Origin of the sequence: Paenibacillus jilunlii (assembly GCF_900102965.1) — a bacterium.
Lineage (GTDB): Bacteria > Bacillota > Bacilli > Paenibacillales > Paenibacillaceae > Paenibacillus_AQ > Paenibacillus_AQ jilunlii.
The window spans coordinates 57,672-115,342 of the sequence record NZ_FNGM01000019.1; the positions used below are offsets into that span (position 1 = coordinate 57,672).

General features: G+C 44.3%; 48 protein-coding genes and 1 pseudogene (2 of these 49 cut by a window edge). 33 read left to right on the top strand and 16 right to left on the bottom strand.

All coding sequences use genetic code 11. The features are described from left to right. Positions 1-1,586, bottom strand: partial view of an HSP90 family protein gene (locus BLQ82_RS25225; RefSeq protein WP_062524197.1) — the 5' portion only. It extends 253 nt beyond the left edge of the window; only the first 1,586 of its 1,839 coding nucleotides appear in the window; its start codon is at positions 1,584-1,586; the stop codon falls past the left edge of the window. Between the two features lie 413 nt (positions 1,587-1,999). Between BLQ82_RS25225 and BLQ82_RS25230 the strand changes: the two genes are divergently transcribed. Next, positions 2,000-4,240, top strand: coding sequence for a carbohydrate binding domain-containing protein (locus tag BLQ82_RS25230; protein WP_062524198.1), 2,241 nt, complete (start codon positions 2,000-2,002; stop codon positions 4,238-4,240). A 475-nt stretch (positions 4,241-4,715) separates the two neighbouring features. Here the strand turns inward: BLQ82_RS25230 and BLQ82_RS25235 are convergent, their stop codons facing one another. Continuing rightward, on the bottom strand, positions 4,716-5,333 hold the full coding sequence (locus tag BLQ82_RS25235) for a TetR/AcrR family transcriptional regulator (RefSeq protein ID WP_062524199.1): 618 nt from the start codon (positions 5,331-5,333) through the stop codon (positions 4,716-4,718). A 322-nt stretch (positions 5,334-5,655) separates the two neighbouring features. Between BLQ82_RS25235 and BLQ82_RS25240 the strand changes: the two genes are divergently transcribed. Then, positions 5,656-6,537: an ABC transporter ATP-binding protein gene (locus tag BLQ82_RS25240; RefSeq protein WP_062524200.1), complete on the top strand. Its 882-nt coding sequence runs from the start codon at positions 5,656-5,658 to the stop codon at positions 6,535-6,537. Positions 6,538-6,560: 23 nt separating this feature from the next. Beyond that, a complete protein-coding gene (locus BLQ82_RS25245) occupies positions 6,561-8,174 on the top strand; it encodes an ABC transporter permease (protein WP_062524201.1) in 1,614 nt (537 codons plus the stop codon). Between the two features lie 114 nt (positions 8,175-8,288). On the opposite strand, the gene BLQ82_RS25250 is transcribed toward BLQ82_RS25245, so the two are convergent. The 4 genes from BLQ82_RS25250 to BLQ82_RS25265 form a co-directional block, all read right to left on the bottom strand. Beyond that, positions 8,289-10,877, bottom strand: coding sequence for an ABC transporter permease (locus BLQ82_RS25250; RefSeq protein ID WP_062524202.1), 2,589 nt, complete (start codon positions 10,875-10,877; stop codon positions 8,289-8,291). After that, positions 10,874-11,557 carry an ABC transporter ATP-binding protein gene (locus tag BLQ82_RS25255; protein WP_062524203.1) on the bottom strand — a complete coding sequence of 228 codons (684 nt, stop codon included), beginning with the start codon at positions 11,555-11,557 and terminating at the stop codon, positions 10,874-10,876. Before BLQ82_RS25255 ends, BLQ82_RS25250 begins: the two co-directional genes overlap by 4 nt. Before the next feature lie 82 nt (positions 11,558-11,639). Beyond that, a complete protein-coding gene (locus tag BLQ82_RS25260; RefSeq protein WP_244280994.1) occupies positions 11,640-12,593 on the bottom strand; it encodes a sensor histidine kinase in 954 nt (317 codons plus the stop codon). Between the two features lie 22 nt (positions 12,594-12,615). Then, on the bottom strand, positions 12,616-13,302 hold the full coding sequence (locus BLQ82_RS25265; protein ID WP_062524205.1) for a response regulator transcription factor: 687 nt from the start codon (positions 13,300-13,302) through the stop codon (positions 12,616-12,618). 339 nt (positions 13,303-13,641) lie between these two features. Between BLQ82_RS25265 and BLQ82_RS25270 the strand changes: the two genes are divergently transcribed. From BLQ82_RS25270 to BLQ82_RS25285, 5 genes are all read left to right on the top strand, one after another. After that, positions 13,642-14,415: a hypothetical protein gene (locus BLQ82_RS25270; protein WP_143013546.1), complete on the top strand. Its 774-nt coding sequence runs from the start codon at positions 13,642-13,644 to the stop codon at positions 14,413-14,415. A gap of 132 nt (positions 14,416-14,547) precedes the next feature. Continuing rightward, on the top strand, positions 14,548-15,078 hold the full coding sequence (locus BLQ82_RS25275; protein WP_062524207.1) for a DUF3841 domain-containing protein: 531 nt from the start codon (positions 14,548-14,550) through the stop codon (positions 15,076-15,078). A 329-nt stretch (positions 15,079-15,407) separates the two neighbouring features. Continuing rightward, the gene (locus tag BLQ82_RS25280) at positions 15,408-16,787 is read left to right on the top strand and encodes a limonene hydroxylase (RefSeq protein WP_244280996.1); all 1,380 of its coding nucleotides are present in this window, start codon (positions 15,408-15,410) and stop codon (positions 16,785-16,787) included. Continuing rightward, entirely contained in the window at positions 16,778-16,972 is a 195-nt protein-coding gene (locus BLQ82_RS32845; protein ID WP_244280998.1) for a hypothetical protein, read from the top strand. The genes BLQ82_RS25280 and BLQ82_RS32845 overlap by 10 nt, the downstream gene beginning before the upstream one ends. Positions 16,973-17,013: 41 nt before the next feature. Next, a complete protein-coding gene (locus BLQ82_RS25285; RefSeq protein ID WP_062524208.1) occupies positions 17,014-18,240 on the top strand; it encodes an RtcB family protein in 1,227 nt (408 codons plus the stop codon). 87 nt (positions 18,241-18,327) lie between these two features. On the opposite strand, the gene BLQ82_RS25290 is transcribed toward BLQ82_RS25285, so the two are convergent. The 5 genes from BLQ82_RS25290 to BLQ82_RS25310 are packed head-to-tail and all read right to left on the bottom strand — an operon-like array spanning position 18,328 to position 22,532. Next, positions 18,328-19,677 (bottom strand): sensor histidine kinase, encoded by a 1,350-nt coding sequence (locus BLQ82_RS25290; protein WP_062524209.1) that lies wholly within the window; start codon positions 19,675-19,677, stop codon positions 18,328-18,330. After that, positions 19,653-20,324 carry a response regulator transcription factor gene (locus BLQ82_RS25295; RefSeq protein WP_062524210.1) on the bottom strand — a complete coding sequence of 224 codons (672 nt, stop codon included), beginning with the start codon at positions 20,322-20,324 and terminating at the stop codon, positions 19,653-19,655. Before BLQ82_RS25295 ends, BLQ82_RS25290 begins: the two co-directional genes overlap by 25 nt. Positions 20,325-20,341: 17 nt before the next feature. Next, a complete protein-coding gene (locus tag BLQ82_RS25300) occupies positions 20,342-21,073 on the bottom strand; it encodes a lantibiotic immunity ABC transporter MutG family permease subunit (protein WP_062524211.1) in 732 nt (243 codons plus the stop codon). Continuing rightward, positions 21,070-21,831: a lantibiotic immunity ABC transporter MutE/EpiE family permease subunit gene (locus BLQ82_RS25305; protein WP_062524212.1), complete on the bottom strand. Its 762-nt coding sequence runs from the start codon at positions 21,829-21,831 to the stop codon at positions 21,070-21,072. Before BLQ82_RS25305 ends, BLQ82_RS25300 begins: the two co-directional genes overlap by 4 nt. After that, a complete protein-coding gene (locus BLQ82_RS25310; protein ID WP_062524459.1) occupies positions 21,831-22,532 on the bottom strand; it encodes a lantibiotic protection ABC transporter ATP-binding protein in 702 nt (233 codons plus the stop codon). Before BLQ82_RS25310 ends, BLQ82_RS25305 begins: the two co-directional genes overlap by 1 nt. Positions 22,533-23,368: 836 nt before the next feature. Here BLQ82_RS25310 and BLQ82_RS25315 point away from each other — a divergent pair. The 20 genes and pseudogenes from BLQ82_RS25315 to BLQ82_RS25410 all read left to right on the top strand — a co-directional run bounded on the left by BLQ82_RS25315 (position 23,369) and on the right by BLQ82_RS25410 (position 48,323). Next, on the top strand, positions 23,369-27,391 hold the full coding sequence (locus BLQ82_RS25315) for an S-layer homology domain-containing protein (protein WP_062524213.1): 4,023 nt from the start codon (positions 23,369-23,371) through the stop codon (positions 27,389-27,391). Positions 27,392-27,759: 368 nt separating this feature from the next. Further along, positions 27,760-28,749 (top strand): tRNA dihydrouridine synthase, encoded by a 990-nt coding sequence (locus tag BLQ82_RS25320; RefSeq protein WP_062524214.1) that lies wholly within the window; start codon positions 27,760-27,762, stop codon positions 28,747-28,749. 133 nt (positions 28,750-28,882) lie between these two features. After that, complete coding sequence (locus BLQ82_RS25325) at positions 28,883-29,449, top strand: SF0329 family protein (RefSeq protein ID WP_062524461.1); 567 nt, start codon at positions 28,883-28,885, stop codon at positions 29,447-29,449. 137 nt (positions 29,450-29,586) lie between these two features. Next, positions 29,587-30,597 carry a carbohydrate-binding protein gene (locus BLQ82_RS25330; RefSeq protein ID WP_244280999.1) on the top strand — a complete coding sequence of 337 codons (1,011 nt, stop codon included), beginning with the start codon at positions 29,587-29,589 and terminating at the stop codon, positions 30,595-30,597. Between the two features lie 180 nt (positions 30,598-30,777). Then, positions 30,778-32,625 (top strand): cache domain-containing sensor histidine kinase, encoded by a 1,848-nt coding sequence (locus BLQ82_RS25335; protein WP_062524217.1) that lies wholly within the window; start codon positions 30,778-30,780, stop codon positions 32,623-32,625. Beyond that, positions 32,622-33,479, top strand: a complete 858-nt coding sequence (locus BLQ82_RS25340) for a response regulator transcription factor (RefSeq protein WP_062524219.1) — start codon at positions 32,622-32,624, stop codon at positions 33,477-33,479. Before BLQ82_RS25335 ends, BLQ82_RS25340 begins: the two co-directional genes overlap by 4 nt. A 236-nt stretch (positions 33,480-33,715) precedes the next feature. Further along, the gene (locus tag BLQ82_RS25345) at positions 33,716-35,011 is read left to right on the top strand and encodes an ABC transporter substrate-binding protein (RefSeq protein WP_062524221.1); all 1,296 of its coding nucleotides are present in this window, start codon (positions 33,716-33,718) and stop codon (positions 35,009-35,011) included. Between the two features lie 117 nt (positions 35,012-35,128). After that, positions 35,129-36,013, top strand: a complete 885-nt coding sequence (locus BLQ82_RS25350) for a carbohydrate ABC transporter permease (RefSeq protein WP_062524223.1) — start codon at positions 35,129-35,131, stop codon at positions 36,011-36,013. A 12-nt stretch (positions 36,014-36,025) separates the two neighbouring features. Beyond that, entirely contained in the window at positions 36,026-36,853 is an 828-nt protein-coding gene (locus tag BLQ82_RS25355; protein ID WP_062524225.1) for a carbohydrate ABC transporter permease, read from the top strand. Between the two features lie 31 nt (positions 36,854-36,884). Next, complete coding sequence (locus BLQ82_RS25360; RefSeq protein WP_062524228.1) at positions 36,885-38,495, top strand: bifunctional metallophosphatase/5'-nucleotidase; 1,611 nt, start codon at positions 36,885-36,887, stop codon at positions 38,493-38,495. A gap of 189 nt (positions 38,496-38,684) precedes the next feature. Then, positions 38,685-39,302 carry a type 1 glutamine amidotransferase family protein gene (locus BLQ82_RS25365; RefSeq protein WP_062524230.1) on the top strand — a complete coding sequence of 206 codons (618 nt, stop codon included), beginning with the start codon at positions 38,685-38,687 and terminating at the stop codon, positions 39,300-39,302. Between the two features lie 182 nt (positions 39,303-39,484). After that, positions 39,485-39,793, top strand: a complete 309-nt coding sequence (locus BLQ82_RS25370) for a hypothetical protein (RefSeq protein WP_062524232.1) — start codon at positions 39,485-39,487, stop codon at positions 39,791-39,793. A 22-nt stretch (positions 39,794-39,815) separates the two neighbouring features. After that, on the top strand, positions 39,816-40,157 hold the full coding sequence (locus BLQ82_RS25375) for a hypothetical protein (protein WP_143013547.1): 342 nt from the start codon (positions 39,816-39,818) through the stop codon (positions 40,155-40,157). Positions 40,158-40,361: 204 nt separating this feature from the next. Continuing rightward, positions 40,362-40,934, top strand: coding sequence for a DinB family protein (locus tag BLQ82_RS25380; protein ID WP_062524236.1), 573 nt, complete (start codon positions 40,362-40,364; stop codon positions 40,932-40,934). Positions 40,935-41,150: 216 nt separating this feature from the next. Further along, positions 41,151-41,480 carry a MazG-like family protein gene (locus BLQ82_RS25385; protein ID WP_060862720.1) on the top strand — a complete coding sequence of 110 codons (330 nt, stop codon included), beginning with the start codon at positions 41,151-41,153 and terminating at the stop codon, positions 41,478-41,480. A gap of 19 nt (positions 41,481-41,499) precedes the next feature. Next, a complete protein-coding gene (locus BLQ82_RS25390) occupies positions 41,500-43,392 on the top strand; it encodes a DUF2075 domain-containing protein (RefSeq protein WP_062524238.1) in 1,893 nt (630 codons plus the stop codon). Positions 43,393-43,583: 191 nt separating this feature from the next. Continuing rightward, positions 43,584-43,942: pseudogene (locus tag BLQ82_RS25395) on the top strand (SF0329 family protein); the annotation flags it as partial. A gap of 432 nt (positions 43,943-44,374) precedes the next feature. Next, positions 44,375-46,093 carry an ATP-dependent nuclease gene (locus BLQ82_RS25400; RefSeq protein ID WP_062524241.1) on the top strand — a complete coding sequence of 573 codons (1,719 nt, stop codon included), beginning with the start codon at positions 44,375-44,377 and terminating at the stop codon, positions 46,091-46,093. Positions 46,094-46,224: 131 nt separating this feature from the next. After that, the gene (locus BLQ82_RS33260; RefSeq protein WP_425281128.1) at positions 46,225-46,440 is read left to right on the top strand and encodes an HNH endonuclease; all 216 of its coding nucleotides are present in this window, start codon (positions 46,225-46,227) and stop codon (positions 46,438-46,440) included. Positions 46,441-46,601: 161 nt separating this feature from the next. Continuing rightward, positions 46,602-48,323 (top strand): hypothetical protein, encoded by a 1,722-nt coding sequence (locus BLQ82_RS25410; protein ID WP_062524243.1) that lies wholly within the window; start codon positions 46,602-46,604, stop codon positions 48,321-48,323. A 52-nt stretch (positions 48,324-48,375) separates the two neighbouring features. Here BLQ82_RS25410 and BLQ82_RS33005 read toward each other — a convergent pair whose 3' ends face one another. Continuing rightward, positions 48,376-48,771 carry a tyrosine-type recombinase/integrase gene (locus BLQ82_RS33005; protein ID WP_062524245.1) on the bottom strand — a complete coding sequence of 132 codons (396 nt, stop codon included), beginning with the start codon at positions 48,769-48,771 and terminating at the stop codon, positions 48,376-48,378. Between the two features lie 959 nt (positions 48,772-49,730). Here BLQ82_RS33005 and BLQ82_RS25425 point away from each other — a divergent pair. Continuing rightward, on the top strand, positions 49,731-50,618 hold the full coding sequence (locus BLQ82_RS25425) for a DNA cytosine methyltransferase (protein WP_074648631.1): 888 nt from the start codon (positions 49,731-49,733) through the stop codon (positions 50,616-50,618). A 39-nt stretch (positions 50,619-50,657) separates the two neighbouring features. Here BLQ82_RS25425 and BLQ82_RS25430 read toward each other — a convergent pair whose 3' ends face one another. After that, entirely contained in the window at positions 50,658-51,614 is a 957-nt protein-coding gene (locus BLQ82_RS25430) for a hypothetical protein (protein WP_062524249.1), read from the bottom strand. A gap of 109 nt (positions 51,615-51,723) precedes the next feature. On the opposite strand from BLQ82_RS25430, the gene BLQ82_RS25435 reads away from it, so the two are divergent. Then, complete coding sequence (locus BLQ82_RS25435) at positions 51,724-52,155, top strand: very short patch repair endonuclease (RefSeq protein WP_062524251.1); 432 nt, start codon at positions 51,724-51,726, stop codon at positions 52,153-52,155. A 505-nt stretch (positions 52,156-52,660) separates the two neighbouring features. On the opposite strand, the gene BLQ82_RS25440 is transcribed toward BLQ82_RS25435, so the two are convergent. Next, positions 52,661-52,909: a helix-turn-helix domain-containing protein gene (locus tag BLQ82_RS25440; RefSeq protein ID WP_062524254.1), complete on the bottom strand. Its 249-nt coding sequence runs from the start codon at positions 52,907-52,909 to the stop codon at positions 52,661-52,663. Positions 52,910-53,061: 152 nt separating this feature from the next. Here BLQ82_RS25440 and BLQ82_RS25445 point away from each other — a divergent pair, with 152 nt between their 5' ends. From BLQ82_RS25445 to BLQ82_RS25455, 3 genes are all read left to right on the top strand, one after another. After that, the gene (locus BLQ82_RS25445) at positions 53,062-53,559 is read left to right on the top strand and encodes a hypothetical protein (protein ID WP_062524256.1); all 498 of its coding nucleotides are present in this window, start codon (positions 53,062-53,064) and stop codon (positions 53,557-53,559) included. A gap of 627 nt (positions 53,560-54,186) precedes the next feature. Beyond that, positions 54,187-55,347, top strand: a complete 1,161-nt coding sequence (locus BLQ82_RS25450; RefSeq protein WP_062524258.1) for a cobalamin-independent methionine synthase II family protein — start codon at positions 54,187-54,189, stop codon at positions 55,345-55,347. 324 nt (positions 55,348-55,671) lie between these two features. Then, positions 55,672-56,388 carry an HNH endonuclease gene (locus BLQ82_RS25455; RefSeq protein WP_062524260.1) on the top strand — a complete coding sequence of 239 codons (717 nt, stop codon included), beginning with the start codon at positions 55,672-55,674 and terminating at the stop codon, positions 56,386-56,388. A gap of 303 nt (positions 56,389-56,691) precedes the next feature. Here BLQ82_RS25455 and BLQ82_RS25460 read toward each other — a convergent pair whose 3' ends face one another. Both BLQ82_RS25460 and BLQ82_RS25465 read right to left on the bottom strand, forming a co-directional pair. Further along, positions 56,692-57,099, bottom strand: coding sequence for a hypothetical protein (locus tag BLQ82_RS25460; RefSeq protein ID WP_157243822.1), 408 nt, complete (start codon positions 57,097-57,099; stop codon positions 56,692-56,694). A gap of 444 nt (positions 57,100-57,543) precedes the next feature. Then, positions 57,544-57,671, bottom strand: partial view of a hypothetical protein gene (locus BLQ82_RS25465; RefSeq protein ID WP_062524266.1) — the 3' portion only. It continues 97 nt past the right edge of the window; 128 of the gene's 225 nt are visible here — the last part of the coding sequence; its start codon lies off the right edge, out of view; it ends in the stop codon at positions 57,544-57,546.

A 57,671-nucleotide genomic window follows, 5' to 3' on the forward strand; every position in this document is an offset into this window, starting at 1 on the left:
CTGCCCAGCACGGAGGACAGGGCGTCCGTGCTCACTTCCTTCGTTGCCTCAAGTATGCGCCACTGGGCGGACTCCTCGGACAGCGTGTAGAGTACAGGAATCTCCTCCGGCTTGAAGCGGCGCAGCTGCACCTGGCAGCGGAATTTCTGCAGGACACTGTCTGCGAGTCTTACGGATTCATAGTAGTCCAACCGCTCTTGAGGTGTAATATCGGTAAAGGATAGCGATACCTCCTCCGGCAGCAGCCGTTCAGTCTCCACGTCCGGGTCAACGAGCGGCAGCTGGGACAGCAGCTCGGCATCGTAAATAAATCCGCCATTCACCACCAGCATGGATTGGGCCGAAGCCACATGGGTAATCTGGCGGTATTCGTCCAGCGTCGCAGTGAAGTAAAGGGGAGGGTGCTGCTTCAGTTCGCCAAGCGGCTTCCTGCCAAATGTGCTCTCAAACGGCAGCCACTCATGAATAATCGAATAGAATGACAAATCTTCCACCGCGAGGGCCTTCATGGATAAGGCGTGCAGCGAAATGACAGATTGCAGGCGATCCGGGTCGTACTCCGCCATCCGCATCAGTTCCTGACGGATGGAGTTCCCCAGCTCTTCCCGCACCTGCTCCAGCTGGGCATTCTCATAGAAATGCTCCCGGGAAGCGGTCGGTTGCAGCTCATCGGTCCAGATCAGGCATTTCACGAAGAACGCCCAGTCCGGCAGGATATTGCTGGCAGCTTCAGAGACCAGCATGTGCTTCAAGTACACCCGGTGATTGCGTTTGGCGTTGAGGTTCACCGCCTGCGGCAGAATGAAGGCGATGCCTCCCGTCCGGCCCGAGGTGGTGTGCAGGGGAATGAAATCGCGGAACGTCTCTCCAAGCACCTGCTTGCCAAAGGCCAGCACCTCGCCTTGATGCTTCCGGGCCAGCTGCGGGTCTTTGACCCACGGCGGGGACTGCGAATTAATCAGGCGGGTGGTATGGTCTGACACCAGCTGGATAGGATAAGGCAGCAGAGCGCCGTAATGGAACAGCCATTCTTGCAGATTGCCTTCCTCGAAGTAAGCTTCGGAGCCTTCTTTGCAACGCAAAAAAACCTTGGTGCCCGGAGCATATTGCCCTTCGAGCTTGCGGATCGTATAGGTGCCGTCCGGCTTCCCGCGCCATTCCAGTGCAGGTCCGCCCTTGGCGGATTGGGTGACCATGACGATATCATCACTCACCATGAAGCAGGACAAGAGCCCGATGCCAAACCGCCCGATAAAAGAGGTGTTGGTGGAGAGAAAGTCTTCACCCCGCTTGGAGGATTGTCCGATCATCGCCAGGAACTCATGAATCTCTGCTTCGTTTAACCCGATTCCGTTATCTTCTACCAATAAGGTCGCTCCGGTTGAGGTTCCGCTTACCTCGATATGAATCTTGCCTTCGTATCCGTCAGGGGAATAAGCCTGCCGTGCAGTAATCGCGTCTATGCCATTCTGCAGCAGCTCCCTTAAGAATACCTTCGGGCTGCTATACAAATGGTTAGACAAAATGTTGATCATACCGCTTAAGTTGACTTGGAAGCGGTAGGTATCCCGGTTCTGGTTCTCCATTCTGGTTCTCCTGTTCTGTAATCATTTGATATGTAGACGGACGCAACTCTATGTATTACCCAAAAGCCGCATTATAAGAAACAGATATTGCCAATCCGTTCGTGATCCCGTTTGCATGATGTCTTGAAATACAAAAGAAACCCAAGGGCTTTAAAGACCTGGGTTTCTGTCAAGCTTTTAATTCTAAGGATGTAATTCTTGACGTTTTCTCCCATTTCCTTTTTAAATAACTGGATTGGTTCAGTATCGGAGAAGCTTCACCGAAAGAATCATAAACTTTAAGTCGGTATAAGTCGATTAAATAATTAGGGCTTATATACATAAATTCCCTATATTAGAACATACCTAGCAATGAACTTAGGCCCAGGCGTAGAAGCCGTATCTAAAAATAAATTAATTACAGGAGGTAAGCTATGATTAAGAGAACAGGCATTAGGTTTTTAGTTGTAATTATGATGATTTATGTATTTAGTTTTAATCTGGGTGTGGAAACGGTAAAGGCAAATTCCGTATATTATGTTTCTACAATGGGGAATGACATCACTGGAACCGGTACACTATCAAATCCATGGAAAACCATACAAAAGGCAGCAGATACCCTGACAGCCGGAGATACCTGCATCATACGAGGCGGTACATACCGGGAAACCGTAACACTTCATACTTCCGGAACTTCTGCAAATCCCATAAACTTTAAGGCTTATACAGGAGAGAACGTAACGGTATCCGGTGCCGATCCGGTTACTGGCTGGAAAAAATACTCCGGATCCATCTATTATGCGAAAATGACGGGTTCCTTTGGAACAAAAGATCAGATATTTGTTAATAAGCAAATGCAATTTGAAGCCAGATGGCCCAATTCACCAACACTTGATCCCTTAAATTCAACATATGCAACAGTTGATTCCGGTTCCACTACAACCATCAAGGATGGGGATTTAAATCAGGCACCTGGATACTGGGTCGGCAAAACGGTTTGGAGTGTTCCGGGAACAGGCTACAAATCTTATAAAAGTACCATTACCGGCTCAAGTGGCGGCTCCATTACCTTTGATCAAATGGCTGCTGCAGCGACAGGAGGTAACAGCTATTATATTACTGGTAATCTTGAAGATCTTGACAGTGCGGGAGAATGGTATTATGACAGCATTACTGGCAGACTTTATTTATGGGCCCCTGGTGGAGCTGATCCGAATACTTTGACAGTAGAAGCAAAGAAGCGGCCTTATGCTTTTGATTTAAGTTCCCGCTCTTACATCAATATTACCGGAATTAATATCTTTGCCTCCAGCATTAAAATGTCTAATTCTAATTACTGTAAAGTTTCTAATATGATTGCGGAATATGTCAGCCATGATTCGGATGTTACCAGACAATACAATACAGGGATATTTATGTCCGGTACCAATAATGAGCTTAGAGACAGTACTTTAACCTACAGTTCCGGTAATCTGGTGAGTATAGAGGGAACAGGAAATAAGGTAATTAATAATCTTATTCATGAAGCAAACTATTCAGCAGCGGATATTCCGGCAATCTATCTATTGGGGGCAAACCATCTAATCAGTCATAATACGGTATATAACGCTGGGCGTCATCTGATATTTATGCCTACCCAAAACAGCCGGATACAATATAATAATCTGTACAATGCAGGAAAGCTGACAAAAGACTGCGGAATACTCTATGAGTTTGCCTGGGATGGGCAAGGGACGGTAATTCATCATAATTACATCCATGATAATCAGGCAAAGAATTATTCCGCCACTGGGATCTATCTGGATAACGGTAGTAAGGGCTATATTGTGCATCATAATGTTGTATGGGGAAACTATACAGGGATAAGATTGAATACACCCAGTAATTTTAACCTGATGTATAACAATACCACCTACAGTAACGGAAATGTAGGATACTGGGGAAGTGATTTTCAGTCAGATATGTACGGCGACAGAATTTTCAACAATATCTTTACTACAGCCTTTACACTGCCTGGTACTCATATAGAGGGAAATAATATTACCTCAGAAACCAATCCGTTATTTGTGAATCCCACAGCATATAATTTCAGGTTGCAGTCTACTTCTCCAGCTATTAATGCAGGGGTTGTAATATCTGGAATCACGGATGATTATGTTGGTGCGGCACCGGATATTGGAGCATATGAGTCCGGTGGAACTGACTGGACTGCCGGGCATAACTTTTCTTCTCCTCCGGACCCGGTTTTCGAGAGTGTCAGCTTACTTTATGTTAATAACGTAAGGCAATCTGATTTCGAGAAAGGGATAATCTCACCATGGGCAGAAACATATTCAGATACGGCTGCAAGTGTATCGGAACCAAGAAGCGGCTCTAAGAGTGTTAGATTGGGACCCGGAAAAGATGGTATCGAGCAGGTACTTACGGGGCTAAGCCCTAATACCAGCTATATGTGTACCGCCTGGGTTAAGGCAGACACAGGAGAGCAGATTCAGATTGGCGTTAACGGCTTTAAAGGAAAGGATGCATCTGCAACATCTGACAGTACATCCTGGACGATGGTAAACATTCCTTTTACAACCGGAGCAGGCGCTACCAGGGCAACAGTGTATGCTTACAAGAATCCCGGTACAGCATATGTTTATGTGGATGATTTTGGGGTAGTTGAGCAATAAATTATTTTACTGGTTTTATGTTTGACAGGATTGTCAGAAAGTCAGAAACACCAAGACTGCCTTGGGGCAAATGGATCAGGAGGGCCAAGGGGCGACCAGGCCTTAGTGTCATCATTTTGGTACACTCAAGGCATGTGGAGTCGGTGGCGGTACTGGAGCTGAAGTAGTACAGGGTGATATCCCCTTATTTATCAAGGGTTTGTTCGCTGATACAAGAAGGTGAAAGTTAATGATACAGTGGACGTAATTACCAGTTGATGTGAATTTGATGTGAAAAAGCTAAATAAGCGCCAGTAACTGGTAAGACGTACAATGCATAGAGAGCTGTGCGCTAACACGACTCTCCGGTACAATAGCCGCTTTTAAGGGCGGTTCGGCTTCACAGATGTAAGGCTGGAGTAAAGATTGATGTAGATTTATAAAGGATATAACTGACCGCCAATACACTGTGACATCACTGGATTGGCGGTTTGTCTTATTTATGGGCGGACTCAGACTGCGAACTTGGCGCAATACCTTTTATCATCAATTCTGTCCATTGGGCGGTATAAGGAATAATCTTTTCGTAGATTTGTGGGCTGGAGATGCCTTCTACAATCGCTTGGAAATAAAGCAAAAGAAATTCATCTGAATATTTTAGATCAACCTTGCCTTCTTTACGACCGCGATGGAATAAATCCAGCATAATACTAAAGCTTTCCTTGGAGTATTGCTGCATCATCAAAGATAAGCCATCATCACCCTTCTTGGTGAAAAGATCCATCAAATCTAAATAAAACTTTTTGTTGATTTTGTCTAGATAATGGATTTTGTTCTGACTCATGGCAATGAGGGTTTCTTCGAAAGGTTTATTTTCGGCCATGATTCCCCGGGCGGTTTCCCCCATTTTATTCAAAAAATACTTAAAAACCTCATGGATAAGATTTTCTTTACTCCCGAAATATTTAAAAATCGTTGTTTTTCCAACGTTGGAATTTTCAGCAATCTCATCCATTGTTAAATTTTCTATGCCAGCATCGGTATTCATCAAATTAAAAGTTGCTTCTAAAACTTGATTTTTCTTCGCCTGTGTCCGCTTTTCAAAACCATTCATTCCTCATTCCTGCTTTCTATCTAAAATGACTAAAAAAATAATTTCGGGGGAGTTTAGTTCATAATTTCTCTTCCTATTTATTATATAGCTATAGTTATGAGTTATCAAGCGATGAATAGTTCTAAACTAACGTTTTTTTAATTGACTAGGCCAAGAAAAAGATATATAACTGAATATGTAAATGAACTTTGGTTTAAAACAAAGTGAATAATTAGAGGATATGAATTATAATTCTATTTACAGTTCATATCTCTCTGAGATTGAGCTTTGCTTTAAACTGGAAAGCAAGTTACTAAAACTGTTTAGAAGGAGTTTTAGTGCTATGGATAAAATTGTGAAAGTGCAAGGCTTGCAAAAAAAGTTCGGGAAATTTAAAGCGCTGCATGATGTGACATTCACAGTAAATGCTGGGGAAGTTGTGGGCTTTATTGGGCCAAATGGCGCGGGTAAGTCAACAACGATTCGTACTTTGCTGGGAATTATCAATCGTGATGCCGGGGACGTGAGGATCTTTGGCAAGGATGTATGGAAGGATAGCCTTGAGATTCATAAGCGAATTTCTTATGTTCCAGGGGATGTGGCTCTTTGGGGCAGCTTAACAGGCGGCGAAATTATTGATCTATTTATTAAATTACATGGCGGCGGAGACAAGAATAAACGTGACTATTTGATTAAACGTTTTGAACTCGACCCTAAGAAGAAGGCGAAAGGCTATTCAAAAGGAAATCGGCAAAAGGTCGGCTTGATTGCGGCTTTGTCCGTTGACTCCGATTTGTATATTTTCGATGAACCGACTTCTGGTCTTGACCCATTGATGGAAGCTGTCTTCCAAGATGAAGTTGAAAAAATTAAGCATGCAGGGAAAGCGATCTTACTATCTTCTCATATTTTGAGTGAAGTGGAACGTTTAGCAGATAAGGTGGCTATCATTCGTCAAGGAAAAGTCGTTGAAACCGGGACATTGGATGAATTGCGCCACTTAACTCGTTCTACTGTTACTTTGGTAACTGAAGGCGATGTGGTTAAGATGGCATCTGTTAACGGTGTCCATGATTTCAAACAAAAGGACAATCAAGCGACATTCTCTGCGGATAATGAATATATCAATGATATTTTGACCGAAGCGGCAAAATTGGGTGTTAAGAAGTTTGAATCTGTACCGCCAACGCTTGAAGACTTATTCATGCGGCATTATGAAGTCTAAGAGTTGGAACGGAGGAAAATGCGATGAAAGAAAAATTTGCACGTTGGAATGTACTATTTGTGCAGTATCTGAAACGTGATTGGAAAAAAATAATTATTTGGATTTTAGGTCTGGGTTTATTTTCAGCCGGTTATGTTCCAGCTTTTGAAGAAATCGGCAAGGGGCAAGGTTTGCTGGGGATGTATGAGACCTTGCAAAATCCCGCAATGATCTCAATGGTCGGGCCGACACCGGTTGACACCGCAGCTGATTATACTTTGGGTGCAATGTATGCGCACGAAATGTTGTTATTCTGTGGTTTGTTTGCGATGATTATAGCTGCTTTGCATGTTGTGAGCCATACCCGTAAAGAAGAAGAGCATGGTCTTACTGAACTGGTGCGCTCCTTTCAAGTAGGCCGTCAAGCCAATTCGTTTGCTGTGATTGCCGAAGTAGTGCTTATCAATATTTTAATGGCGCTTTTTATAGGCGGGGTTATGACTAGCTTTGGTGTAGATACGATTTCGGCCGAAGGATCATTCTTGTTTGGCGCATCAATCGGGATAGCTGGTATTTTGGGAGCGGTGATTGCGTTAGTTATGGCGCAAATTATGCCAACTTCATCCGGTGCAACTGGTTCATCGCTGGGAATTGTAGGTTTACTCTACATTGTTCGTGCTGGTACGGATGTATCGAATGTTGATTTCTCAATGATCAATCCTATGGGTTGGACCTATCTGACTTATCCATTTACTGAAAACAATTGGGTTCCCCTGATTTTGGCCGTAGTCTTTAGTGTGATTGTAGTGATCATTGCTTTTGCCCTTGAGGGCGGTCGAGATATGGGGGCTGGTTATTTACCAGAAAGAGAAGGGCGTGAGGCAGCGAAACAATCATTGTTGTCCGTACCTGGCTTGTTTATCAAGCTTAACAAAGGCATAATGATTAGCTGGTTGATTGCTTTTGTAATCATGGGAGCAGCCTATGGTTCGATTTATGGAGATATGCAGACCTTCCTTGGAAGCAATGAAATGATGAGTCAAATGTTTACGATAGCAGGGGTTTCAATCGAAGAATCGTTCACGGGGACCATCATGATGGTTATGATTGGCTTGGTTTCCATCTTACCCATTGCTATCGTTAATAAACTTTTTTCGGAAGAATTGCGCCTGCATTTGAGCCAGCTGTATTCTACAAAAGTGACTCGAACCCAGCTCTATTGGACGAGTGTCATTTTGGCAATTGCTGCTGGAGTCGTTGGAGTTCTGCTGGCTTCAGGCGGGCTTGGCGGTACAGCAATCTCTGCAATGGGTGACGGCTCATCTATGAATATGGGAGACTTCATCGCCGCAGGCTATAACTTCCTGCCTTCTGTGTTGTTCTTTACCGGGCTTGCAGCTTTGGCTTTAGGCTGGGCACCAAAACTAGGTAAAGCTATTTATGCTTATCTTGGCTATTCTTTTGCTTTAAACTACTTTGGCGGAATTTTAGATTTGCCGGAATGGTTTTCAAAAACAGCTATTCAAAGTTGGGTTCCACGGATGCCAATCGATAAGTTTGATGGAGCAACCTTTATTACGATGACAGTGATTAGTATGGCCTTGATGGTGTTTGGCTATATTGGATATCGCAAACGGGATATGGTTGAAGGAGCTTAACAGTTGTAGAAATTGTCATCTCCACCGTCTTTATAAACAGGAAAATTGAAGAAAAAAATCTCTATTTCTTTGATTAGCGAAGAAATTAGAGATTTTTTTATTACCGGTTTTGAATCAAGTCATATCATCCCGAAGCGCGTCAATAATATTTTCTCTTTTAATCTTGCTAATGGCATACAGCATTGTAATGAACACCACAAGGAACACGCTGAACACGCTTATTCCGATACTGCCCCACGGGAACACAAAATCGATATTGTCCGCTCCCCCGGCGACCATCCCTTTGTAAATCAGCCAAGAAGAGATTGCCGCTATGGGAAGCCCGAAGATTAGCGCCCTCATGCCATAAAAGGCACACTCGAAATTCATCATCTTTTGGAAATCGCGTTCAGACATCCCCACCGAGCGGAGCATGGCAAGCTCCCGCCGGCGCAGCTTGATATTCGTGGAAATCGTATTGAACACATTGGCAACCGCAATCAGCGAAATCATAATGATAAAAGTATAAGCGAACACGTTGGCAATGAATATCATATTGCGGTTCTCATCAAGCACTTTAGAAAAATTATACAGGGTATAATTGGATTTAACTCCCGCACCCTTAATCATCGCTTCCATTTTAGCCGCCGATTGTATGGGAGTCTTTGACCGAAAGGTCATGCCCTTAATAGCCACATGGGTATCAGGGGTTTCAAACTTCTCTTTGAGCGAATAGGGGGCCATCACCCTAAAAATGAACGGATTATTCGACCCGGACTTTTCTAAGATCGGGAGTGTATCAGGCGGCACGGTATTGACAAACTTAATGCTTACGTTTCGTCCCTGTTCCATCTTTGGCTTGCCATTTGTTTCGGGAGCGATGGTAAAATTCATGGAAGAACTCTTGAATATATCAATAAACTCGTCAAGCTCATGCTCCCGATTGGCTTTCATGTGGCTTGTCACTTTGGCAACAGCGATTATTTTTGCATTTTGCCCGGTATATTCCTCTGCGGGCAAGCCCAAGCCTTTGATCATATTCAGATAGGTGCTGTCATCAAGAAACTGGAGCTCCATTGGCAGATTAACCTTTTCGTCCGGCGAATGTGAACCCGCGTATTTCCAGTAATCGTCTGAAAGATCGCTTGCTTTGGCAGCACATGAATATTTCATAAGCGCTTGATACGAGCCTTCGTAAACACCGCCTGTGGTTTTTAGTTTGTCGTAAAGCGGCAACATTTCGCTATCGTCCATGTCCTGTGTGGCAACACCGATGTCATAGGTAGTAAACACTACTGCCCGCTCCGACGCCTGTTTCAAATCCGTTACAAAAGCACTGGTCGATATAAACAGCACTACGCTTAAAACAAGTGATAGCACAATGCTGCGATAACGTTTCTTGTTTCTTTTAAAATTCTTTAGCGCAAGGGTTCCCTCCAAACCGTAAATACGCTGCGCCAGTTTTGACGTTTTCACAGCTTTGGATTCAACTTTGACCTCGTTTGTCTGGCGGATACTCTCCATAACGGGAGTGCTTGCGGCCTTTCGAGCGGGAATATAGGCCGAAATCAGAATGGTAACCATGCTAACCGCCGCCGCAACGACAATTACGGGGATGGACACTGTCAAGGTTAAAGGTACGTTGCTGTACATAATGTCCCCGAAATTCCTGGCGACAACGGAAATCACAAGCCTGATACTGCCTATGCCGGCAATAACTCCAATCGGTATGCCGACCGCACCAATGCAAAGTCCCTCAAACAGCACCGAATTTCGCAGCTGCCTCGCTGTGGCCCCCACCGACGAGAGAATCCCGAACTGGTGTGTTCGCTCGTTCAGCGATATGTTGAACGAATTATAAATCAGAAAAATCGAGCCTATCATGATCAAGGCAACCAAAATGCCGCCAACCGAGTACAGAAGCGTGTTGAATATATTATCGTCCGACAGACCCATGAAGCGCAGCACATTATCGTTAAAGACGTAAGTCCCGGTTCCGGCTGTGCTGCTTGCGTAAGCGTGAACACCACGCGGGTTTTTAAGTGTGACAAATAGGTTTAAGCTGTCCGCTGTGTCCCCGGCATCTGCTTTCGTTATCAATGTATATCCCGGCGCGGAAGGTTCCTCAATACCGGGTAAATAGTAGATACCGACAACATTGTAGGTTCTCTTGGCTTTTGGCATAAGAGTTTCTTTCCCGGAAATGTAAGGGTCGTGTTGACCGAGATTCTTGTTGCCATTCATGCGGTTTCCGACAGCAAGTGAAAGCGTGTCACCCTCCGCGAATTTAACGCCGCTGTTTACTTCGGCGCTCATCGGAACAAGAATCTCCCCGCTGTTTTCAGGCAGCCTGCCGGACATCAGGCTGATGGGCAAGGTATCAAAGGCTTTCTTGCTAAATCCGGCCATAAAAAGATACGGCTTTTTGGGGTTTTTTCCTCCGTCAAGTTTTGCGTAGCCGATATTTTCAAATGTTGCGGTGTTTGCAACTCCCTTGTCGAGAGTTCGTTCCTGTGCGAAAGAGGAATCAACGTTCAAAAACTCGACGTGCCAACCGCCGTATTTCTGGGCCGCGCCGTTTGCCAGATAGTTCAGCAGGGAAACCCCAAAGGTGGCTACGCCCGTGATCATGGCGGCGGACAGAACAACTCCGATAATCGTGACAATCGTTCGGGTACGGCTTTTTTTCATGCTTTGGAGGGTGACTTTGTTAAAAATGTTCATGGCCGCACCCTCTCGTCCCGCACCACTTTGCCGTCTGATATGCCGATAATGCGGTCTGCCTGCAGAGCGATATTTTCGTCATGGGTGACGAGGAGCAGGGTCTGCCCATATTTTTTATTGCTTTCTTTCAGCAGCTTGATGATTTCATGCCCATTCCGGCTGTCCAAACTGCCCGTAGGTTCGTCGGCAAGCATGACCGCCGGGGCGTTCATCAAAGCGCGTCCTATGGAAACACGTTGTTGCTGACCGCCGGAAAGCTGGTTGGGTAAATGCGTTTTGCGGTCTTGCAGCCCAAGCATTTCGAGCAGGTCATTCAGCCGTTCCTCGTTGACCTTGCGCTTGTCCATCAGGATAGGCAAGGTGATGTTTTCCACCACATTCAGAGTGGGAATGAGGTTGTGAAACTGGTAGATCAGCCCAACCTGCCGCCTGCGGAAAATGGCGAGTTTTTCATTGCTTTGGGCATATACATCCTGCTCCTCCAAATACACCTTTCCGCTTGTCGGCACGTCCACGCCGCCGATGATGTGAAGCAATGTGGATTTGCCGGAGCCGGAGGAGCCGATGATTGCGGTAAACTCCCCCTTTTCGATGGTAAGCGAAACATGGTCTAGCGCAGTAACTTGATTTTCGGCCTTGCCGTAGAGCTTGCATAGATTTTCAATTTTTAAAAACTCCATTATGTGAGTCTCCTATCTCATGGTTTACCCATATAATAGAACCTTCAACTTACATCTCTGTGACTTTCAGGTGAGAGATACGTCACTTTGGGAAACGAATGGCAAATAACGCGCCGCCCTGCGGGTGATTTTTTGCGGTAATCGTCCCTCCTTGACGGGTTATAATCATCCTGCAGAGAGAAAGTCCAATTCCGTAGCCTGTAGCGTTTGGGGATTTCCCACGATAGAACCGGTCAAACAGGGAGGGTAAATCTTCTTTTTCAAAGCCTGCGCCGCTGTCGTGGATGGTAATCTCAGTAAACAGCGGGTTGTCCGTGCAGACAATTTCAATCTTCCCGTTATCGCCTGCGCTTTCCATGCAATTTTTGAGGATATTCTGAATGGCTTCCGAAAGCCAACCTGAATCGCCCTGAATAAATATCCCTTCCGGTGCGTCTATTTGCAGATCAATATCATGCAGTTCCATGGGGATCAGGAACGGGCGAAGCGCGGCGTTTATCAAGTGGTGTACATCGATCTGCCCGCTTTGGAACACCACAATGCCCGCGTCCAAACGGGATAATTTCAATAGGGAAGTAATCAGCCAATCCATCCGCACAAGCAATTCCTCTGTTTCCCGCACAAATGCTTTCCGCTCGTTCTCATTAGGGTTATTCGCTAACAATGACAGAATGAGGTTCGCGGAGGTGAGCGGGGTTCGGAGTTGATGGGCGATGTCGGCCAGCGAATCGGCAAGATGTTTTTTTTCTTTTTTGAGCGCGTCGTTTTGGTCCCGGATACGCAGCGTCATTTTTGTTATCTCGCTGTGCAGAATGGAAAGTTCGCCCTCGTCCGATTCACCAATATACAGATGGTCAGCATTATGAAGTACAAGATCGATTTGATTTGAAATCCGCGCAATGCTTTTGTACCGGGCTTGGGTAAACGCGACAAACGCTGTGCCAAAGGCAGCGGCAGAAGCAATGGCAAGGACTCCCGCCGCCGCATTGATTGCAAATCCCAGCATAACAGCGGCAGCAGCCATTACGGAGAACAAAATGGCAAACTGCCGAAACTCTCTATTCCGAAGCATACCCGCCCCCCAATCTATACCCCGTCCCGCGAACGGTCAGAATAATTTGCGGGCTTGCCGGGTCGTTCTCGATCTTCTCCCGCAAGCGTTTGATGTACACGGTCAGTGTATTGTCATTGACAAACTCGCCCGCCGCGTCCCACAATTCGTCAAGCAGCCTCCCCCTCGTGATAATACTTTTTGGGTTGCTAATAAACACCAGCAACAAGCGGTATTCTAATGCTGAAAGAAAAACCTCGCTGCCGTTTTTTTTCACAATGCCGCTTGCCGTATCGACATGAAGCCCGCGAATTTCAAAATCCGGCCCGGGACGCCCGCTTTTTCGCAAGGCGGTTCCAATTCGCGCAATCAATTCACGCGGACGAAAAGGCTTGGTGATATAGTCGTCCGCGCCCAAGTTCAGCCCGGTAACAACACTCGACTCATCGCCGGAAGCTGTCAGGAAGATAACGGGAACATCCCCAGTTTCTTTGATTTCCGTGCAAACCGTAAAGCCATTTCCGTCAGGCAAAGAAATATCAATCAATGCCAAGTCAAATGTATTCCCGGCAAGTGCGGCAAGGGCTTCACTCCGTGTAGGGGCATGGGTGACTGTAAATCCCTCCGAGCGAAGCAAAAGTATAAGGTTTTTAGCGATTGTCTTATCGTCCTCAACCAAAAATATCCGTTTCATTTATGTTCATCATCCTTTACTTTACTGCTCTTATATCATCCGTCAGCCGGTTTTTCGGCGTCAAGCCTAACACCTCCATAACTATTAAATTTCTTTTGACGGAAATATACAAGCAGGGCGGCATTAAAGGTCAGCAATCCAGGCAAACAGCTTGGTATCCAGTCTGGTTCCGAAAGGCTTCTTTGCGTCCTGTGAGATTTTTTCCTTTTTCTAAGGCTACTATAAGTGGGGTATACCTATTTGAGAAGATATGAGTAAAAATATCCCATTTGTGCTACGCTATGTTTAGTATGTTTGAAGATTTGGAGGGGACGAAGCAAATAGTTGAGGAGAGATTAAATGAGATCACAAATTAAGTGTGTGCTTCTAATGTTTCTGTTAAGTATTTCAATAACTGCGTGTTCCACCAATAAAAGTAGTTTAAACCTAAATAATTACAGTAGGTCGAGTGGTAATAAAATTTCTGACACCAGTGTTCCAACAATTACTTCTTCTGCCCATATTACTCCTTCTGAAAGTAAACCTGAGAACAATAAGAGTTTAGCAATGGAAGCATATAAGATAGTATTGCAAAATAAGATTGAATTCTACAGCATAGAAACTAAGAAAAAGGTATATTTGAATGATTTTTTAACTAATAACGAGATTTATGGAACTACATCTAAAATAAATCACTTTGCCGTGCTTGATATGGATGGTGACAAAATACCTGAAGTTGTTCTTGGATTAACAGTAGATGAGAATCCAAATTTTGTTGAAGTCCTGCATTATATGAACGGTGAAGTCTATGGCTACTTTTTTGGAAACGACCAGTTAAGTGATCTTAAAACTGACGGAACATTTAGATGGTTAAGCGGCGGGTTAACTTACAACGGATATGGAAAATTAAGATTCCAAACCAATTCCTGTGAAATTGACAATTTAGCTTATCATGAATCAAGTGCTACTGATGAATCATTCACCACATTCGCCATAGCATACTACATCAATAATAAACTAGTTACTATAGATTCATATAAAGCTTTTGTTAAAGAAGAAGATGCTAAAAGGGATGTAACGTGGTATGAATTTTCTCAAGAGAATATATCAACAGTGACTTCAAAAACAAGATAGTGATATTACGTGATATAAAAATGAAAAAATGAGAAGGGAAGTTGTCTGTAAAGGACGAGTACAAAGAAGAAGTATGGAAAATATAGAATTTAATTGTGTAAGTTAATACTCACTTCACAGAAGGGGACTAATATGGCCCGCTATTGGACAAATCAAACAATTGAAGCCTGGAAAAAAGCTCAAGACATTGGTTATTTGGTTGGCAACTCTGATTTCATATGGGGAGAAATGCTAAGGGACTATCATTGGATGATGAGTCAGATGAAAAAGAGAATTCCTAATTATTTGGGTGAATTCCCTATATGGCTATGGACGGAAAAACCTGATCTTCGAAGAAGTGGTCATTTCAATGGTGGTACTCATGCTGTGAGCCTCGAAGTAGAGATTCCGAGTGAACAGGTGCTTTTATCAGATTTTGATGCATGGCATTGTGTTCTAAACGATAGCTTCTTGGCGCTAGATGAAGCGGAGTGGGAAGCCTTTTATAGAAACGAATTGAAGATGTCGAAGGAGGAGAGCTGGGAGCGGATATTTAATCTCGAACTGCTAAGAGAATCGCCTTGGTGGAATTCTGAGCCACATCTCCAAGGAGTTAGCGGAAAAATAAAAATCTCACATGTGTGTAATGTCAGAGAGTTTATTGCTAGAGGAATGAAAATTTAGTTTAAGTCCACCACGCAGCGATCTTTGCATTCAAATACATACGCGCTGACTTCCCAGGCAAAATGTTGTGGGTGATGAAATTATAAAAAATCCCTTCACTTTGAACATAGAGCCAATTATTTGATAATCCAATAGTTATTAAGTTACCAGAAAAGAGAATTGGATGAAATGAGAAAACTTTATCCCAGTCGTAATACATTCGCCATGTTCGTTGCTACCAAAATAAGCGAATATAGATACAGAAGCTGATGCGATAAAGCGGCGGCTTAAAAGATCATCGATTTGTTCAGAACGGTGTGAAGGAAGTATGGAAAGAGGTGATGTGAACGGTGATTATTTTGTTTGATAGAGCTAAACGGCCACTTTGGGAGGGGAAGACCTCCATTTATTCCTATATTCAGGGACAAGGGGAATCTGTGGACGGATCGCTGCCGGATGACGAAGAATTTTGGTCCGGAAGTAAAATCAAATGGGTAGCGGGCGGTTTGGATGGAGCATTTGGACATCATGGCGGACCTGCTAAGATGACGGATGAGGCACGAGAGCTGGTTCACCTGCTGGCGAAGCAATCCAGAAAGCCTAAGAATTCAACAAGAAAGGCCCTATATGCTAAGCTTGTGAAGACAGATATAGGCGGCATGATTGATGCCGTTCTAGATGAAGTACGCAAGCAGCCCGGAATACAGCCGGGTTCCGTATTCCTTGAGGCGAAATGGTTGGCGGAACATGCGGCTCACCGGAATGTCGTCAAATTCGGAATTGCAATGCTGGGCCTTTTTCAGAATGAGCAAGAAAAGGACCTGCTTTTAACGCTGGGGGGACACGAGGAATTTACGCTATATGCCGCAGTTGCTATTCATAATGGAATGGAAGATAGCAACCAAGTTCTATTTGAATTGGCTCAACGTGTTCATGGCTGGGGGAAAATACATATCGTCGAGAGACTTGAGCCGGCTAGTCAGGAGATAAAAGATTGGCTGTTGCGGCAAGGATGCCACAACAGCGTCATGAACGAATATTTAGCCTGTATTTGTGCAAGAAATGGTGGCTTGCGGGAGGCGCTTTCGGCTGAGCGGGTAGATAGTTCATTATTTGATGGGGCAACCGATATCATTGAAGCGTTATTGAATGGCGGGCCGGCTGAGGACATTGATGATTATGAGCATGCTCCGCAGGTGTTGTCTGATTACGTGAGGCTAAACCGGGAGTTGGGGTCAACCGCAAAGCATCTGTCAGCTATATTTAGCATTCACGACTTCCTGGCTCAGGATGAGGAGAAGTGGGCTGTCCGGATGTCGGCGGGCTGGAGTGAGCAGTTAAGAACCGATATCAGTGATGCTTGCCAATCGATTATTGCCGACACCAAGTGGATGAGCATCGTTATGGATGCTGTTAGCAGCGGTGATTCACCGGACCGTTACTATGGCGTAGCTTGTGCGGAGCAGCTTGGCATTGATATTTGGGACACTCTTTACGATCAGCTTGCAGAAAACCCGCTACAGGATTTTTATTACTTTCAGCTCATGAAATCGAATGATCCAGAACGAATTCATAGGTTTGTTCAATTCGCCATCGAACAGCTTCCTTGCAGCAAATCGCCACTGGCCCCGGGAATGAGATGGGATTTGGCGAAGAATATGCAGCACATAGGAAATTGGGCGCTATCTTGCAGAGCTTGGACCGGTTCGAGGGGATTGGTATGGAATTGATCCTCACTGGCCTGAACAGTCCAGTAATCTCAAATCGGAATATGGCGATCAAGGCATTGGAGGGCTGGAACGTTGCTTCTTGGGGGGAGCGGCTGGCTTACGCGGTCACTCATTTATTAGAAGTCGAGCCTGAAGACTCGGTAAAAGAACGGCTTCTCAAACTCCGTGAGGCAAAAGGTTTGTAAGTATTGAAAAAACATTCATTATGTAGGAGTTGAATGGTTGTATGGCTTATAAAAATATAGACGGCGTGCGGGTCTGGGGTAATCCCGACAGCGGAGCGCTGGCTCAAGCAAAAACGTGCGCGGAAACAGGAAATGTCGTTCAAACTCTGCTTATGGCAGATCATCATAAAGGCTACAGTCAGCCGATCGGCGGGGTGGTTGTATACGATGGGCAAATCTCCCCGTCAGGCGTTGGTTATGATATTGCGTGCGGAAATAAAGCGGTGCGAACCAGCTTGTCTGTTGAAGATATACAGCCCGGCTTGGCGGGGATTATGGACGAGATCGCTCGCAGAATCTCCTTCGGAGTAGGCCGTGTCAATAATGAAAAGGTCGGCCATGATCTTTTCGACGATCCGGATTGGGCCGTTTTCATGGCGGTAGGCAAACAGGAGCACGACAAGCTGAAGGCATTGGCACAGAGTCAGCTAGGTACGGTCGGCAGCGGAAACCACTTCGTAGACTTGTTTGAAGAGGCCGGAACAGGCCGTGTGTGGATCGCTAATCATTTCGGGAGCAGAGGGTTCGGGCATAAAACGGCGAGCGGTTTTATTAATCTGGCTGCTGGCAGAGACTTTCTCGCCAGCGCCCCCGGTGAAAAGATGGACCAGCCGCCCATACTGCTTGATCTGAGTAGTGAGCTTGGCGATATGTATTACAGAGCAATGAAGCTGGCCGGACGCTACGCCTATGCAGGCAGGGATTATGTGATCCGGCAAGTATTAGCCATGCTGGGAACGGAAGCGGACCTCGAAGTTCATAACCATCATAACTATGCTTGGAAAGAAACACACAACGGAAAAGAAGTCGTCGTCGTCCGCAAAGGGGCGACCCCGTCCGCGCCCGGCCAGGTTGGTTTTATCGGCGGCAGCATGGGGGATATATCCGTAGTCGTAAAAGGAAAGGATAGTCTAGAGAGCAAAGATTCTTACTATAGCACCGTTCATGGAGCGGGACGGATCATGAGCCGGACTGAGGCGGCAGGCAAAATGAATTGGAAAACCCGCACCCGCAGCGGCGGTCAAATTTCGACAGAGCAAATGCTGGAGGCAGTTCGGGATTTCGGTGTTGAACTGCGCGGTGCAGGCACGGACGAAAGTCCTTTTGTTTACCGGAAGCTTCAAGAAGTATTAGATGCGCATGCTGAAACAATCGAGGTCATGCATGTTCTGAAACCGATTGGTGTTTGTATGGCTGGAGCGGATGAGTTTGATCCGTATAAGGATTAGGCAATTCCAAAAGCACATCAAAGATCGGCAATCGGTCTCTGGATTCCAATTTTCACATGCTGACTTTAAATCTAGCTTCTCATATTTTCAAGTGTTCCGAATAGTCCCTGGGAACTTGATTGTAACCACCCCACCAGAAGCGCAGTTGCGCAGTTCTAGTTGTCCTGCGTGCGTTTTTGCTACTTGTGCTGCAAACCAAAGGCCAAGGCCACTGTGTCCATCGGCGCCACGCGCTGCATCACCGCGCCATAGGCGCTCTGTTGCATGGTGTAACGCCGCCTTGCTAAAGCCGGGGCCTTCATCACACACAGTGACTTGCCAGCCGCCATCTACCATGCTGCCTTCCAAATACACGTTTCCACCCGCCGGTGTATGCTCGATGGCATTCTGCACCACATTACCGAGAGCGCGAAGTAAATGGTCTTTCTGAATGCCCGCAGCACCCTCCAGGCCGTTTTGGGTTTGCAGGCAAACCCTCTTGGCTTCTGCAATGGCCATTGTGCTCTGGCAAAGCTCGTCAAACATGGCGGGCAGGCTGGTGTTTTCAAATGCCTCATCTGCACCGGCGGAGGTTTCCAGCAGGCTGGTAACATACTGCTTGGCCCGGTCGTTGCTTGCCACAATGGTTTCCACCATTTTGCGGCTGCTCTCAGGCAGTTCTTCATCCAGCAGAAGTTCGGCATTGCCTCCCACCAGGGTGAGCGGGGTTTTTAAATCATGCGCGAGTGCGGCTATTTCCGCCTCGCGTTCTTGCTGTGCCGCCCATTGGGAGGACAGGGAGCTGTACAATGCCTCCCGCATATGTTCCATAGCACCGAGCGCCTGGTCATACTCCCGTATACCTGCGTGGGGAATGGCAAAATCCAGATCCTGCGCGCCTACCTTCCCGCTCACCTCGCTGAACAGCTTCAGCTTGGCGGCGAGGCGCCGACGGAGCCACAGGGTGTTAAACAGCAGACAAAGCACCAACGCTACACCAAGGGTGGCCAGCCCCAGGTATTCAGCGGGGGGCAGCATGCCGCGCAGCACAGGGTTGACAAACTCTGCCCTGTAATGCCAGCGAAGGATTACGGTGCTTCCATCCGCGTAGGTGTGCCGCGAAACATCTAAGTTGTGGGCGTCCTCCTGTAAAAAACCGGCCAGGACTTCCAGCTTCTTTCCCTCTACGTTGCTGTCCAACACTTCGCCGTTCCGGCCAAACAAAGCATACTCGGCCAGGAAATCGTCACCAGGAGAAACAAAAGTTTTTGGCTCTCCGGCCAGCATTTGCTCCACCTGTTGGCTGGAGACCGCTCCCTGGTATGTAACGCCGGTGTTTTGAAGCCGCACCATGACGGCATACCATGCCAGGCAGCATAAGAGCATACAGCCAAGCATAACTATGGCAAAGCGCAAAAGCACAAAGGTAAGGCTTACAGAACGATGTCTTTTCGCCATTTGTAGCCCACCCCCCAAACGGTTTCTATGGGGCTGAGGCCGTCAGCTTTCAGCTTGGCGCGGATATTTTTGATGTGCTCCGCAATGGCCGACGAATCGCCCTCGGCATCAAGGCCGAAAACCGCTTCGTATAATTGTTCTTTGGTAAACACCTGTCCAGCGTGCAGGGCCAGGTGCTCACAGATGGCGTATTCGCCCTTGGTAAAGGGCAGTGTGTGTTCGCCCGCGATGGCCATTTTTGCCTGTATATCAAAGCGCACACCGCCCCGGCTCAGGGCGCGGGTCTGGCGCACCCTGAGCCGCAGATGGGCGTTTACCCGTGCGCGCAGCTCCGCAATACTGAATGGCTTTTTTATGTAATCATCGGCGCCCAGGCCAAAGCCCTGTACAAGGGCCGCATCTTCCGCCTTGGCGGTTAGGAACAGGATGGGGCAATCCACCTCGGCACGGATACGGCTGCAAAGGGAAAAGCCACCCTCGCCGGGCATCATCACATCGAGCAGCAGAAGATCGTACAGCTGGCACCGGGCGGGCTGCACGGCAGCGGTATCCGCTTCGGTGTCTACCTGGTGGCCGTCCTTTTCCAGAGCGGCGCGCACCAGGGCCAGCATATCAAGGTCATCATCGACCACCAACAGTTTCGGCATAGTTTGTCCTCCTTGTTTTATTCTTGTATGACTGTACCCTCCCATCTACTAAACCATAGTAGTGACAAAACCAGAACAATCGAAGTAATCATAATCAGAGAAATAATTCCAGGAAAAACAGGTGTACTTGAAAAGCCAAAATCATTTTCCAAAAACCGAACACCCCATTCCCAAGGGATTATCGGCCAAATTGTATCACCCATCGCATTTTCAAAGTAACCTGCCAAAATTGTACCAGAGATCCCTAACAAAACAGAAATACTTGAACCAAACCGAAAAGCAATCGGAACGTGTAATAAATATAAAAATAAATTGCTAAACAAAAATATATAAAATAGGTCAAGATATGAACCAAAGTGTGTTATGCGGATATCCAGAAAAAAATGGACTCCAATATAGAAACAAAGTCCATATATTATCATACTTATGGCTGAAAGAAACAGTAGAAAGAACAATTTCCCCAGGTATACGCTTCTTCGGGACTCTACTAAACCTAGAGCATTTTGAATATTGTTTATATTCCTATCTAAGTGAATTAAAATCGGCACAACGATACTGACAAAAATCGGATAACCTATTTGTAATATAACGAAAAACAACCTTACATCAGGAATAATATGGTATCCGGCATAAGCGTAATAAACTAAAAATAAGGTTGTAACCACGATAGGCAGTAACAAATGCAATAAAATAATTGGAGTTCGTTTGATTTTGGTAAAGTTGGACAAGAACTCTCTTATAATCGTCATTTGCGATACACCTGCTTTCCGTACCAGCGCGAAAACAATGCGGAAAGAACCAGCATAGCAAGCAAGGATATCAATACCAGCAATGAACTTTCTCCTACATTTAAAATGTATCTTGAATCTGCTTCGACTAATAATCCGTTTGGCAAAACTCCAAATATTGTAACCATAAACCTCGCAGGCCAGCTATATGGGAAGAACCAAAACAAAGGCGTCAAGGAAAAAAATAAACCACCTGACGCACTGGCGAACAAATTTATGATCACAGAACCAACAAATCCGGCTTTTTGATCCAAAAATAAACAGAAAGGGATCTGCCATAATAAAGAGAGCCACAATAAGCAGTATCCTAAAAGATAATATCCGCTATGACCCATTGCATCTGAGACACCTGACAATATGCATTCAGAGATAACAGTGATAAATGCGAGCAATAATGATATTATCAAAAGATTAAGCGCAATCAATATTGTTTTGGAAATAAATGTCTTCTTCAAGTCGATGGGCAAACTATAAAGAGTTCGGTATTTGTGTTTCTGATCCTTATTATTCACTAGATGACATAAAAACATAATGGACAAAGACGCAATAGGCATACACCAATTGCAAACTATAGAGCTTGAAAAACCACCTAAACCAATACCAATAAATATAAATACCATAGATATTAAAATTAAAGCTACTGGAATAAATATAATGAGTTTTCTAAATAGGGAGCGTTTAAATTTCAAGTTTTCTGCTTTTAAATAGGTTCGTAACATCAGGATTCGCGCTCCTTTCTGACGATATCCATAAACAGTTGTTCCAGATTTTCATTTGCATCAATTTTATCTTGATACAGGAGCGATCCATTGTATAGGATCCCTATGTCATCGGCAACTTGTTGTACTTCGCTTAAAATATGACTTGATATAATTACAGAAATCCCAGACTCCGCAAATGTCCGAATCATTTCCCTTAATTCTTCAATACCAAAAGGGTCTAATCCGTTTGTAGGTTCATCTAAGACTAATAATTTGGGGTTATTTAGCAGCGCTAATGCTATACCCAATCTCTGTTTCATTCCTAACGAAAAATCAGATGTCTTTTTATTTTTAGTATCCATTAAGTCCATTTTTTGTAAAACTTCATTACATTTATTTGTTGAAATCCCCATAAGAGCCGCCCGCACTTTTAAATTTTCAAATGCCGTTAAATTCTCATACAATGGAGGTGATTCGATTAAGGAACCAATATTCAATAAATCTTTTCGGGTCCAAGGGCGATTGTTGAATAATATTTCACCTGAAGTCGGTCTGATAATTCCTGTAATCATCTTCAATAATGTTGATTTGCCAGCACCATTAGGTCCTAATAAACCGTAGACAGAATTTTTTCTTACAGACATAGATAAATCTTTTATTGCATATGTCTTTTTGAATTTTTTAGAAACATTATTGGTTTCTATTATGTACTCATACATCTTAAATTCCTCCATTTTACATTCCAGTTTGTACACTTTTGATTCGTTCCTGCTATCGTAACAGCCATTTTTAAGGATTTTATAAGGAAGCGGGTGATTACTCAAAAATTCATCCGGCCCCCTCTTTTTTGAATTTTTTGGGATATGTATGCCTCTCCCGGGGGTATGATATACTTTACTTTAACAAGCTGTAAATGAAGAAGAAGTAAGGGCATAAACAACTTAGTTTTACTACTTCGGGATAAAGATTTGTCCTGGTATTCATAGAGAGGTTTTGGATATGACAGAGAATTTTTGGCGTTGTCCTAAATGAAAAGAAGACACCAGGAAACCTGGTGTCTTCTTTTTTTTATGCTGATGCAGGATCAGATGTGAAGATGTATTTTCGTAATATATTAAAATCATTCGTGCATTACCCATATTTAGACTTTCCCTTCCTGTTGTTATTATGAAAGCTATTACAGCAAGGAATTGGCGTTTAAACGCTGCTCAGGAAAGCGCATACAGTTAACATCTGGAAGGGAAGGGCATCGTTTTGTTACTGCGCAAGACATTTGGCGGATCAGTGTGGTCAGTAGAAGCAGGGCTGCATTCATATGTCAGGGCTGTAGATAATCGAGGCCTTCTATCCGTCCGCTTTTGTGAATGCGTTTTCAATCTATTGTCTGCTATTTAAGTTCAGAGGGAGGTGTTGTATTGATCGTCAATCCAGACATGACATAAACCCAGGAGTAAATATTAAAAAATAGGATATCTGCAACCGAAACAACCTATTAATTGCGATGACTCTAAAACAAGACTTTAGAGATTTCCTTAAGAAAAGGAGTCAAACTAAGATGAACAGTAGAAAATGTGTAATCAACATCTCCCGTCTCCTCGTCTTCATCATGTTGTTCTCCATCTTCACGTATACTCCCGTCCCGGCTGCTGCGGCTGGAGAGGAACCGTCAATTGAACTGAACGACCTCATTGCTCAAGCCGAAGCTTTAAAAACCGGCAATCCGGAATTCCCGCTCCAAGTCAGTCAGTCTGTGTATGGAGCTGTCTATGGTTCTGATGTGAACCAGGCTTTTCCCTGGGTGCATGTTGACGAACTCCAAGCTCTTAATGATGCGCTTGAGTTCGCGCGTAATGTGAACACTCCCACCGACGAAGCTATTGCAAGTCTTAAAGAAGCCATAATGAATTTCACTAAAAATATCAAATCAGACGGCTCCGATCCCTATTTCCGTCTTGATCCGGGTCCGGGTAAGGTTCCTGTAAAAGTTACTGCGCCCACTAATACCTGGACGGCAAGAACTCCGCTGGACAACCGTGTCCCCGCCGACTTTGCCGGTGGCACATTCAAGACGATCCCGTATCCTTTTGCAGATGCCCAAGGTAAAGCGGAAGTGCTTCAGATTAATTACGCCCATAACGGAAAAAGCACGTTCGGCGGCATAAGTCTCGAATCCCCGTTGTCCCCGTCCGTAAATGTCACTGATAGTTCAACGATTGAATTCGATGTCTACTATCCTAAGAGCGCGCAGGGCAAATACATGAGGTGGAGAGTCAGAAATACCAACACCAACCTTGATAGCTACCTCAGGGATTACCAGTACAACAACCTAAATCCCGACTGGGTTGGCAGTTACAACGGTGAATCCTGGTTGAAGGCGCATCACAGTATTACCGCCTCAACAGGCGTTTCCTCGAGCTTTATTCTTGAGCTTCATGGCGAGAATGCCCGTCCTGAAGAAACTGGTATGCTGCTTGTCGCCAACATCCAGATTACCGCACCTGATCCTAATGGTGTTGCACTTCCGAGCGTAGTCAACAAGGAACAGCAGAGTGCCGTAGCGCCTCTAAAGAGTGTTTACAATAAGGAAAATGGTCTGTTTATGGTTGGTGCGATCGGCACCGGACCCGTAACCGGAACCAGAGCCAATCACTATGAAATCTTCGTCGACGGCAACAATCTGAAGGCCGATGGAACGCATCCCCGTGGCCCGGAATGGCTGAAAAGCGTTAACGGCGAGGCCCTGAACGGCGCAACCACTGCCCCTGGCTTAGCGGAATACAGTTTCCCGACTAACGCTTATCAGGCGATCAGGGATTCGGGAACTCCCGGACAGTACAAGTCTCACGGCCATGTTCTGGCATGGTACAACCAGGCGCCTGGCTGGATGACTCAGATTATTCCTGCGAACCTTGCCTCCGGGTATAATGGCGGGGCCGATTTCTACGGACTTGGCAACGGCGTTACCACTACGGTTAAGGTAGACAAAGAGATGGCAAGAAGAGTGCAGTTTAACCACACCATGTATGTGATGCGGCACTTCCTGACCACAGATACGAAGTACGGCTCAAGCGAATCCCGTGGCGTCATTCCTTTCAATTCCTGGGATGTACTCAACGAAGAGGTACACGAAAGCCGCCACAGCGAACTCATCCCGGGGGATGCGAACAGCTGGAGAACGAGCCTGAAACACACCAACTGGCTTGCTGCAATGTCAGATGGTCAGATTGGCGGCGACATCACAGATCATTACGTTTACTTGCTTTTCAAAAACGCGCACATCGCGGCCCCCAACGCCAAGATGGCAGAAGCTTACAAAGCCAATTACGCTAACCTTCCAGAGTACATGAAGCTTGATGGACACGACAATGAAGGCAGCATTGACGCTTACATCGTTGATAATCCTCCGAAGCTGACCTATAACGATTACGGACTAGCGACCCGCAGCAAAGCGAGGACTGTATACAACATGGTTCTCGAATTAAATACTGCATGGCGCTCCGATCCGCTGTATGACGGAAGACCTCTTATCGAGGACATCGGTATCCAGGGACACGACGCGGTGGGTAAGACCCTTGCAAGCGATAACCAATATGCGATGGCCCTCTATGCCTCTCTCGTTGACCGGGGCCTGCTATCTGGTATTACCTATTCAGAGCTTGACCTTAAGGTGCCGACCGATGCTCCCGGAGGCGGTGCGACTGCTCCCGCAGTACTCAATGTCAGACAGTCGGACGCCCTTGGTTATCAGTACGCGCTGCTCTACAAAATGTTCAACAAGTTCGCCCCGTATATCGATCACATTATCAGCTGGGGTGTATCCGGTTCCGGATGGCAGGGGAGCTATGTCCTGTTTGACGGGCAGAGCAATGCAAATGCCGGCTACTATGGCGCCATGAAGCCGGACAGATTTATTCTTGGACATTCGTATCTGGATGATTACTTTGCAGGCGAATATCAGACCATCGGGAATAATGCCATCGACCTTGGCGATCTTGGAGTCTATACACCAAATAGTGTGAATGCCGACCTCAGCAGCCTGACACTGAGTGCGGGAACACTCCAGCCGGCGTTCAACGCAGCCACCACAGAGTATGATGTGTCCCTGAAGGATGCTGACAGTATTACCGTGACAGCGGCAGCGGCAGACAGCAGGTCAACCATTAAAGTGAACGATACGGTGGTTGCCAGCGGTACCGCTTCTGAAGCTATAGCGCTGACACCTGGTACAAAAACGGATATAAAGGTTGAGGTCACAGGTGCAGACGGCAGGGTCAAGACGTATACCCTAAAAGTAACCAATAGCAAGACGGAGACTCCGTCCACTCCGGAACCTGGAACACCATCTGCAACGCCTGATCCTGGGACATCTTCAACGCCTGCACCTGCAACGTATTCAACGTCTGCACCTGCAGCATCTGCAACACCTGCAGCACCAGTTGTACAGGGCCAGAAAGTAACCATGCAGGCGACTGTGAATAATGGAACTGCATTTGTTAAGGTACTTGATCTGGCAAAAGCAAAGGAATTCATGGAGAAAAATGTTACCCTGGACATACCAGCGGCACAAGGAGTGAATTCATACTCGGTAGGCTTGCCTGCTGCAGCACTGACAAGCGGAACAAAGGATGACAAACTCACAATTTCCACAGAATTCGGTCAGGTAGTAATATCCGGTAACATGTTGACAGGCACAACTGAAAGCAGCGGCAAGGAAGTAGCACTGGAGATTGGAAAAGGCGACAAGGCCAAGCTTCCGGCGGAAGTGAAAACGGCTCTCGGCAATAGGCCGGTCATTCAGCTTAGCCTTAAGGTGGACGGCAAAGAAACGGCCTGGAGCAATCCCGATGCACCTGTAACGGTATCCGTGCCTTACAAGCCGTCTGCGGATGAATTGAAGAATCCCGAAATGATTGTTGTCTGGTACATTGACGGAAGCGGGGATGTTCTAATAGTACCGAGCGGACGCTATGCTCCCAAGACCGGTATGGTAACATTCACAACAACTCATTTCAGCAGCTACGCAGTAGCTTACGCATCCAGGACATTTACAGATCTCGGAACGGCTGTATGGGCCAAGAACGCGGTCGAAGTACTTGCGTCAAAGGATATTCTCAAGACAGAAGGTCATGTATTCAATCCGTCAACCGGTATCACAAGGGCAGATTTCCTGTACTCCCTTGTCAGGGCACTTGGCTTGAATGCAAGAGTAAATGGAAATTTCAGCGATGTACAGAAGAGTACTTATTACTATAATGAAATTGCAATTGCTAAAGCACTTGGTATTACGAATGGCATAGACAACGACAGATTCGGCAGCGCCTATAAGATCACAAGACAGGACATGATGGTGTTGACCGAAAGAGCCTTGAAACTTGAGAAGAAGTTGAGTAACCAGGCTGAGGCTGCAGATCTGGAGAGATTCACCGACAAGTCCGAAGTTGCTTCCTATGCGGTGAACAGCGTAGCTGCGATGGTTAAGGAAGGGTTGATCGAAGGCAGCGGGAACAAAGTCAACCCGACCGGAAACACAACCAAAGCAGAAGCTGCGGTGTTCCTCTACAGACTGTATAATAAGTAAGAAATTCGCATAAGGATGATGGAAGCCGTGACAGCTATTGCTGGCGCGGTTTCTTCTATGTGCGGCGAAAATAGGTTTAGGCATCCCCGTTAATTGTTATGATGTTATAATGTATTCTTCTGGTCGCCGAATGAATCGCTTCTTTAACTTACGAGCCTAAACTTTTTTACCCTTGGTTTCGCTCGAAGTGGGGAGATCTGGAAAAATAAGAAGGTGCGGGGATCGAGTTGGGGAAATTAACGGATCTCTCGGGGGTATGATATACTGTTAAAACATGCTATAAGTGAAGAAGAAGTAAGGGCATAAACAACTTAGTTTTACTACTTCGGGATAAAGATTTGTCCTGTATTCATAGAGAGGTTTTGGATATGACAGAGAATTTTTGGCGTGATTTACCACGGCCTTTTTTTATACTGGCGCCCATGGAAGATGTGACGGATGTTGTTTTTCGCCATGTCGTAGGTGAAGCAGCCAGACCGGATGTGTTTTTTACGGAGTTTGCGAATACGGAGAGTTATTGTCACCCGGAGGGTAACCATGCGGTGCGCGGGCGTTTGACGTTTACAGAGGATGAACAGCCCATTGTAGCTCATATCTGGGGAGATAAGCCGGAATTCTTCCGTCAAATGAGCATCGGGATGGCGCAAGAAGGCTTGAAAGGCATCGATATTAATATGGGTTGTCCTGTAGCGAATGTAGCAGAGAATGGGAAGGGAAGCGGCCTGATCTGCCGTCCCGAACTCGCAGCGGATATCATCCAGGCCGCCAAAGCCGGGGGACTGCCCGTCAGCGTAAAAACAAGGCTCGGTTTCAGCAGCTTAGACGAATGGCGCGGCTGGTTAACCCATATTTTGCAGCAAGACATTGTGAATCTGTCCATCCATCTGCGTACAAGAGAGGAAATGAGCAAAGTAGCTGCCCACTGGGAACTGATTCCGGAGATTAAGAAGCTTCGTGATGAGGTGGCGCCCGATACCCTGCTGACCATTAACGGGGATATCCCTGACCGTCAGACCGGCCTGAGGCTCGCTGAAGAGTACGGTGTGGATGGGATTATGATCGGGCGCGGTATTTTTCATAATCCATTTGCTTTTGAAAAGGAGCCGAGGGAGCACAGTAGTACGGAATTGCTTGATCTGTTGCAGCTGCATCTGGATCTCTATGATCAATACTCAGTACAGGCACCACGTTCGTTCAGCCCCCTTCAACGATTCTTCAAAATATATGTCCGTGGATTCCGCGGGGCAAGTGAATTAAGAAATAGCTTAATGAACACCAAGTCCACAAATGAAGTGCGTGCGCTGTTGGGTGAATTTGAAAGCAAAGAGCAGGATGGGGCGGAGGAACGTGGGGATTAAGTTTGCCAAGATTGTAGAAATCTATGTGGAAAGTAGAAAAAGACGTCAAGAAAATGAGGATTGGATGAATGGAGAGGGGGACCAACCCGGAGCCAATAAGCCTTTCCTCTTTTTTTATATGGAGGGGGATTACATGTCCTGGAGCAAATTGAAGCAACAACTGGAGGGCTTTCTCAGTCCTGCGTTAAACGGAAGGGTAGAATACCGCGCCCCAGGTTACCGTTACCTGCCTGATAAATCAGGGATTTGTTATATTTCGGTAGATAAAAAGAACGTACTCAACATGAGTGATAAAACGAACCCTATCAGATGGTATCAAACCGAGCTGGAAATTAAGAATGACCCGGATATCCAAATTCCTATCACCAGTGACGACATTGAAGCAGTCAGACAAGCTACCAAGGGGCCAGTGCCGGAGGATCGTCTAATCGTAATGGCCAGAAGCAGAAAAAGCACAGAACATGCCAAAGAGCTAATGTCAGCACAGGCTGCATTAACTAAATCGAATTTTATTGTGGTGGCTAATAAGTTTCTAACTACTCCTATAGAGGACAGCTTAGAGAGCAAGGATATGGTATTGAATATTCTAGCCCTGCTGGACAGGAGAGTTGGCAAAAAGCGGATTTTAAGCATGTCCGAGATGATGCAGTTAAAGCATCCGGTTGTGCAGTATTTTTATGAATTGCGGCGGGGTAAATAAAAATGCTAAAGATACATTAATCATGGAATTAATTATAAAAACGGTAATAAAATATAGTACCCTGTGGATCCTCCAAGTGGATGCTTATCCTCCTGTGGGCGGGATACAGGTCAATATATTATAAGGAGGCTTGGCTATTGAATAAAAAAGTCCCTGCCAGAGCGTTATCCGTATTGATAGTTTTAGCAGTATTCCTCTCCGTATTCTTCACCGCCTTACCGCCTGCAAGCGCGGCCGCCAGGGGAGCATGGGCTCCAAATACTGCATATGCAGTAAATGATACAGTAACCTATAGCGGAGGTACTTACACCTGTCTTCAGGCACATACTTCCCTTGTAGGCTGGGAGCCATCTAATGTTCCTGCTCTATGGAAGAGCGGAGGAACAACAACACCGACACCCACAACACCCCCATCAACAAACGGAGTTACCTTCTATGCAGATATCAACTATGGCGGCAAGGCCGTAACCCTTGGCGTAGGCAATTATGTATTGTCTCAGCTGAATGCTTCAGGAATTCCGAATGACTGGATGTCCTCGCTCAAGGTTCCTAACGGCTGGACGGTTGAAGTCTATGAGAATGATAATTTTGGAGGAGCCAAATGGACCTATACTGCCAGTTCATCCTGGGTCGGCGACAGTGTCAATGACATGATGAGTTCGGTTAAGATCTATACGGGTTCAACGCCTCCTTCTGTAAGCAAGCCTTCCGAAGTCCCAAGCCAAATCTGGACCTATGTAGTGAATGCAGACAATGCCTTCGGGAAAGGCGGGGATTATGCTCTATTGCTGAGTGCCGTGATCAAGAAGGAAAGCAGCTTCGGAGCAGGTCTGCCGGGTAGCCCATCAGCCGGCGACGGATTAATGCAGGTCGAACCTAACACACGCAATGCCTATTTATCTCAATTCAGCGCCAAATTTGGCCGCGCCTATAATCACAGCAGTGAACAGGATCAGGTATACCTGGGCGCATTGATCCTGAATGAGAAGATTGTTAGATTCGGAAATATATACAACGGCCTGCTGCACTATAACGGAGGGGACAACTGGTATCCAGGCGCTACCGATTCCTATGGCCGTCCTATTCTGGCAGATCAATACGCCAATGCCGTTTATGCTACATATAAGGGGTATGGCGGGAAGAATTAAAAGATGGCAACAAGACGCTCGGGAATCCCCGCAGCGTCTTTATTATATGTTCAGCTGTCAGTGAAGCTATTTTAAAAATAAACCCGCAGTCTTCCGATAGAGTTGAATGGTTGTGTATAATAGTGAGGGATAACAAGCGGCAGATGATACTGAACGATTCAACATACATCGGAGGGGAATATGAAGAAGCTACTGTCTCACCAATCCCTCTTGAAGAAATTCCGGGCGGTTAAATCTTTGGCGTTCAGACAGAATATGCCGCTTCGGAGGAAGATTCTAATCAGTAACATCCTTATTGTTCTACTGGCTCTGGTGATATTCGTTCTAAGTATTCATAGAATTGTCTTTAATCAGACGCTGCGCAGAACTTCAGCCAGCTCGCAGCAGGAAGTGAACCTGGTAAGCCAGTCTATGGAGACCGTGTTCCAATCGGTTCAGAACTTCTCGAAATTTGCTTTGATTAACCAGGATACACAGAATGTGCTTAGCCGGGATACCGGAGCAGACGGGGATGTCTCCGCGCTAAAATCCATACATAACACGCTGGCTGCAATGCTGGAGACAGAGCCTAATATCGACTCGGTCATTATCGAATCGATCGGGGGTGATCTCTACTATACCTCCAACCTGACCGGTGTGACTTCGCAGAGTCTCGCCATCTATCCCAAAGATAAGATTGATGCGGCAAAAGGCGGTGCGGTCTGGGTAGATACGCTGAAGCCTTCATTTCTGTCGGGGATGACTGAGAGGAATATGATTAGTGTGTGCAGAGTTATTATGAGCATGGAGAAGGGGACGCCGATCGGTTATATTTATGTCAATATTGACGAACGGACGCTCGCCCGGCTGTACCATAATGAACAGGATAATCAGAATCCTACCCTGGTCATCAACCAGGAGGGAGTGGTGATCTCCGCGTATGAAGCTGCACTCGTCAGCCGCACCGTTGAGGATCACTCGCTTGCCCGGTGGGTGAAGTCGGCATCTGGAGGAAGCACGACCGAGCGGGTGGGAGACAAGCGCTATCTGGTATCCTTACAAAGACTTGATCCCTATGGCTGGAAGGTAATCCACCTTGTTCCCACTTCGGAATTGACCAACGGATATTGGAAGATCGCCTTATCCATAGCCGTTTTCGGGCTGATCAGCATGCTGTCCGCATTGGTCCTGTCGGTTGTATTCGCGCGCCGGCTGACCAGGCCCCTTAGCGAGCTAAGTGAGGTTATTGTTGAGGTGGGGGCCGGGAATTTCGAGAGACGCGCAACTGCCGGCAGCCAGGATGAAATAGGCAGGCTGGGTGCGACATTTAATGAAATGGTAGAGCATATTCAGGACTTGATGCTAACCATTGAAACGGAAGAGAAGACCAAGCGGCTGTTGGAGCTGAGGCTGCTGTATTCGCAGATCAAACCGCATTTTCTATATAATACGCTGGACACGATTCGTGCGATGGCTGTGATGACGAATGCTAAGGAGATTAGCAGTATCTTGAAGGCGCTTGGGGAGTTCTACCGGATTTCACTTAGCAACGGACAGGAATTGATTGCGGCTGCACAGGAGAAGAAGCATCTGGAGAGCTATCTGTACATTCAGCAGATCCGCTTCAAAAAGCTGAATTACCGGATTTCGTTTGAACCGGGAATCGAGTCCTGCCAAGTACCCACGATGCTGCTCCAGCCTCTGGTCGAGAATGCGATTCACCATGGAATCAGAGGGATGCCGGACGGAGGTTTATGTGAGATTACCGGCTCTATCGAAAGGTCGGGAGAGGAGCGTATTCTGTGCTTTACAGTCCGTGACAACGGCAAAGGCATGAGTGAAGAGGAACAGCGGCAGATCTGGTTAAGTTCCAGTGAAGAAGAGGAGTACAGCTTCGGACTTAAGAATATCCAGGACCGGATTCAGCTGAGATTCGGCGAAGCTTATGGTATCGTCCTGTCATCTGAACCGGGACATGGAGTAGAAGTGAAGGTACGGTTGCCGCTGATTATGCAAGCGGACGAGCAGGGGGAGGGGATCGCTGAATGAGAACTACAGCGCCGGCAGCACGCGTCCTGATCGTAGATGACGAATATTATTTCAGGCAGCTGCTGATCCATTTGATAGACTGGACTTCTGCCGGTTTCGAAGTGGCTGCAGAGGCGGAAGACGGTTCGGAAGCCTTGAGGATCATGGAGGAACAGCCGATTGATCTGATTATTACAGATATTGAAATGCCGAATATGAACGGGCTCGATTTTGTGAAGGCCGTCCGAGCCTTAGACTCAGCGGCTAAGCTGATTTTCATCACAAGCTATGATAACTTCACGTATGCCCAGCAGGCGATCTCGCTCGGAGCGGATCATTATTTGCTGAAGCCCGTTGATGAGGAGGCGGTTGAACAGGCGCTGAATACCATCCGTGCGCAGTTGCAGGAGAAATGGGAAGAGGAACGTTACATTAACCGGTTGAAAATAGAGGCGGGTTACGGGGGGCAGCAGCCGGCCGCGGACCAGACTTCTGAGGATGGAGGACGCCAGGGCAGCGGGAAACGGCTGATCCACAAAGCAGCTGCGTATGTGACTGCACATTATGCCGAGGATACCTTATCGCTTCAGAGCACAGCGAGTGCCCTCTTCGTGAATCCGAGCTACTTAAGTCATGTCTTCAAGAAGGAGACTAACGAGTCTTTCGTGGAGTATGTGACGAATATCCGCCTGGGCAAAGCCATGGAGCTGTTGCGCCAGGGGGCGGCCACCGAGGATGCTTCGGTTCCCAAGGTAGCAACGATCGCCCATCAGGTCGGCTACAGAGATCCGTTCTACTTCAGCAAATGCTTTAAGAAGAAGTACGGAATTACCCCGAATAAAGTATACGGAGGAACCTATTCCGGGAAATATTGAGCCGTTGCCAGCAGGAGTCCGGTTATTCAGCCGGGCTTTTTTGTTGATGCAAACCGGTTATTGTGTAAACCTGATGTTATTCATAAGGAGAAACGTAAAGTGGATGTAAAGTAACATGACATACCTAAAAATTTTACTGCCAGAGCCAATATATCTCCATTCGAACCTGGCTTCTTACTTGTTAAGATTGTACCTGTGGTTCGTATCCGTAAATTGTGAAAGGTGGTCCAAATCAGATGTTTGGTAAAAAGTTTGGGGTTGTTGCAGCATCCGCCGCGCTCGTCAGTGTAGTGCTTACTTCGTGCGGAGGTGCGGAAGCAAACAATGGGGGAACCCAGGGTCAGGAAGCGGCGGCAGCAGATGGTAAGAAATCTGTCACGCTGTGGATTTTCGATGCAGATCCGATGTACCAGTCAGCAGCTGAGGCTACCGCAGCGGAAGTAGGCGTTGAACTGAAGTATGAATACATTCAAGATGAGACCTACAAAACCAAACTGAGTGTGGCACTTGCCGCCAATGAGCTTCCGGACGTATTCCAGCAGCATGCCGGCAAGTCCTACCGTACCCCTGTTCTGCAGTCGAAGACAGTGGCTCCGCTTAACGACACCCTGGATTCCACGGGCCTTGGCGCACAATTCCTGGACAACCAGCTGGTGACTGAAGAGGATGGCAACATCTATTCGGTTCCTTCTAACATCAGTACAACCCTTGTTCTTTACTATAATAAAAAACTGATAAGCGAACTTGGCGCTGCTGCTCCAGCAACATGGGAGGATCTTCAGGCGCTGATCAAAACTGCAAACGATAAAGGCATGATTCCCATTGCACTGGGCGGAAAAGAAAGATGGCAAGCGGATCTGCTCTACGATATGCTCGTAGCCCGTGAGGATGTGAATGCCTTCGATAAGGCGATTAACGGACAGGCGAAGTTCACAGATCCACCATTCGTTGAGGCGGCGAATAAGGTGGTCACCCTGGTGAATTCAAATGCCTTCCAGAAAGGCTTCCTCGGCTCCGCTTACCTGGATGCACAAGAGCTGTTCAAGAATGATAAGGCTGTGATGTGGATCGACGGAAGCTTTAACTTCTCCTCCCTGTCTACGGCAATGGGTGACAATCTGGGCTATATTGCGTTCCCTAAAACGGGGGCAGAGGATGTCCTCAGTGCAACCATCGGCTTCCAGAACGCCCAGGCGCCATACTCATTGTTCGTGAACAACAGCTCCGCAAATGTGGATAAAGCGAAGGAATTTGCCATCCGTTTATCTTTGAAGCTTAATGATGAATTTGTCAGAAAAGGTCTCCCTGGGTACGCCAAGAGCGAGGTGAAGTCCGAATCACAGAATAAGGAGCTCTCAGCGTATGCGGCGGATATAAATAAGACCAGCAAAACGCAGGCGATGTGGTTCGGTCTGTTGTCAGCAGATGTAGGCCAGGAATACCGTGATCTGACACAAGCATTATATGGCGGGCAGCTTACAGCCGATGAGTTCACCGCTCAGCTGGAGACGTTGCTGCGTACAGCCGAGTAAGAAGGATTCCTTACACAGTTCCCCTCAAGGCGGCAGCGTTTAATACAATATTCCAGGAAAGTCGATGCAGTCACTGGGGCCGCATCGGCTTTCTGTAATTTGACAGGTGGGTAAGTGATGGAAAAAGCGCTCTCTAATAAAAAAATAATCGCTTTGTTTTTATTGCCCGGATTAACTGTTTTTCTGATTTTTTATTTTGTGCCTATTGTGATGACCGCCTACTACAGTCTCCAGGATTGGGATGGCATTAACCCGATGGCCTTCATTGGACTGGACAACTACACCAAGATGTTTACGATGGATAAAAGCTTCTGGCAGGCGGTATGGAATAGCCTTGCTTTCCTGCTGGTAGGCGTGTTTATCCAGCTGCCGGTCTCGTTTGCATTGGCGCTGCTGGTCTCCCGGAAGATGAAGGGACGTAAATGGTTCCGCAATATTTATTTTTTTCCGGTAGTGATGTCAACGACAATGGTCAGCCTGCTGTGGGTCAAAATCTATGATCCGAACATCGGCATGCTGAACACATTGATGGATACCCTTGGACTGGGTGCCTGGACTGGGGCCTGGCTTGGAGATACGAAGACGGCACTGTTGTCCGTCCTGATCGTGACTACCTGGCATTATGTCGGTTACAATATGCTGATCCTGTTCGCCGGGATACAAGGGATACCGGAGCAGTATTATGAAGCGGCGAAGCTGGACGGAGCGACAGGCTGGAAAGCTGTGCGTCATATTACCTTTCCGCTATTGTCCGATGTGCTGCGGATCTGTATCGTCCTGAATGTGATCTATGCCCTGAAGACGTTCGAAAGTGTGTACGTAATGACTAACGGGGGACCCCTGAATTCAACAACAGTGATTGCGCTGAAAATGTTCCAGGAAGCCTTCCTGAAGCAGAATTTCGGTTATGGCAGTGCGCTTGCGGTATTTATGGTGCTGGAATGCCTCATTATTTCCTGGGTGCTTAATAAAATATTGACCCAAGAGAAAATTGAATATTAAGGAGGACCGGTCATGCTCAGAAAAACGAAGAATTCAAGCATCTATATCCTGATGATCATTATCGCCGTCCTCCAGCTGTTTCCGCTCTACTGGCTTGTGATCAGTGCATTTAAGGATAATTCAGAGATTATTGGCGGGACAGTCTGGGCGCTCCCTGCAGAGTGGCGCTTAAGCAATTTTACAGAGGCGTGGGTCAGTGCCAAAGTGAATCAATTCTTTGGCAACAGTGTGATTGTCACGCTGGTTACACTCTTGTTTGTGCTGCTGTTTGCTTCGATGATGGCCTATGCGTTAACACGGATGAAATTCAAATATAACAGTCTCATATTGTTCATTCTCCTGATGGGTGTGATGGTTCCAATTCATGCTACGCTAATTCCGCTCTTCATGATACTCAAGAATCTGGGGATTCTTAGCTCAAGATTGTCCATTATTCTGCCGTACATTGCGGTGAATCTGCCTATTGGCGTATACATGCTGTCGGCTTTTCTGCGGACCATGCCGAAGGAGCTGGAAGAAGCCGCATTTATGGACGGGTGCGGGGTGGTGAAGTCCTTCTTCAAGGTAGTGCTGCCGCTGCTCAAGCCGCCGCTTGCTTCGGTAGCGATCTTCGTGTTCCTGGCGGTGTGGAATGAGCTCCTGATGGCGTCCACCTTTATTCAAAAGCAAGAGCTGAGGACGCTGCCGCTGGGCCTGATGAATTTCAGCGGTCAATACAGCATCAGCTGGGGGCCGCTCGCAGCAGCTATGGTCATATCGACATTGCCCATTTTGCTGGCTTATGTGCTGTTCAGTGACCAGATGGAGAAAAGTTTTACCGCAGGGGCGATTCTGAAGTAATTAGGGCGGAAGAGGGAAGAAGGATGAAGGGATGACTATACAGGCTGGTTCCAGCAAACTATTGAATATCGTAATGATCGCCACCTCGGATCTTCACGGAAATCTGTGGGGCTACCGGTATGAAGACGGCCACGAGACAACGAATGACGGGATGGCCAGAGTCGCCGCCTATGTCAGGGAAGTCAGGGACAGTGGAGCAGAAGTCATCCTCATGGATAACGGTGACGTGTTCCAGGGGAATATGCTGACTGATGATATCTACAATAAGCGGCCGGATAGCATACATCCGGTCTCGGCGGCGCTGAATGCAATGGGTTATGCGGCCATGACCCTCGGCAACCATGAATTTAATTTCGGGCTTGGCCTGATCGAGAAGTTCAGGCAGGAGCTGGAGTTCCCTGTGCTCGCTGCGAATGCCGCGTATCACAGCGGAGAACGGTTCGCAGAGCCGTATACGCTAATTGAGATCCAAGGCGTCAGGATCGCAGTGATCGGACTGACTAATCCTAATATTCCGCGCTGGGACGCCGGGAAGGTGGATGCGCTGCACTTTGGCCCCATGGCTGAAACGGCGCAGCAGATTACTGCCTCCCTGAGGGCTGAAGGCAAGGCCGACATTATTGTCATCAGCGCTCATGCGGGAATGGTAGCCGAGTTCGATGAAGAAGGCGGCTCGGATTCTGCTGAGCGCATTACGAAGCTTGTTCCTGAGGCAGATGTGCTGCTCGTCGGGCATATGCATATTACCGTTAAGGAACGGATCGGGGATACCGTTATAGGAGGGCCGCGCGACCGGGGACGGGAGGTGGTCCGCTTCGACCTGACCGTTCAGCTGGATGGTGCAAGGCCCCGGGTGGTGAACAAGGAAGTCTCGATTGTGGATATGGCCGGCTGGGAGCCTGACCCGGAATTCCGGAAGCTGGTTGCGGAAGCGCATGAAGAGACGATGACCTTCAGCGGCCAGGGAGGCGGAGACTCATCTTCAGAAGCAGCCGGCAGCATCTTGGGTTATGCGGCCGCCGACTTCCAGCCGCAGGCGGAGACGGGCGGAATACCGGCGGGAAGATTGCGGGATACAGCGGTCATTACGCTGATTCAGAAGGCGATGCTGCAGGCCAGCGGGGCGGATGTTGCCGCCACAAGCCTATTCGCAGATACGGCGGATTTGAAGCAGGGGCCGTTAACTTACGCTGATGTGTACCGCATCTATCCATTCGACAATGTGCTGTACGTTGTGACTGTAACCGGCCAAGAGCTTAGAGCCTATATGGAAGTCTCGGCAACGCATTTCAACCAGTGGCAGCCGGGCGATCGTGAGATCACTGCCAATCCTGAGGTGCCCAGTTACCTCTATGATATGTTCGCCGGGATCGATTACCAGATCGATCTGTCGCAGCCAGCCGGTCACCGGATCATCAATGTGCTGTACCAAGGCCAACCGCTTGCCGATACGCAGCAGCTGCAGCTTGCCGTCAACAATTACCGCTACAGCAGCTTGTTGAAGGCGTCCAAATTGGTCAGCAGGTCCAAACATTGGGAGTCGTCCTGCAGCGTCCGGGATATGCTGGTCAGCTACATCAAGGAACAGGGGACGTTATCGCCGAAAGTCGATAATAATTGGTCGATTGTCGGGATCGGGTAGCTGTGCTGTTCGTCTGCTTCCCCCGGATCATAGAACCACAGAGCTTGAAGGATAAGCTTGCTGCTGTTACACCAAGACTTAATGGAATATGTTCAGCTTTAATAGCTTCACTGACAGCTGCTGTCAGTGAAGCTATTTTATAATATAGAAATTATAGGGTGCACATGAATCCCTGAGGAGGACTTACAAATGAATAATACGGTATATCTATATGTATTCGACACCATGGCCGACTGGGAAATAGGGTACTTAACGGCAGAACTGAACTCGGGAAGGTACTATAAGAAGGGGCTGGCCCCGTCTAAAATAGTTACTGTAGCCAATGAGAAGACTCTTGTCACTACAATGGGCGGACTGACAATAATGCCAGACATCACACTGAAGGAGTGCAGCATTGCAAGCGCAGATGCGTTGATTCTACCCGGTGGAAATACATGGACTGAAGCCATCCATGAGCCTATCCTCCAACTCGCTGAGAGATGTATACAGGAAGATATATTAGTGGCAGCGATTTGTGGGGCTACAATGGCGCTTGCGCAGGCAGGGTTGCTGAATTCACGCCCGCATACAAGCAATGATCTGGAGTATCTCAAAATGATCTGTCCTGTGTACACCGGTGAAGAGTTTTACCAAATGCAGTCTGTTGTAACGGATGGAAAACTGATTACTGCATCCGGCATAGCCCCGCTGGAATTCACTGTACATGTCTTGAAAGCTCTGGATGTAATGACTCCAGAAAAATTGAAGGCCTGGTATAGTCTCTACAAGACCCAGGAATCGAAGTATTTCTATGAGTTGATGAACTAAGAGAAGTTAAGGAAGACCGCCCTCTCTTCACGGAGAGGGTATTTCTGTTGGTCTGGCCAGGTATGGCAGTACATATTTTAGGGGCGCCTATAAGTGGATGTTCTAAGATAGGAAGAGGATTCCAACATATGGTAGGATGTAATTGAAGCCTAATTGAAGGTAAGGCTAAGGGGGGAAGGCTAATGGAGGGAATACACGCTCATCATTGTAATCTGAATATATGGGCTCATCTACCTGATGAAGTATGGAATAAAGTTGCTAATATATATGAGCTTATGCCTGGTTGGATAGGGTACATAGATGGGATTCCACACTGGTTTGGGCAGGAAGAGGATGATGTTTATATGCAGGCATCCGTTGAGCCAAGCGGATTATCATTTTATGCACAGATGAATCAGAACGATTGGGATTCTTGGATAGAACGGTTTAAATCAGAAGCGACAAAGGTATTGGGGTTTGAGGTGGGGGAACCTGAGGATGGGTTTGTCTAGTATAAAATTTCAGGAGGAATACATGGCATTAGAACATGAATATTATCTCATTCCTATTACAATTGATGTGGAACGCTTTTGGATGAATAGAGAAAATAATCATAAGGTCATCGATAGTATGGTAATACATGATGACATTATTATGTACATTAGTGATACATTAAAATGGATTCCAAGTAGAAATCCAGCGTTACATGAGACACCGGTGTGTGCAGGGATAAACTATCATGGCGTGACTCTTTTTGAAAAGAAATCTGCGGGTACCTTAAAAAGCATATTTTCCTCTTGGAGAAACTTATTACTAAACTCACCGCTAGTGTTAGAACTTACTGGGGAATTTGTTGTGGTTGAGGGAGGGGGATAATCGGGTCATTATGAAAAGTTAGTTTACGATCGGGATGAACTCATTAAGCAATTTGAAAAGATGATTTCATTTGCTGATAGGTTGGCTGAAGGTGGATTTTATTTATACCATTGTGGGATATAGAGCTTTGCTTTCTGTTGTGTTTCTGAGCTTACATAATAAAAGGTACGGCAATTCATAGATAACTCGAAAGCTGGTGAAAACATGAATGTAAATCAAGCGATTAACGTTATAGATGAGGAATTATCTCAGACATTAAGTGACTATCAAAACTGGTTTACTTTAAATTCCGAAGTACTATCCTTTAAACCTCAGGTCGGATGGAGTATTGAACAAATATTAGAGCATGTAACATTAACAAATCACTTTTTATTAATTTTAATTAGAAAAGGGAAGCGAAAAGCAATTGAACTATCAAAAAAGAAAGACTTGAATACAATAATAGAATCAAACCAAATTAATTTACAAGAACTTGAAGCAATAGCTATACATAAGTCTTTTGATTGGATCAGACCAGAGCATATGGAGCCTAAGGGAGAAACAGAAATAGGACAAATAAGAACATTACTAGATAATCAAATTAACGAATGCAAAGAGCTTTTGAAAGAGATGAAAAACGGAGAAGGAATACTTTATAAAACTACAATGACGGTAAACAACTTAGGCAAAATTGATGTTTATCAATATATCTATTTTCTATGTCAACATGCCAAACGCCACATTATGCAAATGCAAAAAGCAATGGATGAGTATAGCAAATTAAGTGAGGCAGAGTAACATTATATTCTGGCATTGGGCATGTGATCCTCGGTCAGAGAGAAGCGGTATTGTTCATAATACGTTTGCTTTCGGGCTGAGCAGCTTCTGATTAACAGGAGTCCTTTTCTGTGTAATTTTAGGAATTTCGTGGATTTACATTGAGGATTGGGCTATCATTATTTTGTGCAGAGCAAGTGTTAGAGATTGAATTTGAGCAACATGACGGAGGTATAAATGGACGAACTAATCGAGAAAATTATTCAATTCCGTGACGAAAGGGACTGGAAGCAATTCCACGATCCCAAAGATCTGGCTCTCTCTATCTCGTTGGAGTCAAGCGAACTGCTGGAACTCTTCCAATGGAAGAACAGCCAGCAAGCCATAGAGCAACATTATTCAGACATGCAGGATGAAATCGCTGATATTCTCATCTACACGCTAACGCTCGTTCATGATTTAAATATTGACGTAAAGGACGCTATCCTTCAGAAAATAAACAAAAACGCGGAGAAATATCCGGTATCCAGTTCTAAGGGAAGTTCACAAAAAAGTACGCGGCAGTGAACGAATAGGGGAGAGTTCCATGATTATCTATGAATCGACCAAACAACAATTTATGAATGATGTGACCGAAGACAGCATTGCGGTAAAGATTCATAACCAGTATGTCCAAAAAATCGGCAGGGCTGCCATGGGCGAAATCAACGCATGGAACAATTCCATGAACTATCTTTATAAAGTATTAAACACATCGACCATTCCAGATGACGTAGGAATCGCGATAGAATATAGAATTCCAGCGACCCCGAGAAGAGTCGACTTCATGATTACGGGCCTGAACGAACAAGATCAATACTCTGTCGTCATCATTGAGCTTAAGCAGTGGACAGAAGTGGAGACGGTTGAGGATGCAGATGGTCTCGTTAAAACTGTCTATAACAGAACAAAGACAAACACACAGCATCCTTCGAAGCAGGCATGGTCCTATGCAAGGCTAATTCATGATTACAACGAGAGCGTACAGAACGAAGCGGTCCAACTATACCCGTGCGCTTATTTGCATAACTATATACAGAAAGATAACGATCCTCTATTGCATCCAGTCTATAATCCGTACATTGAGGAAGCGCCGATCTTCTCCAAGGGAGATGCACTGAAGCTAAGAGGGTTTATTACTACCTATATTAAAAAGACCGATAGAACCAAATCGCTGTACCTTATTGAGCATGGCAAAATTAAACCCTCCAAATCGCTGCAGGATTCACTCCTCAGTATGCTCCAGGGAAATCAGGAATTCATTATGATCGACGATCAGGATGTTGCTTATCAAGAAGCTTTAAGATTAGCGAAACAGGCCCAGTCGGGAAAAAAGCAAGTTCTGATTGTCGAAGGCGGACCAGGGACAGGGAAGTCGGTTCTCGGAATTAATCTTCTGGTAGAGCTTACGGCACGAGAACTAGTCTGCCAATATGTAACTAAGAATAGCGCGCCGCGTGCCGTGTACATGAAAAAGCTTCAGCAAAACGTGAAGAAATCGGTCATTGATAACTTGTTTAAGGGATCAGGTGTGTACTATGAAGCATTGCCCAATGAATTCGATTGCTTGATTGTTGACGAGGCGCATCGCTTAAATGAAAAGTCGGGTCTCTTCAAAAATAAAGGAATTAATCAAACCATGGAGATCATCCGCGCTGCCCGGTTTTCTGTATTTTTTATCGATGAATATCAGAAGATCGCGATGCACGATGTGGGCAGCAAAGAGCAGATTAGACATTATGCGAAGCAAATGGATGCGGATATTACGGAACTGACATTGGCTTCTCAATTCCGTTGCAATGGCTCTGATGGATATTTGGCATGGCTCGATGACGTCCTGGGTATTCGTGAAACGGCTAACGCAGATGGTTTCGATTTCGATTATGACATTCGACTCTATGATGACCCGAATGAATTACGGGACGAAATTTTCAGCAAGAATCAGATCAATAATAAGGCAAGAATGCTTGCCGGATACTGCTGGGATTGGAAGACGGATGGAAAGAACAATCCTGGCGTTCATGATATCCAATTAGACCGCTACCAATTCTTCATGAGCTGGAACTTGAACAATACGACGACCTGGGCAATCGACCCTGAATCCATCGAACAAGTGGGCTGCATACATACCTCACAGGGACTAGAATTTGACTATGTCGGAGTCATCATTGGCGAAGATATGCGTTTTGAGAATAACCGTATCATCACCGATCCGTTCAAACGTGCAAAAACGGATAAATCTCTGTCAGGCTTCAAGACCTTGTATAAGAAAGATAAGGACGAGGCGCTCCGAATGGCCGATCAAATTATACGAAACACCTACAGGACGTTAATGACCCGGGGAACGAAGGGATGCTATATCTACTGTGTTGATCCTCATTTGAAGGCTTACTTGCAGAGGAGGTTGGCTATCCAAAGTTCGGCGGTAATTTCGGGATAAGGCCAATTGAGGGCGATGGAGAGTTATATCATTGATTGAAAAGATTGAGGATCGGGTGAATGGAGCGGGGGCAAGCCCTGAGCCAGAAGCCGTTCCTCTTTTTGTATAATGGAGGGGATAACATGTCCTGGAGCAAATTGAAGCAACAACTGGAGGGCTTTCTAAGTCCTGCGTTTGGAAATCAAGAATGTCCGGATATCCAGATTCCTATCAGCAATGACGACATTGAAACGGTCAGAAAAGCTGCCAGGGGAACGTGCCGGAGGATCGCCTAATCGTCATGACCAGAAGCCAAAAAAATTCCGAACATGCCAAAGAGCTAATGTCAGCACAGGCTGCATTAAGCAAATCGAATTCTATCGTGATGGCTAATAAGTTTTTAACTACACCTGTAGAGGAGAGCTTAGAGAGTAATGATATTGTATTGAATATTCTGGCTCTGGTGGACAGGAGGGTTGGGAAAAAGCGGATTTTAGGAATGTCGGAGACGATGAGTTTGAAGCATCCAGTGGTGCGGTGTTTTTATGAATTGCGGCGTGGGACGTTGTGAAATGAATGAATTTAACCTGTGAATGATCATAGGTGGGCAAGGAGGTGCCCGGTAAATGGACAGGGTAGTGATAATTAAGACTTATTCTTACCTAGCGAATAGTTGTAATTATTAAACTGAAAACCCAATTCGATTTAGGTTGTCGGCTTTTCATTTGTTGGGGGGACTGTTAAGGCGGGAGGACAATTAAATCGGGGATGTATTGGCGGGATTTGTAATAAGGCCCGGAGAGCTCCTCTTTTTTGTTAATAACGGAAGTTAGTTTCAATGCTTTGTCTAATGGAAAGAAGTTACAATAAAATTGCGTACTAATGTTGTTAAGTAAAATCCTCTCAGGAACTGGCTCTAAGTTGGTTCTTTAATATTTATTGTCATATAATAAACAGTAGGTATATGGTAGAATTTAACTATGTTAATTAGGGGGGAGAACCAATGAGATTGACTAATTTTAGTGTAACAAATTATAAGGTCTTTAAGGAGGAGTATACAATCGACTTTTCTAAGGATTCAATCGCTATTTTAACTGGAAGAAATAATACAGGTAAATCAACTATATTAGAAGCTATCAACTGTTTTTTTCAAAAAGAGACAAAAGCGAAGACTATCCCAAACGACTGTTTTTCTGAACGAAGGAAGAATATTGTCCTAAAAGCGGTTTTTGAATCTGGTGAAGATAAAGTCACTATTGTGAAGAAATATAAAGAAGAGTCTGCACCTAGTTTTTATGATGAAAATGATGCTGAAATTAAAGGTACCCACGAATCGAAAGATAAATTGGAAGAGGTGTTAAACAATAAACCATTTTACATAACTCCCTCTATGTTACCTGATGACATTAATGACTTAATTCAGAATATTTATTCAGAAATAATCAAAAATGATTTACAAAAGCTTGAAGATTTTAATGGAGACCCTGAAGAAGAGAAAGAAATGTTTCAATTAGCACAGGAATACTCTCAAATCAAAAAGTCATATCCTGAGTTTCTAAGAAGGATTAAATTAAACACGGATAAAATACTTGAACAAGTAAGTAACGATGTTTCCGATAACTTGCGAGTTCTATTTTCTAATGAGCATTTATCTTTGAATGTTGTAGGTGGCGAGAGTGAAGGGTTTTCATCTACGGATATATTAAAGTCTACAAATTCAAATGTTCATATTGACAGTAATATATCAACAAAAATGTCTTTAGCAAATCAAGGTACTGGTCTACAACGAATGAGTTTAATATATCTCATTCAAAATATGATTGAAAAAAAGCTCTTAGATGAAAATGAAAATAAATTGTTACTCATAGATGAACCAGAAGCTTTCTTGCATCCAGAGGCAGTCCGAGCGTTAAGTCGTTCACTTTATAAAATTGGGCAGAAAATGCCACTGATGATTTCGACTCATTCGCCAATACTGATAGATTTATCTGAGAGACATACCTCTATTCAGGTTTTTCGTGTTGGAGAAAAAGAAGCGATTCAACTATACAAATCTGTTAGTGAGCAGTTTGATGAGGATGATATTCAAAATATGAAAATTTTAAACTATGTTGACTCATATGTTAATGAATTCTTCTTTGCGGATAAAGTAGTAATTGTTGAAGGAGACACTGAGTATATTGCTTTTAAACACCTTGCTAAGCAAAGACATAACAATATACATATTATTCGTGCTAGGGGAAAAGCCACAATTGCAACCCTGATGAAAATTCTTAACCAGTTTAGCTCTAGTTACGATGTTCTACACGATGTAGATAATCATATTAAGTATTCCTCTTCTACATTAAAAGCCCAGTTTACAAATTGTAAAAAAATTCTAGAATTAAAAATTAACGATGACATTAGAGTGTTCTGCTCGATATCAAACTTTGAGAATGCAATTAATATCGGAGATGTTGAAAATGATAAAAAAACTCAAACCATCTACCAAATATTACATGAAACCTCTGGTACAGGTGATTTTGCTAAAGCTAGAAAGTTAGTGGAAAATTTATTTGAAAATATAATAAATCGTGGTGAAGATAAATCTTTGGATGGTGAATTTCGTAGTATAAATAGTGAAAAAGATTATGATGATTTATTTGTTGATTTGATTCAGCAAAAAACTAATGAGGAAATGGAAGAAAAGAAGAAAAAGCAAGAGAAAATACTCACTGTTTGAATTGGTGAGTATATTAATGTTTGTTCAACGTTATGATTAAAAGTTGGAGCTTAACGGTTACTAATTTACGCATTCAAAATGGGGGGATAATAAAATGAGTGGTATAAAAAGTAGTCTACTTGATCTTCAAAATGGAAGCGAATTGCGGAAAACTACTAAGTAATCTTGAAGTGACAACAATCGAACATATTCTGCCTAAGGCTGCGGGCGGAAGTAACAGTATTGAAAATCTAGTATTAACATGTCGAGAATGCAACTATCTCTTAAGTAATAATATTAAAGGCTTCGAATTATATATATTCTATACACTCAACACTTGTGGAGGGTGCGGCGGTATTAGTCCTTGAATAGTAAGATTTTTCTCGTAAGTACGACCGTGATTGACAACGATATGATAACCACGGATGTATCTTTACACTAGTATTAAATTGAGGGCAAACAAAATCGAAAGTGCAAGCGATCAAGTAGAAAAGGAGTCTGACATTAATGGGGGAATCAATACATATTCTTGCTGTTTAAACCAAAGCAAAGTGATGAAGAGCTGTTAGAGAACATTATTAACAAACTACAGACTGAAGTGAATTTGACTGTAAATGAGAAGAAAACAAATATGGATCCGCAATTACATGTATATGATAAGACTGTAACTTTATCAGCGACGTTTGATTATAATCATAATCAGTTTTCAATCAATATGGATAAACGAACATTTACTGATGAGAATGTCATTGTTGATTTTACATTAGAAACTTCAATCGAATCGACTTCATTGCAAGATGATATTTACAATTTAAAGGTCAGAAGTAAGAACGTACTCAACTCAATGTTCAAAGGCGTGTATTGGCAAAAAGATACTCAGAATGAGAAGGTATGTTCAGAATTATACTCGTTAATACATATACTAGAGAACCGATTTAGAGAATTGATTGTCCAATTTTTGGTAAATAAGTATGGGTTTGATTGGACAAAAAGAATTAGTGAGGAATTATCGCAGAAGATTGACGGCTTTTCAGGCTGGTATCGTAGAAAATACGAAGATTTTAAAAGCGTTAAAACGGAGCTTTTTAATCTTCAAATTGATGATTTAATGACATTATTAAAGTCAGCCTATGATATACAACCCGTCTCTAAAGAGGAGTTCATAAATAATGTAACTTCTGTTGACATTGATACTAATACAGTTAATTTACTAATTGAAGAATATAAAGCCAGCTCTCAAGATAAAGATATTTGGAATAAATATTTTGTTGAAATATTAGGGGAGCAATTTCCAGGATATTGGGAGTTTCTGAAGAATTCAAGAAACATGGTAGCACATAACAAGCCCGTCTGTAACCAGTTATATAATGATACGAAAGACATGATAGCAGAAGTTAATTCTGTATTCGATGGAGTAGAAGAAAAATATAAAGAAATGTTTAAGACATATGAAGAGATTGAGGTTGAACAATTATGGCTTGAAATCGAAAATGAGATGGCTGATGAACACCAATTAGAGTATGATGAAATATATTTCTCGGAAGCTGGTATTGAGATTACACCATCGGAAGAGGATGTTATTCAACAGATAACAGAAAGTGAAGATTATTATAATATCATCTCAGTAACGGAAGAGTATATAAGTGAATTCAAAGCGTACATCGATGAAATAAGAGAGATGATTGAAGAGGGGGAAGAAAGGTTCAATTCATTCAAGCAAGAAGAGCAAAGAGGTGTAATAATCGCTTTAGAAAGGATAGTTTATTCAGGAATATTAGGAACCGAGAGCTCATGGGATGATGATATTCTAATGAATTCAGACGAGCAATTAAAAGATTGTTGGGATGAGATGATGACGGATCTTGAAAACTACTTGGAAGATTTGTATTCAAAAATAGAGGATAGTATTGTTACAGAAGTTTTCGAACCTAATAGGAGGTTAATTACACTTTATGGTCAAAGCTCAAAGCTTGAGTTGACTTCAGTTGGAGACATCTTCCCAGAAAGAGGCTCTTTAGACGAAATTAGTATAGAATTGTTTGTTGATGGTGTTAAAGAAGCAGTTGGTTGGATTTCTAAGAGTTACGGCGACTATATTATTGAGGACACTGGTGCGGCAATCGCCACAAATGGTGATGATCTGTGGATTAACCTGGATGAAGTCATTATTGAGTTTGAAACATATATAGAAAATAGCATTAAGGAAATCTCCGATTTAAGGGATGCCATTGATGAAGAACTTGATAAATAAATTATTCTAAGATCCGAGTCCATTTCAGATCTTTTTTATGTAATTGAAAGACCTACTGGACTTTCCAGAAAACAATAATGCCCTTGTATGAACTTTTCAAACCGAAGAGAAGATCCTTCAGCATATTTGATGTTACTTGACTGTAGATATCCATTGTCATTTTAGTATTTGAATGTCCAAGACGTTTGGCAACAACTTTTGGATGCTCGCCTATTTTTAGTAACAATGTTGCATGTACATGTCTGAGATCATGGAATCGAATTCTGTCCCAATTCAATTTCTTAATCAAATTGCCGTAGCTACCACTTAGTGAACGAGGATGAAGTGGTTTCCCAATATCATTCACTATTACCAGATCAATATCTTCATTATAATTTTTATTTTGAATTACTTTGTAATTACGCAATTCTTCAACTACGTATTTCTTGAGTTTTACTTGATATCTCACTTATGTGAAATAAGTGGAGTGTTGCTCACTGTTAGTGCGAAATGAGAATTGAATCGGAGAAATATTGGGCATAATGATAAAGAGGGGCGGCGTTCCGAGCCCCTTTTTTTAATATTTATTGCAATATATTTAGTTTAAGTCCTTTTGTAGGAAAGAAGCCTCAAATAAGCGTCTTATTCATAGAGCCGTTAGTTTCTAAACTGAAGGTTTGTAGCCTTGCGAGAAATTCCTTTTGCTTAATTTGCCTGGCCTTTCGAAGTGTAACAACTCGGGTCCCAATGATATTTTGTCACCCGGAGGCTCCTTTCGATGTTTCACTCCAAATCCCTCTCATTTTAAGTTAAATTGTATGTGAGAAAGGTATTGTTTTAATGCGACAATCGGATTAAAATATAATAAACCGATTATCGCATTAAAAGTACTTATTGTTTTCCGGAATTTTACAATAAGGAGATGATTGGAGGTAACGAAGGACGTTGCACGAATTTGAGGAAGAAAGAAATAAGCTGAACTAACTTGGTCAGAAGTCGCTTGAGCAGAGCAATTCACTAGGAAAAATGAAAAATTTTAAACGTAGAGCCATAATGAAGACCAACTTATATTCTAAATTTACCAAGAAAAGATGGGATATAGGAATAGTTTTGTTTGTACTTTTATATAGGGGGGAACAAGGGGAGGTCCAGCGTGTTTTAAAGCACTATAAAATCGGAAGACAGGGTGATTCTTATCGAAAAATGGAAATGTAAAAGTGGAGTATAAGGTGACTAACCCGAAAAATGGAGGATGAATTTTGATTAATAGATGAAAGGATAAGAATTACCTTCAACTGTTATAACTCGACAAATTCTTCTGGCCATGGTCATATTCATATGCTATAATAATTCTAATCTTCAAAGCAGGATTTTTTATTTCTTTGTAGAATAAAGAACATACGTTCTCTATTTGAAAGGTTGATAGATATGTTAAAAGTAGCTTCGTTCTTCAGTGGTATAGGCGGATTTGACTTGGGTCTTGAACGTGCAGGAATGGAAGTTGTTTTTCAATGCGAGTGGAACGCTTTTGCACAAAAAGTTCTACGCAAGCATTGGCCAAATGTTAAATTAATAGGAGACATAAAAGATGTCACAATCGATGAAGTACCTCAAGCAGAAGTCTGGTGTGGCGGATTCCCCTGCCAAGACGTATCCCTTGCCAATCAAGGGAAAAGAAAAGGTCTCGAAGGAGACCGAAGCGGACATTTTTATAAATACGCCGAACTCATCGAGCAAGGAAGACCTGATTGGGTTATTGTCGAGAATGTTCCCGGATTACTTAACAGTAATAAAGGAGATGATTTCAAAGTCGTCATCGGAACAATGGCTGAACTCGGGTATGGTGTGGCGTGGAGAGTACTGGATGCAAAATACTTTGGAACACCCCAACGACGTAGAAGAGTCTACATTGTCGCAAGTCGTGGAAGCCAACGCGCCTCTGAAGTACTTTTTGAACAGGGCGCAATTACTATCGCTTCTAGACAGGGCTTGGGAAAGAAAGAAGCCTCTGCCTCCAGATTTAGCGAGAGCAATCTGTCTTCAACTCTCTACGCTATACAGCATGCCGGAATTGGAAGAAAGGCTTCTGCAGGACCCCAAGCAAAAGGATATCGAAATGATGGAGAAACCTATACACTTGACTCCAGAGGCAGCTCAGACGCTGTCTGTAAGACGGATGCTCCCTTCGGAATACGAGAGACTACAGGGATTTCCAGTGGGGTGGACGCAAATAGATTCAGAACTTTAGGAAATGCTGTGGCTGTGCCTGTTATTGAATGGATCGGGAGAAGGTTAATAACTGTCGCACAGAATTAACTAAAACAAAGACCAAGCTTTAAAAGCCTGGTCTTTGTTTTAGTTTCCTTCTCTAGGAATGTTAACTACTGTTCCATCTAGGCGATCAAATTCACCTGCAAAAGTTTCTGGACTTGGTTCCCCTTGATTAATAAGAGCATGCACAAAAGTATGATAATTAGTGAAGAGTCTCCTGCCTATCTTCAATGGAAGAGGGCCTGGCACAATAGTCTTATTATGATCTTCACATATCTCTAAGAATGCTAGAGTCCAGTTGTGTTCTTTCAAAGGTGGTAAGATTGCTTTATTTTCAATTTTCCTCCAAATATAATCGTAAAGTAGTTCTCCGACACAGAAAATGATACCGTATCCTTTCCATGTCATCATAGCAACATTACCCTTAACTATGAATTGTTCCTGTTGACGTCGCCAAGCGTTTGTTTCAATAGTTCCAACATTCTTAATCTCTTCTCTTAACATCTCATTGGTTCTGTGTGGATCAGAAGCCCAAAGGGCTAAATGATTTGAAATAAGCCCCGTGTTGGAAGTTTCTCCACCACCTTGCATTTCTAAAACCACTCTATCAGGCCCAGGTAACTTTGTTTTTCCATTATGAAGAGTCATTACAAAATCAGCGCTGTAATTATTCAGGTCATTAGCCTTTATGGAAACTTCTCTTTTTACCGCAACATCACTATAGTTAAGAGTGTCTGAAAATGATGCTCTTGCAATGTTTAGTAGCACTTCTTTTTGATATGCTGAGAGAGGCAATTTCAATTTCTTATTTTTGTTTTTAGGGTAAGCAGGATCTGGTATAGTTTTTTTAGAACTGCATAATCTATTTTCACAAACTATCCATAGTTTTCCTTTATTTCTTATAGAGCATACTGGGACTTTTTTATGGCAGAGCTTACCCTCCATAAAAGGACATAATTCATTTTGGCCTGCCGGTTCAATCTTAATAAGGTCTATATCTGTTCTTTGACCTAAATATTCTGCAACAGTTACGCCTGCCATACCTCATCACCTTTTCTATTAAGTTCCATTTTTCATTATAGCAAATTTCTTTTAATATTATAGAATAATATTAATAATTCGATAGCTTAATTATTTGAGGGGTGAAGAAATGGTTGACACAGTCTCACGTGAAACTAGAAGTAAGATGATGAAATCGATACGTTCTGTGTCCAAATTAGAATCCATGGTAAGCAAAGATTTATGGCAAAGAGGATTACGGTTCAGAAGGAATACTAAAGCCCTACCCGGAAGACCCGATATCTCCATAATAAAGTATAAAATCGTTCTCTTTATAGACTCATGCTTCTGGCATTATTGCGATATACATGGTCATTATCCGAAAAGTAACATTGAGTACTGGGAGAAAAAGATAGCGAGAAATAAACAAAGAGATGCTGAAATCACTAGTTATTACATGACAAATGAATGGAACATTCTTCGAGTCTGGGAACATCAATTAAAGGAAGATTACGACCAAACTATTGAGCATATATACAAATTTATTATAAAAGCTAAAAACAGCAAAGATAGTGCTAAATGAGTGAACTAATTTAGGAAATTAAAACGTAGGAGGAGAATCCCCAAAGTTTGGCTGTCCGTCCTGTAATGGAACCTTGGGGAGAAAAGAGAAGCCAGCGGACGTGTAATCGCTGGTTAGAAAGTTTATTCACTCGCCAGGGCTTCACAAGAAGGCGGGAGCTTGATGCCATAGGAGGACTAGGGGGTGGGTTACAGCTAAAAATGTCCTGTTATCGATATCGGGCAGCACACATCTTCTTAGTCACAGACGTAAAAATTTTAATGATATGAAAAAGCCATCATTGGCAGATTTGTAAGGTGAGGAAGGGCAAGAGAGTTTTTTTCATTCGAAGAAGTTCTACTCAAAATGCTCTACCTAGCACGATGGATTTCACCTGTAAGCAGACCGAAGTATACCAACCAGGGCGGGATATTGCTTCAGTTCTCCATCTTTTGGACGTGTTGTGTATGTACTTATGCTTATTGCCAAATCACTTTCAGCAGCAGAGTTATCCTCCACTATCCCTTCACTCACTCTCCCCCAGCAATTCCCCAACAGAAACATCCAGCGCTTTCGCAATGGCAACCACCTCATAATCCTGCACGAGCCTATGTTGGCCTTCCAATCGCGATAAACTGGTTGGGCTAATGTCTAAGCCGAAGGTTTGCAACTTGGCGAGGAAATCTTTTTGTTTCATACGCTTAACTTTTCGAATGGCTACCACTCGGGTTCCAATGATATTTTTGTCACCCGGTGGCTCTTTGCGATGCTTCATTTCAGTGTCACCTCACAATATTAACCAAATTGTATGCGAGGTAAGTATTGTTTTAATGCGGATATCGAATTAAAATAAAATAAACCGATAAACGCATTAAAATTTTTATACATCGTCTACAGACATAGCTTTTCCAGAAAGGATGAGGTACAATGCAGCACCTGATGCGCAAATATGAGGAAGAAAAGTGCAGGCTGAATGAACTCGGACAGAAATCACTGGAGCAAGGAATTCCGTTAAGTAGCAACGAAGCAGTACAGGCCCAAAGTCGTAAGGTGGACGAACTCATTAATCGGATGTATCAAGAAAAAAGTGGACATGCAGGAACATTTCGTTTGGACTTCTGTCTTGGAGGGGAAATGGTGGGCTTTCCGGCATGGTTTTTGCAGGCGATGCAGAGTCGATTGGAAGAGGTATCCGCACATATTGAGCATCAATCCGAGCCTAGACAAGCTTTTGAAGAAGAGCGCAAAGCTTTTCAAGCGTTGTTTGCCTCCATGGATATTGCACGAAAGCCAGAGTTTGAGTATTGGGAGGATAAGCTTTCTTTGAAGCAATCCGTTCTTTACGAACGTCTATATCTACAAGGACTCAGGGATGGAATGCAGCTAGCTAATGCATTTGCTGCTCCTTCTGTTCTCTCGGATTAAGACGGAATCCAAGTATACGTTAACTTTATGTTGGGGCTGTCCATGCGACAGTCTTTTTTCTTGGTGTGTTTGGAAGGGATACATTCCCATTTTATAGAATAACCATTGCAAATCTAGATAATATGAGGTTCTACTATGCTGAAAACTCTATTTTCTCTCTTCACAAAATCTGATTCTAAGTTGCCACTGCGCAACGCACAAACCTCGAAGCCGAAGGTCGCTTCCACGCGAATTGGCTATGAAGTTAGATTAATTCCGGGAACCTGTTGTGAATTATCAATCCCCATTACATATTCTTACTTTATGGCCGCACTGGCTATTCCGGACACCGCCAGAGACCAATACCGCCGTCCTCATTAACATTTTGCCTGATTTACCTTTAACCATGCTTATCACGCCCCATCGTTTTTTTCTTACATGAATTAGAATAAGCAAGAGAGCTTACGATTCTCTAAGCTAAGTATTACGATTGTCTTACGAAGCCAACAGATAATTTATATCCGGGCTGCTGTACTATAACCTTTCACTATAACCAGCTATCAATTTTAAGTGTTACGTACCTCTAAGTCCTCCATGCTAGAATTTAAACACAAGAGAAAGAGATGTGTGAGAATAGGAGGACTAACCATGTGCAACAGATTTCAGATCGTAGGTAGCCTGCTGCGTCCGGCGGAGCTATTAGAATATAAACAGCAAATTGAACACCGGGATGATATCCAGTATCCGTTTTACCAGGACTTTCAGGGATATGAGCAGTGTGAGGCTGAGGCGATTCAGGCTGTAGTCGAGCAAGAAAGCGAGAATGGGCTGTCCATTCTGACAGATGGGGAATATTCCAAATCGATGTGGCATCTGGACTTTGTCTGGGGCTTCCAGGGAATTGAGCGTTATATCGCGGATCATGGATACTTCTTCAGAGATACGGACGGAGCTTCCAAATATGAGACTCGAAAAGATATCGGTCTGCGCATTATCGGTGAATTGGGTGCGAAGAACCATCATTTCCTTCATGCCTACCGCAAGCTTCAGGCTCTGGCTGGAGACCGCGAGACCAAGTTGTGCGTGCCTTCTCCGTCCCATATTTTTGGTGAGCTGTCCTGGTCGGATAACATTGGCGGAACAGAAGCGGTGTATAAGGACAGACTTGAGCTGAAGGCCGGTCTGGTTAACGCTTATAAGGATTTTGTCCAGGAATTCGCTGCGGCCGGAGGAACCATCCTGCAGTTCGACGATTGCCTATGGGAGCTGTTCGCAGACGACAACCCGAACTCTCCATATACCGGCGAGCATATCAATCAAGCGGAAGTACAGAAGCTGGCGGCAGAATTTATTGACATCAACAACACAATTATTGATTACGGTCATAGCTTGGGCCTCAAAATGTGGACGCATAATTGCCGTGGCAACTATGATTCCCGTAATATGGGCGGCGGCTCCTATGCGAAGATTGCGAATCTGTTCTTGAAGCAGCTCAAATACGACCGCTTCTTCCTGGAATGGGATGATGAACGTGCAGGCTCACTTGAGGCGCTTGCGGTGTTCAAAGATAAGCCGGAGACGGAAATTGTACTTGGATTGTTGTCTTCCAAAACAAGTACGCTTGACGATGAGGCCCGTGTAGTTAGAATGCTTGATGAAGCTTCGCAAATCATTAACAAGGATCGCTTATTGCTTTCTCACCAATGCGGTTTTGCGTCCTGTGATGGCGGCAATGAATTAACGGAAGATGAGCAGTGGGCGAAGATTAGACAAGGACAACAGATTGCGCAGCAATATTGGGGTAATTAATATTTAACTTATTAGACTGTCGAAGGTATTGTCGACAGTTTTTTTCTGTGAACAGAAATTTGTACTTAACATGCGGGATTTCGGTGACTTGTACAGCAAGTTTACACTGTATACTCAACACATGTGGAGTGCTGTTCCTGTTGGTGAGGAAGGACAAATAGTAGAGATGTATTGGCGTAGCAGAGGGATTCAAGATTCTTCTGCTTTTTCATTTGTTTTATACTTGTAATTGGTGTTAAAATTTGTAATACATATTAATAACCAACGTTGTACATACAAAACTTTTAGTAAGTACTTTTTACGAATAAAACGGAGGGGATAGAATTGCATCCAATAAATTGCGAAGGGAAATGTTTCACAAAAACTGAACTAATCCATGCCAATAAAGCAGCAATTCGTGAAAAAAGAAACCGTCAATTGAATGAAGAGTTTCTAGAAGAGTTACCTGATGAAGGGTTATTTCCAATTGCTCTTGCTTTCGATGAACATAACAGAGGGGAAATAAGGGTTCAAATCATATTTGATGAGGAAGGAACTAGAGGCTTTTTGGATTTATCAAAGAATCGATATAACTTACTACCAGTTGCTATTATTGAAGCAAATGGAATCGTAAACCTAAAATACTCTGGTAAGAGTCCGTATCCAATGGATAGGGAACATGAAGAGAAAGTAGTTAAGAAGGTGGTTAGAGACCCAAAATTCAGAAAGATAGTTTTAACAGCTTATGATAACCAGTGTGCTATGTGCTACATTAATGATACTTCACTTTTGGTAGCGGCTCATATCTTTCCTGCTCGCTTATGTGGTGACGATAGTGTGAATAATGGTATTTGCTTATGTTCAAATCATGATAAAGCATATGAACAGGGGAGTATCCTTGTTAAACCTAATGGTAAGATTGTTATTCATCGGGGGAATATCGAGGTTAACAACGAATTTATTCGTTTTCCCATGAACAAAAATGAACATCCTTCACAGGAGAGGATGAGACAGAGATTGAAACTATCTATGGAAAAACAAGGGATCGATGAACTAGAATGACAACAGGCTCGTATTTCTGAAAATTTTATATACGCATTTTACGAACATAAACTATTGAGGTAAGGTTTAAGTTTTTGACTAGGCACTGGGTGGGGGCTACATAAGCAGAAGCTTAGAAGACCACTAAAAATAAACAAAAGGGCGAGCACGATTTAGCCGCCATTCATCCTACATTTTTATAGTCATGTTCATTAGGAGTCATGATAAGACCATCAAGCATAAAGCTATCTATATCCCCTTCAATATATGTCAGGAACATAGTGAGCATGTCTGCTGTTTGTGACTTTACCGTCGCCGTTATCTTTAGCCTGTCCTTCCTATTCCTCCCCATTCACGTTTCCCGCTAGTGATACTTTTCAGTAAGCATCTCAAGCCTGTCATTTCATGTGTATCAGGTATGAAGTGGTATCCTTGCATCTTTTTGAAGTCTTCCCACTCATACTCTGTTATTGGCTTTAGTTTGGGCTTGAAGCGGAACTCAATTCTAGTCAGCGGAACAGAATCAATACTTTTCACTTCCTTCAGTTGCTTCTGCTTGTCGTACTGACATACTGTGCATTGCGAATTGACCGCTCCATAATAAAGCGTTGAGTCATATCGACTAATCTTCAAGTTAGTCGGCGGCGGCAAGAGAAAACAGTCATCATAAGGGGTAAGGAAGTCCAAAGTAATATCAAGTCTGCTTACCTTCCATCTCTCAGGCTCAATCATGTTGAATATTTCCAATGCTTCAAATGGTGGGTTAGCAGGATTGAAGGAAAGCATAGCGTTGAAATGGCGGTAAACGTATTGCCTCTTGGGCAGAAGCCACACCGCTAAGGAGTTAGGTTTACTCTGATAATAACTATAATGGAAGTAAGGGTTTTTCCTTCTAGCAGGATACAGAGACTTGAAACATGATTGATTTCCTCAACGGTTAGAGAGGTAACATGTCTTAGTTTATCTTTGCTGATTCTCATACTTCACGTTCCTTTCTTGATGCTCTCCTATTGGCAGTAGGAGAGTTTTCTTTTTGCTCGGGGGGAGGTAATACTTGGTTATCACCCCGAAAAATATTCCGTGAATTATTAGGTGTCCTCTAGGGATTGTCGTTCTAAGGTGAGCAAGAATTTTAGATATTCTTATAAGCGAAAAGTGGAGCAATCGCTCCACCTGTCAACCTCTGTATTTCAATTGTTGGAAGTCTTCAAACGAATTGCAGTTGAAGAAAGCTAGCTTGTCTGCTTCCCATATCCGAAAAGGATATTTCGAGAAGGTTCGTTCGTTTTCAGGTGTAAAGGTTT

Excerpts from the sequence above, each read along its gene's own strand:
- BLQ82_RS25230 (WP_062524198.1), top strand. The coding sequence starts at position 2,000 with ATGATTAAGAGAACAGGCATTAGGTTTTTAGTTGTAATTATGATGATT.
- BLQ82_RS25235 (WP_062524199.1), bottom strand. The coding sequence starts at position 5,333 with ATGAATGGTTTTGAAAAGCGGACACAGGCGAAGAAAAATCAAGTTTTA.
- BLQ82_RS25240 (WP_062524200.1), top strand. The coding sequence starts at position 5,656 with ATGGATAAAATTGTGAAAGTGCAAGGCTTGCAAAAAAAGTTCGGGAAA.
- BLQ82_RS25245 (WP_062524201.1), top strand. The coding sequence starts at position 6,561 with ATGAAAGAAAAATTTGCACGTTGGAATGTACTATTTGTGCAGTATCTG.
- BLQ82_RS25250 (WP_062524202.1), bottom strand. The coding sequence starts at position 10,877 with ATGAACATTTTTAACAAAGTCACCCTCCAAAGCATGAAAAAAAGCCGT.
- BLQ82_RS25255 (WP_062524203.1), bottom strand. The coding sequence starts at position 11,557 with ATGGAGTTTTTAAAAATTGAAAATCTATGCAAGCTCTACGGCAAGGCC.
- BLQ82_RS25265 (WP_062524205.1), bottom strand. The coding sequence starts at position 13,302 with ATGAAACGGATATTTTTGGTTGAGGACGATAAGACAATCGCTAAAAAC.
- BLQ82_RS25270 (WP_143013546.1), top strand. The coding sequence starts at position 13,642 with ATGAGATCACAAATTAAGTGTGTGCTTCTAATGTTTCTGTTAAGTATT.
- BLQ82_RS25275 (WP_062524207.1), top strand. The coding sequence starts at position 14,548 with ATGGCCCGCTATTGGACAAATCAAACAATTGAAGCCTGGAAAAAAGCT.
- BLQ82_RS32845 (WP_244280998.1), top strand. The coding sequence starts at position 16,778 with ATGGAATTGATCCTCACTGGCCTGAACAGTCCAGTAATCTCAAATCGG.
- BLQ82_RS25285 (WP_062524208.1), top strand. The coding sequence starts at position 17,014 with ATGGCTTATAAAAATATAGACGGCGTGCGGGTCTGGGGTAATCCCGAC.
- BLQ82_RS25290 (WP_062524209.1), bottom strand. The coding sequence starts at position 19,677 with ATGGCGAAAAGACATCGTTCTGTAAGCCTTACCTTTGTGCTTTTGCGC.
- BLQ82_RS25295 (WP_062524210.1), bottom strand. The coding sequence starts at position 20,324 with ATGCCGAAACTGTTGGTGGTCGATGATGACCTTGATATGCTGGCCCTG.
- BLQ82_RS25300 (WP_062524211.1), bottom strand. The coding sequence starts at position 21,073 with ATGACGATTATAAGAGAGTTCTTGTCCAACTTTACCAAAATCAAACGA.
- BLQ82_RS25305 (WP_062524212.1), bottom strand. The coding sequence starts at position 21,831 with ATGTTACGAACCTATTTAAAAGCAGAAAACTTGAAATTTAAACGCTCC.
- BLQ82_RS25310 (WP_062524459.1), bottom strand. The coding sequence starts at position 22,532 with ATGTATGAGTACATAATAGAAACCAATAATGTTTCTAAAAAATTCAAA.
- BLQ82_RS25315 (WP_062524213.1), top strand. The coding sequence starts at position 23,369 with ATGAACAGTAGAAAATGTGTAATCAACATCTCCCGTCTCCTCGTCTTC.
- BLQ82_RS25320 (WP_062524214.1), top strand. The coding sequence starts at position 27,760 with ATGACAGAGAATTTTTGGCGTGATTTACCACGGCCTTTTTTTATACTG.
- BLQ82_RS25325 (WP_062524461.1), top strand. The coding sequence starts at position 28,883 with ATGTCCTGGAGCAAATTGAAGCAACAACTGGAGGGCTTTCTCAGTCCT.
- BLQ82_RS25335 (WP_062524217.1), top strand. The coding sequence starts at position 30,778 with ATGAAGAAGCTACTGTCTCACCAATCCCTCTTGAAGAAATTCCGGGCG.
- BLQ82_RS25340 (WP_062524219.1), top strand. The coding sequence starts at position 32,622 with ATGAGAACTACAGCGCCGGCAGCACGCGTCCTGATCGTAGATGACGAA.
- BLQ82_RS25345 (WP_062524221.1), top strand. The coding sequence starts at position 33,716 with ATGTTTGGTAAAAAGTTTGGGGTTGTTGCAGCATCCGCCGCGCTCGTC.
- BLQ82_RS25350 (WP_062524223.1), top strand. The coding sequence starts at position 35,129 with ATGGAAAAAGCGCTCTCTAATAAAAAAATAATCGCTTTGTTTTTATTG.
- BLQ82_RS25355 (WP_062524225.1), top strand. The coding sequence starts at position 36,026 with ATGCTCAGAAAAACGAAGAATTCAAGCATCTATATCCTGATGATCATT.
- BLQ82_RS25360 (WP_062524228.1), top strand. The coding sequence starts at position 36,885 with ATGACTATACAGGCTGGTTCCAGCAAACTATTGAATATCGTAATGATC.
- BLQ82_RS25365 (WP_062524230.1), top strand. The coding sequence starts at position 38,685 with ATGAATAATACGGTATATCTATATGTATTCGACACCATGGCCGACTGG.
- BLQ82_RS25370 (WP_062524232.1), top strand. The coding sequence starts at position 39,485 with ATGGAGGGAATACACGCTCATCATTGTAATCTGAATATATGGGCTCAT.
- BLQ82_RS25375 (WP_143013547.1), top strand. The coding sequence starts at position 39,816 with ATGGCATTAGAACATGAATATTATCTCATTCCTATTACAATTGATGTG.
- BLQ82_RS25380 (WP_062524236.1), top strand. The coding sequence starts at position 40,362 with ATGAATGTAAATCAAGCGATTAACGTTATAGATGAGGAATTATCTCAG.
- BLQ82_RS25385 (WP_060862720.1), top strand. The coding sequence starts at position 41,151 with ATGGACGAACTAATCGAGAAAATTATTCAATTCCGTGACGAAAGGGAC.
- BLQ82_RS25390 (WP_062524238.1), top strand. The coding sequence starts at position 41,500 with ATGATTATCTATGAATCGACCAAACAACAATTTATGAATGATGTGACC.
- BLQ82_RS25400 (WP_062524241.1), top strand. The coding sequence starts at position 44,375 with ATGAGATTGACTAATTTTAGTGTAACAAATTATAAGGTCTTTAAGGAG.
- BLQ82_RS33260 (WP_425281128.1), top strand. The coding sequence starts at position 46,225 with ATGGAAGCGAATTGCGGAAAACTACTAAGTAATCTTGAAGTGACAACA.
- BLQ82_RS25425 (WP_074648631.1), top strand. The coding sequence starts at position 49,731 with ATGTTAAAAGTAGCTTCGTTCTTCAGTGGTATAGGCGGATTTGACTTG.
- BLQ82_RS25430 (WP_062524249.1), bottom strand. The coding sequence starts at position 51,614 with ATGGCAGGCGTAACTGTTGCAGAATATTTAGGTCAAAGAACAGATATA.
- BLQ82_RS25435 (WP_062524251.1), top strand. The coding sequence starts at position 51,724 with ATGGTTGACACAGTCTCACGTGAAACTAGAAGTAAGATGATGAAATCG.
- BLQ82_RS25440 (WP_062524254.1), bottom strand. The coding sequence starts at position 52,909 with ATGAAGCATCGCAAAGAGCCACCGGGTGACAAAAATATCATTGGAACC.
- BLQ82_RS25445 (WP_062524256.1), top strand. The coding sequence starts at position 53,062 with ATGCAGCACCTGATGCGCAAATATGAGGAAGAAAAGTGCAGGCTGAAT.
- BLQ82_RS25450 (WP_062524258.1), top strand. The coding sequence starts at position 54,187 with ATGTGCAACAGATTTCAGATCGTAGGTAGCCTGCTGCGTCCGGCGGAG.
- BLQ82_RS25460 (WP_157243822.1), bottom strand. The coding sequence starts at position 57,099 with ATGATTGAGCCTGAGAGATGGAAGGTAAGCAGACTTGATATTACTTTG.